The sequence below is a fragment of the Shimia sp. Alg240-R146 genome (assembly GCF_947331465.1).
Lineage (GTDB): Bacteria > Pseudomonadota > Alphaproteobacteria > Rhodobacterales > Rhodobacteraceae > Shimia.
In genome coordinates this window covers 805,839-863,392 of sequence record NZ_CAMZOK010000002.1, presented here as the reverse complement: position 1 = coordinate 863,392, position 57,554 = coordinate 805,839, and the positions used below count along the sequence as shown (strand labels likewise).

At 57.5% G+C, this 57,554-nt stretch carries 53 protein-coding genes and 2 tRNA genes (2 of these 55 cut by a window edge); 29 read left to right on the top strand and 26 right to left on the bottom strand.

Annotated elements, in window-relative coordinates; genetic code table 11:
* Positions 1-140: the start of a peptide chain release factor 1 gene (gene prfA / locus PG871_RS13425; RefSeq protein ID WP_270730086.1), read on the bottom strand. The gene continues 910 nt to the left of window position 1, outside the view; the window shows 140 of its 1,050 coding nt (coding positions 1-140); it begins with the start codon at positions 138-140; its stop codon lies off the left edge, out of view.
* Between the two features lie 61 nt (positions 141-201).
* Between prfA and PG871_RS13420 the strand changes: the two genes are divergently transcribed.
* Complete coding sequence (locus PG871_RS13420) at positions 202-510, top strand: hypothetical protein (protein WP_270730084.1); 309 nt, start codon at positions 202-204, stop codon at positions 508-510.
* Here PG871_RS13420 and PG871_RS13415 read toward each other — a convergent pair.
* Together PG871_RS13415 and PG871_RS13410 are read right to left on the bottom strand one after the other, a co-directional pair.
* Entirely contained in the window at positions 433-837 is a 405-nt protein-coding gene (locus PG871_RS13415; RefSeq protein ID WP_333559675.1) for a DUF1499 domain-containing protein, read from the bottom strand. The two genes, PG871_RS13420 and PG871_RS13415, sit on opposite strands and share 78 nt — an antisense overlap.
* 210 nt (positions 838-1,047) lie before the next feature.
* Positions 1,048-2,211 carry a M20 aminoacylase family protein gene (locus tag PG871_RS13410; RefSeq protein WP_270730082.1) on the bottom strand — a complete coding sequence of 388 codons (1,164 nt, stop codon included), beginning with the start codon at positions 2,209-2,211 and terminating at the stop codon, positions 1,048-1,050.
* Positions 2,212-2,274: 63 nt separating this feature from the next.
* On the opposite strand from PG871_RS13410, the gene mazG reads away from it, so the two are divergent.
* The 7 genes from mazG to PG871_RS13375 all read left to right on the top strand — a co-directional run bounded on the left by mazG (position 2,275) and on the right by PG871_RS13375 (position 8,877).
* The gene (gene mazG / locus PG871_RS13405) at positions 2,275-3,096 is read left to right on the top strand and encodes a nucleoside triphosphate pyrophosphohydrolase (RefSeq protein WP_270730081.1); all 822 of its coding nucleotides are present in this window, start codon (positions 2,275-2,277) and stop codon (positions 3,094-3,096) included.
* 119 nt (positions 3,097-3,215) lie between these two features.
* Positions 3,216-4,229 carry a Fe(3+) ABC transporter substrate-binding protein gene (locus PG871_RS13400; protein WP_270730080.1) on the top strand — a complete coding sequence of 338 codons (1,014 nt, stop codon included), beginning with the start codon at positions 3,216-3,218 and terminating at the stop codon, positions 4,227-4,229.
* Positions 4,230-4,463: 234 nt separating this feature from the next.
* Positions 4,464-5,405 carry a nucleoside hydrolase gene (locus PG871_RS13395; protein ID WP_270730079.1) on the top strand — a complete coding sequence of 314 codons (942 nt, stop codon included), beginning with the start codon at positions 4,464-4,466 and terminating at the stop codon, positions 5,403-5,405.
* Positions 5,402-5,854, top strand: coding sequence for a GNAT family N-acetyltransferase (locus PG871_RS13390; protein WP_270730077.1), 453 nt, complete (start codon positions 5,402-5,404; stop codon positions 5,852-5,854). The genes PG871_RS13395 and PG871_RS13390 overlap by 4 nt, the downstream gene beginning before the upstream one ends.
* A gap of 57 nt (positions 5,855-5,911) precedes the next feature.
* Complete coding sequence (locus PG871_RS13385; protein ID WP_270730076.1) at positions 5,912-7,321, top strand: protein adenylyltransferase SelO; 1,410 nt, start codon at positions 5,912-5,914, stop codon at positions 7,319-7,321.
* A gap of 9 nt (positions 7,322-7,330) precedes the next feature.
* Complete coding sequence (locus tag PG871_RS13380; RefSeq protein ID WP_270730074.1) at positions 7,331-8,038, top strand: endonuclease/exonuclease/phosphatase family protein; 708 nt, start codon at positions 7,331-7,333, stop codon at positions 8,036-8,038.
* A complete protein-coding gene (locus PG871_RS13375; RefSeq protein ID WP_270730072.1) occupies positions 8,035-8,877 on the top strand; it encodes a PhzF family phenazine biosynthesis protein in 843 nt (280 codons plus the stop codon). Before PG871_RS13380 ends, PG871_RS13375 begins: the two co-directional genes overlap by 4 nt.
* Positions 8,878-8,890: 13 nt before the next feature.
* On the opposite strand, the gene PG871_RS13370 is transcribed toward PG871_RS13375, so the two are convergent.
* A complete protein-coding gene (locus PG871_RS13370; RefSeq protein ID WP_270730068.1) occupies positions 8,891-10,282 on the bottom strand; it encodes a DEAD/DEAH box helicase in 1,392 nt (463 codons plus the stop codon).
* A 223-nt stretch (positions 10,283-10,505) separates the two neighbouring features.
* Here PG871_RS13370 and PG871_RS13365 point away from each other — a divergent pair, with 223 nt between their 5' ends.
* Positions 10,506-10,925 (top strand): Fur family transcriptional regulator, encoded by a 420-nt coding sequence (locus PG871_RS13365; protein ID WP_270730066.1) that lies wholly within the window; start codon positions 10,506-10,508, stop codon positions 10,923-10,925.
* 69 nt (positions 10,926-10,994) lie between these two features.
* Here PG871_RS13365 and PG871_RS13360 read toward each other — a convergent pair whose 3' ends face one another.
* Complete coding sequence (locus PG871_RS13360) at positions 10,995-13,415, bottom strand: GcvT family protein (RefSeq protein ID WP_270730064.1); 2,421 nt, start codon at positions 13,413-13,415, stop codon at positions 10,995-10,997.
* A gap of 145 nt (positions 13,416-13,560) precedes the next feature.
* Here PG871_RS13360 and PG871_RS13355 point away from each other — a divergent pair, with 145 nt between their 5' ends.
* The 3 genes from PG871_RS13355 (at position 13,561) to PG871_RS13345 (ending at position 18,297) form a co-directional block, all read left to right on the top strand.
* On the top strand, positions 13,561-15,978 hold the full coding sequence (locus PG871_RS13355; protein ID WP_270730063.1) for a GcvT family protein: 2,418 nt from the start codon (positions 13,561-13,563) through the stop codon (positions 15,976-15,978).
* Between the two features lie 24 nt (positions 15,979-16,002).
* Positions 16,003-16,596 carry a nucleotidyltransferase family protein gene (locus PG871_RS13350; protein WP_270730062.1) on the top strand — a complete coding sequence of 198 codons (594 nt, stop codon included), beginning with the start codon at positions 16,003-16,005 and terminating at the stop codon, positions 16,594-16,596.
* Positions 16,597-16,698: 102 nt separating this feature from the next.
* On the top strand, positions 16,699-18,297 hold the full coding sequence (locus tag PG871_RS13345) for a hypothetical protein (protein WP_270730060.1): 1,599 nt from the start codon (positions 16,699-16,701) through the stop codon (positions 18,295-18,297).
* 165 nt (positions 18,298-18,462) lie between these two features.
* Here PG871_RS13345 and PG871_RS13340 read toward each other — a convergent pair.
* Positions 18,463-18,548: transfer RNA gene (locus PG871_RS13340), tRNA-Leu, on the bottom strand.
* A gap of 165 nt (positions 18,549-18,713) precedes the next feature.
* Between PG871_RS13340 and PG871_RS13335 the strand changes: the two genes are divergently transcribed.
* Entirely contained in the window at positions 18,714-19,292 is a 579-nt protein-coding gene (locus PG871_RS13335; protein WP_270730059.1) for a YqaA family protein, read from the top strand.
* Positions 19,289-19,768: a disulfide bond formation protein B gene (locus tag PG871_RS13330; protein WP_270730057.1), complete on the top strand. Its 480-nt coding sequence runs from the start codon at positions 19,289-19,291 to the stop codon at positions 19,766-19,768. The genes PG871_RS13335 and PG871_RS13330 overlap by 4 nt, the downstream gene beginning before the upstream one ends.
* A 25-nt stretch (positions 19,769-19,793) precedes the next feature.
* Here PG871_RS13330 and PG871_RS13325 read toward each other — a convergent pair whose 3' ends face one another.
* Entirely contained in the window at positions 19,794-20,219 is a 426-nt protein-coding gene (locus PG871_RS13325; RefSeq protein WP_270730056.1) for an Lrp/AsnC family transcriptional regulator, read from the bottom strand.
* Positions 20,220-20,339: 120 nt separating this feature from the next.
* Between PG871_RS13325 and rocF the strand changes: the two genes are divergently transcribed.
* Together rocF and PG871_RS13315 are read left to right on the top strand one after the other, a co-directional pair.
* Positions 20,340-21,263 carry an arginase gene (gene rocF / locus PG871_RS13320; protein ID WP_270730899.1) on the top strand — a complete coding sequence of 308 codons (924 nt, stop codon included), beginning with the start codon at positions 20,340-20,342 and terminating at the stop codon, positions 21,261-21,263.
* 21 nt (positions 21,264-21,284) lie between these two features.
* A complete protein-coding gene (locus tag PG871_RS13315) occupies positions 21,285-22,331 on the top strand; it encodes an ornithine cyclodeaminase (RefSeq protein WP_270730054.1) in 1,047 nt (348 codons plus the stop codon).
* A gap of 32 nt (positions 22,332-22,363) precedes the next feature.
* Here the strand turns inward: PG871_RS13315 and PG871_RS13310 are convergent, their stop codons facing one another.
* From PG871_RS13310 to PG871_RS13295, 4 genes are all read right to left on the bottom strand, one after another.
* Entirely contained in the window at positions 22,364-22,948 is a 585-nt protein-coding gene (locus tag PG871_RS13310; RefSeq protein ID WP_270730052.1) for an HNH endonuclease, read from the bottom strand.
* Positions 22,949-23,191: 243 nt separating this feature from the next.
* Complete coding sequence (locus PG871_RS13305) at positions 23,192-24,817, bottom strand: hypothetical protein (RefSeq protein ID WP_270730051.1); 1,626 nt, start codon at positions 24,815-24,817, stop codon at positions 23,192-23,194.
* 156 nt (positions 24,818-24,973) lie between these two features.
* Complete coding sequence (locus PG871_RS13300) at positions 24,974-25,639, bottom strand: alpha/beta hydrolase (RefSeq protein WP_270730049.1); 666 nt, start codon at positions 25,637-25,639, stop codon at positions 24,974-24,976.
* Positions 25,640-25,766: 127 nt separating this feature from the next.
* Entirely contained in the window at positions 25,767-26,405 is a 639-nt protein-coding gene (locus PG871_RS13295; RefSeq protein WP_270730047.1) for a DNA-3-methyladenine glycosylase family protein, read from the bottom strand.
* A gap of 96 nt (positions 26,406-26,501) precedes the next feature.
* On the opposite strand from PG871_RS13295, the gene PG871_RS13290 reads away from it, so the two are divergent.
* The gene (locus PG871_RS13290; RefSeq protein ID WP_270730043.1) at positions 26,502-27,725 is read left to right on the top strand and encodes an MFS transporter; all 1,224 of its coding nucleotides are present in this window, start codon (positions 26,502-26,504) and stop codon (positions 27,723-27,725) included.
* 14 nt (positions 27,726-27,739) lie between these two features.
* Here the strand turns inward: PG871_RS13290 and PG871_RS13285 are convergent, their stop codons facing one another.
* The 4 genes from PG871_RS13285 to cysS form a co-directional block, all read right to left on the bottom strand.
* Positions 27,740-28,516, bottom strand: coding sequence for a squalene/phytoene synthase family protein (locus PG871_RS13285; protein ID WP_270730041.1), 777 nt, complete (start codon positions 28,514-28,516; stop codon positions 27,740-27,742).
* Complete coding sequence (locus tag PG871_RS13280; RefSeq protein WP_270730038.1) at positions 28,500-29,486, bottom strand: alpha/beta hydrolase; 987 nt, start codon at positions 29,484-29,486, stop codon at positions 28,500-28,502. The genes PG871_RS13285 and PG871_RS13280 overlap by 17 nt, the downstream gene beginning before the upstream one ends.
* A gap of 115 nt (positions 29,487-29,601) precedes the next feature.
* Positions 29,602-31,233: a citramalate synthase gene (gene cimA, locus PG871_RS13275; protein ID WP_270730036.1), complete on the bottom strand. Its 1,632-nt coding sequence runs from the start codon at positions 31,231-31,233 to the stop codon at positions 29,602-29,604.
* Positions 31,230-32,651 carry a cysteine--tRNA ligase gene (gene cysS / locus PG871_RS13270; RefSeq protein ID WP_270730033.1) on the bottom strand — a complete coding sequence of 474 codons (1,422 nt, stop codon included), beginning with the start codon at positions 32,649-32,651 and terminating at the stop codon, positions 31,230-31,232. The genes cimA and cysS overlap by 4 nt, the downstream gene beginning before the upstream one ends.
* Before the next feature lie 237 nt (positions 32,652-32,888).
* On the opposite strand from cysS, the gene PG871_RS13265 reads away from it, so the two are divergent.
* Positions 32,889-33,239 carry an MmcQ/YjbR family DNA-binding protein gene (locus tag PG871_RS13265; protein WP_270730898.1) on the top strand — a complete coding sequence of 117 codons (351 nt, stop codon included), beginning with the start codon at positions 32,889-32,891 and terminating at the stop codon, positions 33,237-33,239.
* Positions 33,240-33,243: 4 nt separating this feature from the next.
* Here PG871_RS13265 and PG871_RS13260 read toward each other — a convergent pair whose 3' ends face one another.
* Entirely contained in the window at positions 33,244-33,522 is a 279-nt protein-coding gene (locus tag PG871_RS13260) for a hypothetical protein (protein ID WP_270730032.1), read from the bottom strand.
* A gap of 192 nt (positions 33,523-33,714) precedes the next feature.
* On the opposite strand from PG871_RS13260, the gene PG871_RS13255 reads away from it, so the two are divergent.
* Positions 33,715-34,062, top strand: coding sequence for an MmcQ/YjbR family DNA-binding protein (locus PG871_RS13255; protein ID WP_270730030.1), 348 nt, complete (start codon positions 33,715-33,717; stop codon positions 34,060-34,062).
* Here PG871_RS13255 and PG871_RS13250 read toward each other — a convergent pair.
* The gene (locus tag PG871_RS13250; protein WP_270730028.1) at positions 34,012-35,028 is read right to left on the bottom strand and encodes a DMT family transporter; all 1,017 of its coding nucleotides are present in this window, start codon (positions 35,026-35,028) and stop codon (positions 34,012-34,014) included. The two genes, PG871_RS13255 and PG871_RS13250, sit on opposite strands and share 51 nt — an antisense overlap.
* Positions 35,021-35,395 (bottom strand): VOC family protein, encoded by a 375-nt coding sequence (locus PG871_RS13245; protein ID WP_270730027.1) that lies wholly within the window; start codon positions 35,393-35,395, stop codon positions 35,021-35,023. Before PG871_RS13245 ends, PG871_RS13250 begins: the two co-directional genes overlap by 8 nt.
* A 95-nt stretch (positions 35,396-35,490) precedes the next feature.
* On the opposite strand from PG871_RS13245, the gene soxR reads away from it, so the two are divergent.
* The 3 genes from soxR to PG871_RS13230 all read left to right on the top strand — a co-directional run bounded on the left by soxR (position 35,491) and on the right by PG871_RS13230 (position 39,124).
* Positions 35,491-35,967, top strand: a complete 477-nt coding sequence (gene soxR, locus PG871_RS13240; RefSeq protein ID WP_270730025.1) for a redox-sensitive transcriptional activator SoxR — start codon at positions 35,491-35,493, stop codon at positions 35,965-35,967.
* Positions 35,968-36,188: 221 nt separating this feature from the next.
* A complete protein-coding gene (locus tag PG871_RS13235; RefSeq protein ID WP_270730022.1) occupies positions 36,189-37,364 on the top strand; it encodes a pyridoxal phosphate-dependent aminotransferase in 1,176 nt (391 codons plus the stop codon).
* A gap of 221 nt (positions 37,365-37,585) precedes the next feature.
* Positions 37,586-39,124: a trimethylamine methyltransferase family protein gene (locus PG871_RS13230; RefSeq protein WP_270730021.1), complete on the top strand. Its 1,539-nt coding sequence runs from the start codon at positions 37,586-37,588 to the stop codon at positions 39,122-39,124.
* A 280-nt stretch (positions 39,125-39,404) separates the two neighbouring features.
* Here PG871_RS13230 and PG871_RS13225 read toward each other — a convergent pair whose 3' ends face one another.
* From PG871_RS13225 to pdxH, 5 genes are all read right to left on the bottom strand, one after another.
* Positions 39,405-43,088, bottom strand: coding sequence for a vitamin B12-dependent ribonucleotide reductase (locus tag PG871_RS13225; protein ID WP_270730896.1), 3,684 nt, complete (start codon positions 43,086-43,088; stop codon positions 39,405-39,407).
* Positions 43,089-43,673: 585 nt separating this feature from the next.
* Positions 43,674-43,750 (bottom strand) — tRNA-Pro (locus tag PG871_RS13220).
* Positions 43,751-43,803: 53 nt separating this feature from the next.
* Complete coding sequence (locus tag PG871_RS13215; protein ID WP_270730020.1) at positions 43,804-44,313, bottom strand: DUF192 domain-containing protein; 510 nt, start codon at positions 44,311-44,313, stop codon at positions 43,804-43,806.
* A complete protein-coding gene (locus tag PG871_RS13210; RefSeq protein ID WP_270730017.1) occupies positions 44,292-44,840 on the bottom strand; it encodes a cold-shock protein in 549 nt (182 codons plus the stop codon). Before PG871_RS13210 ends, PG871_RS13215 begins: the two co-directional genes overlap by 22 nt.
* 95 nt (positions 44,841-44,935) lie before the next feature.
* Positions 44,936-45,541 carry a pyridoxamine 5'-phosphate oxidase gene (pdxH, locus tag PG871_RS13205; protein ID WP_270730013.1) on the bottom strand — a complete coding sequence of 202 codons (606 nt, stop codon included), beginning with the start codon at positions 45,539-45,541 and terminating at the stop codon, positions 44,936-44,938.
* Positions 45,542-45,653: 112 nt separating this feature from the next.
* Between pdxH and fabI the strand changes: the two genes are divergently transcribed.
* A complete protein-coding gene (gene fabI, locus PG871_RS13200) occupies positions 45,654-46,472 on the top strand; it encodes an enoyl-ACP reductase FabI (protein WP_270730011.1) in 819 nt (272 codons plus the stop codon).
* Positions 46,473-46,596: 124 nt separating this feature from the next.
* A complete protein-coding gene (locus PG871_RS13195) occupies positions 46,597-47,244 on the top strand; it encodes a L,D-transpeptidase family protein (RefSeq protein WP_270730009.1) in 648 nt (215 codons plus the stop codon).
* 55 nt (positions 47,245-47,299) lie between these two features.
* Here the strand turns inward: PG871_RS13195 and PG871_RS13190 are convergent, their stop codons facing one another.
* A complete protein-coding gene (locus PG871_RS13190) occupies positions 47,300-48,643 on the bottom strand; it encodes an amino acid permease (RefSeq protein WP_270730006.1) in 1,344 nt (447 codons plus the stop codon).
* Positions 48,644-48,858: 215 nt separating this feature from the next.
* Between PG871_RS13190 and gpt the strand changes: the two genes are divergently transcribed.
* From gpt to trpE, 4 genes are all read left to right on the top strand, one after another.
* Positions 48,859-49,377 (top strand): xanthine phosphoribosyltransferase, encoded by a 519-nt coding sequence (gene gpt / locus PG871_RS13185; protein ID WP_270730005.1) that lies wholly within the window; start codon positions 48,859-48,861, stop codon positions 49,375-49,377.
* A 154-nt stretch (positions 49,378-49,531) separates the two neighbouring features.
* The gene (locus PG871_RS13180; protein WP_270730004.1) at positions 49,532-50,719 is read left to right on the top strand and encodes an aminotransferase; all 1,188 of its coding nucleotides are present in this window, start codon (positions 49,532-49,534) and stop codon (positions 50,717-50,719) included.
* A 106-nt stretch (positions 50,720-50,825) separates the two neighbouring features.
* A complete protein-coding gene (locus tag PG871_RS13175; RefSeq protein WP_270730002.1) occupies positions 50,826-52,682 on the top strand; it encodes a peptidylprolyl isomerase in 1,857 nt (618 codons plus the stop codon).
* A 36-nt stretch (positions 52,683-52,718) separates the two neighbouring features.
* A complete protein-coding gene (gene trpE, locus PG871_RS13170; protein ID WP_270729999.1) occupies positions 52,719-54,230 on the top strand; it encodes an anthranilate synthase component I in 1,512 nt (503 codons plus the stop codon).
* 55 nt (positions 54,231-54,285) lie between these two features.
* On the opposite strand, the gene PG871_RS13165 is transcribed toward trpE, so the two are convergent.
* Together PG871_RS13165 and PG871_RS13160 are read right to left on the bottom strand one after the other, a co-directional pair.
* Positions 54,286-56,172 (bottom strand): acyltransferase family protein, encoded by a 1,887-nt coding sequence (locus tag PG871_RS13165; RefSeq protein WP_270729997.1) that lies wholly within the window; start codon positions 56,170-56,172, stop codon positions 54,286-54,288.
* A 190-nt stretch (positions 56,173-56,362) separates the two neighbouring features.
* A complete protein-coding gene (locus PG871_RS13160; protein WP_270729994.1) occupies positions 56,363-56,557 on the bottom strand; it encodes a hypothetical protein in 195 nt (64 codons plus the stop codon).
* A 203-nt stretch (positions 56,558-56,760) separates the two neighbouring features.
* Between PG871_RS13160 and PG871_RS13155 the strand changes: the two genes are divergently transcribed.
* A protein-coding gene (locus tag PG871_RS13155) for a bifunctional 2',3'-cyclic-nucleotide 2'-phosphodiesterase/3'-nucleotidase (protein WP_270729993.1) crosses the window boundary here: on the top strand, positions 56,761-57,554 show its 5' portion. The gene runs 1,168 nt beyond the window's last position; the window shows 794 of its 1,962 coding nt (coding positions 1-794); the start codon lies at positions 56,761-56,763; its stop codon lies beyond the right edge, outside the window.

The following is a 57,554-nucleotide window of genomic DNA, read 5'->3' as shown; positions in this document are numbered from 1 at the left end:
GCCCGGATTTGCTCCACCACAGGCTTGATGTCGGCATATTCTTTGGCCAACGCCGAAATATCGCCGCTGCCTTCTGCCATCTGCGCTTCAAGAAATTCAAACCGCCGGGTGATCTGTTCAAGTCGTTCTAAAGGAACCATGCCGCTACCTGAGACAATCCGCGGGTTTGGTCAAGCCCGCGCTTTGCTGTAAACTACGACTATGAAACGCTTGGCCCTAATCCTGTGCACCTTTGCCGCCCCCGTCTTTGCCGACGGGTTTATCAACGGCGTCCCTGTTGATTGCTACTGCACCGACAGCAAAGGCCAACGCATCGAGGTTGGCGAAACCATCTGCCTTCAGGTAGATGGCCGCATGTTTATGGCGCAATGTCAGATGTCGCTGAACGTGCCGATGTGGCGCGAAATCTCACCCGGCTGCCTCAGCTCAGGCCTAATCGGCGGTCAAAGCCGCAATCCAATGATCCACACGCGCAGCGTTGACACCGAAATCCTTGCGACCAAATCGTGAGCGTCCAAAAATCGCCAGCTGATCGCCCTGCATCCGAGCCGTTGTGAAATCGGGATAGCCCACCATGCGCGTGCGCGACACAAACGTGATCATGCCCTCGTCAACCGATCCAGCCAGCACCACGGTGCGCGGGTCGCTCAAAGCCACCTTTGCCAGCTTTGCCAACCCATCCGGTCCCGCATCCACCAACCGGCGCGCACTGTTCTGCCCGTCGCTGTTCTTGGTGATATCTTTGGCCGCATGCCAGCGCGCGGTATCGCTTGGCGCCAGCCGTACATAAGCCAATAGGCCAAAGCCCAGCACCAAAACCACAATTATTATAGTCATTCTTTTCATCCCTCATGTGCACCTTACCGCAGTCGCTCTGACAAAGCCTGTCCTTCTTGTCATTACGTCCGTCCGGCGCATCCGCATCAAAAACACTTTCTGTGCACAATGGCGGGCGGCCTAACATTCATAGACCGCCCTGCATAGCGTTTTGTGAACAAGAGATGAAATCGCGGGCGACTGATCCGATATCCGCCCGCAATCAGAACGCTATTTCAGCGGTTGCGCGGTTTCCACCAACCGCGCAAAGAACGACGCGCCGATCGGGGCAACGTCGTCGTTGAAATCAAATGCAGGATTGTGCAACCCGGCACCCTCTCCGGCACCAAGGAACAAATACGACCCCGGCCGCGATTCCAGCATGTAAGAGAAATCCTCGGCCCCCATCTCCATATCCTGTGCGTCGTTCACCGCGCCCTCACCGGCAATGTCGCGCGCTACATCTGCTGCAAATGCCGTCTGCTTTTCGCTGTTTACGGTCGCGGGATAATTCACATCCAGATCAAGCTCTGCCTTCAACCCGTAGGCCGCCGCGGTCCCTGTCACAATCTCGTTCAAACGGCGGTGAATCATCGTCTGCACGTCTTTGTCAAAGGTGCGAATGGTGCCATTGATCATGCCCAAATCGGGAATCACATTGCTCACCGAGCCCGCATGGATTTGCGTCACGGACACCACGGCCTCGTTGCGGGTGTCGTGGTTGCGGCTCACGATTGTCTGGATCGCATTGACCATCGCCACTGCGGCAACCACCGGATCAACGGTATCCTGCGGATAGGCGCCGTGGCCGCCCGTGCCCTGAATGTTGATCGTGAACGTGTCTACCGCCGCCATGATCGGGCCGGGCTTGGTGTGAAATTCGCCAAACGGAATGCCCGGCACATTGTGCAACGCATACACCTCTTTGACGTCAAACTTGTCCATGACGCCTTCCTGAACCATGACTTCGCCACCGCCGCCTTCTTCCTCAGCAGGCTGGAACATCAATGCAACGCGCCCCGAGAATTTGCGCGTCTCCGCCAGATACTTCGCCGCACCCAACAGCATCGTTGTGTGCCCGTCGTGCCCACAGGCATGCATGCGTCCTTCAACTTCGCTGGCGTATTCCACGCCGGACACCTCATCCATCGGCAGCGCATCCATGTCCGCGCGCAATCCAACCGTTGGCCCCTCGCCTTGCCCGTTGATGATTGCCACCACACCAGACGTAGCGATGCCCTCGTGGATCTCGTCCACGCCAAACTCTTTCAGACGTGCCACCACAAAGGCCGCAGTCTCATGGCAGTCAAACTCCAACTCCGGATGCGCATGCAAATGCCGACGCCACCCCTTCATTTCGTCCGCATAATCGGCAATACGGTTAACAACTGGCATGGGTGGACACCTCTCTGAATATTCGTTCACCTCTACCCAAACCAAAAACCGGAGCCCTCTGCAATGGCCGATGACCCCTTAATCCTAAATCCCAACGGTGGAATGCCGCGCCTTTTAGAGATCATGAGGCGCCTGCGCGATCCCGAAACGGGCTGCCCTTGGGACATTGAACAAGATTTCGGCACCATCGCCCCCTACACGATCGAAGAGGCCTACGAGGTCGCCGACGCAATTGAACGCGAAGCATGGGACGAACTCAAAGGCGAGTTGGGTGATCTGCTGTTTCAGTCTGTGTTTCACGCCCAAATGGCATCTGAACGCGGCCTGTTCACCTTCGATCAGGTCGCCGACACAATGTCGGACAAAATGGTCGCCCGTCACCCGCATGTGTTTGGCGATGAGAACCGCGATAAATCAGCCGAGCAACAAACCCGCGACTGGGAAACCGTCAAAGCCGCCGAACGCGCCTCAAAGGCACAATCAGGCACGTTGGATGGCGTAGCCCTTGGCCTGCCAGCCCTGTTGCGTGCCGTGAAACTGCAAAAACGCGCCGCGCGCGTGGGCTTTGACTGGCCCGATATTTCACAAGTGGTCGACAAAATCGTCGAAGAAGCTGGAGAGCTGGCCGAAGCGCGTGAAAAACTCACCCAAACCGAGGTCGAAGAAGAGTTCGGCGATATGCTGTTTGTCATCGCCAATCTCGCGCGGCATCTGAATATCGAACCCGAAGCCGCCTTGCGCGCCACCAATGCAAAGTTCACCCGCCGCTTCGAAGGCGTCGAGGCCAAGCTCGCCGAACGTGGAAAACGGCCCGAAGACAGTGACCTTGCCGAAATGGACGCCCTTTGGGATGAAGTGAAAATTGAAGAAAAGCAAAGGAACTAGGTGCTCCATGAGCAGCATTTTGGTCTTCGAAAATAAACCTGAACAAAATATTCAGGTATTGACCCGATAAAAAAACTCAGATTTAAGGCTGGCATCGAAACATCCACCGCGAGTGTGACATGACCAAAATTCTTTCTACGTCGATCTTTTTTGCCGCCGCAGCCAGCGTTGCCGCGCCCGCCATGGCCGAAGAAGTCAACGTCTATTCCTACCGCCAGCCCGAGCTGATCAAACCGCTGACCGATGCGTTCACAGCCGAAACCGGCATCAAAGTGAACGTCGCCTACCTGCAAAAAGGCATGGTCGAGCGTCTGCAGGCCGAAGGCTCCCGTTCCCCAGCCGACATGATCCTGACCGTTGACATCTCTCGTCTGGCGGCCGTTGTGAACGCGGGTTTGACCCAACCGATGGAAAGCGACACCATCACCGCAAACGTGCCTGCACAGTACCGTGACCCCGACAACCACTGGTTCGGCCTCACCACCCGTGCCCGCATCGTTTACGCCTCCAAAGATCGCGTAGCTGATGGCGAAGTCACCACCTACGAAGATCTGGCAGACCCAAAATGGGCCGGTCGCATCTGCACCCGCTCCGGCACCAACGCCTACAACGTGGCGCTGACCTCCGCCGTGATCGAACACCACGGTGTCGAAGGCGCGAAAACCTGGCTCGAAGGCGTGAAATCCAACCTCGCCCGCAAGCCACAAGGCAACGACCGCGCACAGGTCAAAGCGATCTGGGCCGGCGAATGCGACATCTCGATCGGCAACACCTACTACATGGGCAAAATGCTGTCTGATGACGAACAGAAAGAATGGGCCGACAGCGTGCGCATCGTCTTCCCCGAATTCGAAGGCAAAGGCACGCACGTCAACATCTCTGGCGTTGCTTTGACCAAATCCGCGCCGAACAAGGAAAACGCCGTCAGGATGATGGAATTTCTGACCTCGCCAGCGGCACAGGAAATCTACGCCAAAGCCAACTTCGAATACCCGATCGCACCGGGCACAGAAGCAGACGCTCTGGTCACTGGCTGGGGTGACTTCACCGCAGATGACGTGAACCTGATGACCCTCGCAGGTCACCGCTCCGACGCTCTGAAAATCACCGAAGAAGTTGACTTCGACGGCTAAGCGACCAAACCAACCAATGTAAAAGGCGGCCCAAGCGGGCCGCCTTTTTTTGTGCGCGGTTCAGAAATTCACACCGTCGCGATACCGACGCAAAACCGACGGGATACAGACTTCTCATTTCTGACCGATTGATAAAATAAATTGCGCGAAACCCCGCCTGATGGCTAGACATCACCGCTTGCCCTTGCCACCCTGCGCCGTCACAAACGACCAACAGGCACCAAGGAGAGGCCCATGAGCCCGCGCAAGATCATCATCGACACTGACCCCGGACAAGACGACGCCGTCGCCATCCTGCTTGCGCTCGCCAGCCCCGAAGACATCGATGTCTTGGGTATCACCGCCGTCGCGGGCAATGTTCCGCTGCCTTTGACACAGAAAAATGCGCGCATTGTCTGTGAGTTAGCGGGGAAACCTGAAACAAAGGTCTTTTCAGGCTGCGGCGCACCCTTGACGCGCAAACTGGTCACTGCGGAGCACGTGCACGGCAAAACCGGCCTTGACGGTCCGACGCTGTCTGACCCGACCATGCCACTTCAAGATCAACACGCCGTAGATTTTATCATCGATACCCTGCGTGCCGAAGAGTCAGGGACGGTAACCCTGTGCCCTCTCGGCCCTTTGACCAACCTCGCGACCGCTTTCAACAAGGCGCCAGATATTGTTGAAAAGGTTCAGGAAATAATTCTAATGGGCGGCGCATATTTTGAGGTTGGCAACATCACCCCAGCGGCAGAATTCAACATCTACGTTGATCCCGAAGCCGCCGATGTCGTGTTCAAATCCGGCGTCCCGATTGTGGTCATGCCCCTCGACGTGACCCACAAAGCGCTTGTCACCAAACCACGCAACGACGCCTTCCGTGCCATAGGCACAAACGTTGGTATCGCAGTTGCCGAAATGACTGATTTCTTTGAAAGATTCGACAAGGAGAAGTACGGATCCGCAGGCGCACCTTTGCATGATCCCTGCGTTACGGCCTATCTGATTGCGCCTGACTTGTTCAAAGGACGGCACGTGAACGTGGAAGTGGAAACCCAATCCGACCTGACCCTTGGCATGACCGTCGCCGACTGGTGGGGCGTAACCGACCGTACGCCCAACGCCCTCTTCATTGGTGACTTGGACGCAGATGGATTCTTTTCCCTTTTAACTGAAAGGCTTGCACGCCTATGACAACCGCGCTGCATCTCGCGAACGAAGCCGATTTCGTCAAGCTCGAGCCGCTTGTTGAGGCCTTCCATACCGAGATGCAGATCGCATCGGACACCGACAGCCGCATCGCGGGGCTTCTACCGCTCCTGCATGGCTCGCCCTATGGCGCGGCCTACCTGCTCGGCCCGCGCCGCGCCCCAGTTGGATATATTGTTGTCACTTTTGGGTGGTCCGTGGAATTTGGTGGCATGGATGCCTTCATCGACGAAGTCTACATTCGTCCCACCGTCCGGGGTCGCGGAATGGCGACCGAAGCGTTGATTGGCCTCGCCAAAGCGCTTGAAAATGTTGACGTTTGCGCCCTTCATCTCGAAGTCGATCGGTCCGATGAAAAGGCGCAGAAACTCTATCTGCGCGCAGGGTTCAAGCCGCGTGATCGCTACATGCTGATGACCCGCAAACTGTCCTGACCCCGACGTGATCAAAGCAGCTCTGGCAATTCCCGAATTCGCCCGTATCTTGGGGGAATGAGCCTTTATATACCGTTTCACAACACCTACGCCCGCCTGCCGGAACGCTTTTTTGCACAGCAAGCCCCGACACCTGTTCGCGCGCCCAAGTTACTGGCCTTTAACGCGCCTCTCGCGGCATCTCTGGGCATCACCGGCACGGATGACACCACCCGGCTTGCGCAAGTGTTCTCCGGTTCTGTCGTGCCGGACGGCGCCGAACCTTTGGCGCAACTCTATTCGGGCCATCAGTTCGGAAACTGGAACCCACAGTTGGGTGATGGGCGCGCAGTTCTCTTAGGTGAATCAAACGGTTACGACATACAGCTAAAGGGATCTGGCCCCACGCCTTTTTCACGACGCGGCGATGGCCGAAGCTGGCTTGGACCGGTTTTGCGCGAGTATGTGGTATCGGAAGCAATGCACGCCCTTGGCATTCCCACAACCCGCGCTTTGGCTGCCGTGTCCACAGGCGAGGATGTCTTCCGAGAACGACCCTTGCCGGGCGGCGTTATGACCCGCGTGGCGTCCAGCCACTTACGTGTCGGTACTTTTCAAGCGCTTTACGCTCGAAAAGATGTCGAGGGCCTTGAAACTCTTATGAATTTCGCGATCACCCGCCACTATCCAGACGCGCAAACGCCCACGGAATTCCTCGCGGCCGTCATCGCGGCACAGGCTGAACTGATCGCGCGGTGGATGTCGGTCGGCTTTATCCACGGCGTTATGAACACCGACAATTGTTCCATATCGGGCGAAACCATTGATTATGGCCCTTGCGCGTTCATGGATGGCTACAACCCGATGCAGGTGTTTTCCTCAATTGACAGAAACGGGCGGTATGCCTTTGACAATCAATCGGAAATCATCGTTTGGAATATGGCGCAACTGGCCACAACGCTGGTGCCCTTGATGCCTGACGGAGAGGCCGCCGTAGAGACATTCACCGCCCTTGTGCACGATATGCCAAATCAAATCAGGTCCCACCAAACACGGCTCTTTGCTGCCAAAATTGGCCTAACGGATGCGCGCGAAGGTGATCAGGCACTGATCGACGACCTGCTTGACCTCATGGCCAAAGATAGCGCCGATTTCACCAATACTTTTAGATCTTTGTCCGCTGGATCGGCAAGTGATCAATTGATTGATCGCGAGGCCTTTGGGGCTTGGGAACGGCGTTGGCAGGACCGCTTGCAGTCCGAGCCAAACGATCCACAAACGACAATGCGGGCGGCTAATCCGGCGCTCATCCCGCGCAATCACCGCATCGAAGAAATGATTGCTGCCGCGGTCGAGGGTGACATGGCGCCTTTCGAACGTTTGATGGCAGCCCTCGCCACGCCATTCACCGATCCCGGCGATTTCGCCGATCTGACACGCCCGCCCATGGATACTGAGCGCGTGCACCAAACATTTTGCGGCACCTAAGGGCAGCTCATGCGCGTCGCCAGCTACAATCTGCAAAAATGTGTTGGCGTTGATATGCGGCGCCATCCTGCGCGCTCGATGGTGGTCATTCGCGCCTTGCGTGCAGATGTGGTCGTTTTGCAAGAAGCTGACAAACGCATTCCGCCGCGTCCGGCGGCCTTGCCTTTTGACCTTGTTGAAACCAAAGGGTTTTCCGCGGTCGACTTTGGCCAACCCGCGGGTTCACTGGGCTGGCATGGCAACGCCATGCTGGTAGGCGACCGCATCGACGTGATGGAAACCGACAAGCTCACCCTGCCCGGCCTTGAGCCACGAGGTGCCATCCGTGCGGACCTCATGACCCCTCTTGGCGCCCTGCGTGTGGTCGGCGTTCACCTCGGCCTGATCCGCCGATACCGATTGATGCAACTCAACACAATCGCCCACACGCTCGCCCGATTGCCGGACATGCCCACGATCATCGCCGGCGACTTCAATGAATGGGGTCCCAAACATGCGCTGGACGCCGTAACACCCGCTTTTGATTTTGTGAACACAGGGCACAGTTTCCCGTCACCGCGCCCTATCGCGGCGCTCGACGGTTTTGCCCTAACCACCGATTTGAAAGCCGACAAACATGGCGTGCTCAAACGCATTCCAGCCCCCGTTGCATCGGACCATCTGCCGATCTGGATGGACCTCAGCAGACGCACCCCAACTCCGGAGACCACACAATGACTGCCTATTCTGTCTATGATGTTTTCACAATTAAACCTTTTGGTGGCAATCAGTTAGCTGTCATTCCCGATGCAACTCTTTTGCTTGAAACGGATCTCCAAAGCATCGCGCGCGAGTTCAACTTTTCCGAGACGACGTTTGTCTACCCGCCCAACGATGCCTCAAACACCGCGCGCGTCCGGATTTTCACGCCGACGATGGAGGTTCCTTTCGCAGGACATCCCGTGATTGGAACGGCGGTCGCGCTTGAAAATGCCGGCCATGGTCCAGACATGACGTTTGAACTCGGCGTTGGCCCACTCAGCGTCCATGCCGCCAACGGCGCCGCGTCTTTCACCACGTCCGCCTCGTTACAAATCCTCGCCAAGCCTGATCCGGCTCTTGTTGCCAAAGCGCTGGGTATCGCGCCCACGCATATCCGAACGGCCAACCATCCCCCGATCATGGCCTCGCTCGGGCTTGCCTTTACCGTGACGGAAATCGACAGCCGTGAAACACTTGCGGCACTTGAAACCGACATCGCTGCCTTTCGCCAAGGCAACGCCGCCTACCCGTCTGGTCTGGATTTCGCTCAGTTCGCCTATGTACGACAAGGAAACCACATCGACGCGCGCATGTTTGCGCCGCTCGACAACATCCCAGAAGATCCCGCTACCGGCAGCGCCTGCGCGACACTGGCAGCACTCCTTGCCCAGATTGAGGGCGCAGACCTAACCCTCGACATCCTGCAAGGCGAAGACATGGGGCGGCCTAGCCACATAAAGGCCACGACCAACGGACCGGCAGTGACCATCTCAGGTCACGCCGTCTGCACGATGCAAGGAACTTTGGTCTACTGACGTGACTTAGGTGCTATTTTGCAGGGCCGCGACGACCGCCGCGACGATTTCCGCCAGGTTTTCCGCCGCCGGAATTGCCGCCACCAGGACGACCACCACCAGGCTTACCACCCGGACGTCCGCCCGGTTTGCCACCTGGCTTTCCACCGCCACGATGTCCACCGCCGGAATTGTTGCCACCGGCACCGCCACCAGAACCACCGCCGCCTTTGCCACGAGGGGGACCGCGACGCCGACCGCCAGAAGGCTTCACGCCGGGTTTGGCTTCGACACCTTCCCAAGGCCGACCAGAGGCCACGGGAATGTCGATCTTCATCACCTTCTGGATGGCCTTCAATTCGTCCACTTCATCGGGTGAGCAAAACGCAATCGCTGCCCCGTCCATACCGGCACGCGCAGTGCGGCCGATCCGGTGCACATAGTTTTCCGGCACATTGGGAAGGTCGAAGTTATAGACGTGACGCACTTGCGGAATATCCAAACCACGTGCAGCCACATCTGTGGCCACCAGTACTTTGATCTCACCGCTTCGGAAGGCTTTAATGGCGCGTTCACGCTGTCCTTGGCTCTTGTTGCCATGCACGCTGGTGGCCTCAAATCCGGCCCGCACAAGCGCTTTCATCAACCGCTCGGAACCGTGTTTGGTGCGTCCGAATACAATCGCGGCCTCGTCGCGGTGTTTGCCCAACAATTCGATCAACAACGCGGTCTTCTCGGACTTGGCGATAAAGTGGATCGACTGCTCAATCTTGTCGGCGGCCTTGCCCGGTGGATTGACCTGTACTTTGATCGGATCGTCCAAATAGGTGTTGGCAATCTCGGACATCTGTTTTGGCATGGTCGCGGAAAACAGCATGGTCTGGCGTTTTTCCGGCAACCACTGCGCGATCTTGCGCAGCGCATGGATAAAGCCCAGATCCAGCATTTGGTCAGCTTCATCAAGCACAAGGAAGTCTGTGCTGCCCAGATCCATGGCCTTGCGTTCCATCAGATCGATCAAACGACCCGGTGTTGCCACCAAAATATCCGTGCCTTTGTCCAGCCGTGCGATCTGGGGGTTGATGCCAACACCACCGACCACAAGACCAACCTTGAACTGCGTCCCCTCGACCTGCGCGCGCAAGCTGGCAGCGATTTGACCGGCAAGTTCACGGGTCGGCGCCAGAACCAGACCGCGCACAGTGCGGCGTGCGGGGCGTTCGTCATAGCTGAGCATCTGCGCAATCAGCGGCAGACCAAAAGCGAGCGTTTTGCCGGTGCCGGTCTGTGCCAGCCCCATCACATCACGGCCTTCCAGCGCTACGGGAATGGCGCCTTCCTGAATAGGTGTCGGTGTGGTCAGGTCCATCTTTTCCAGACGCGTAACCACTTGCTTGGGCAGGCCAAGCGATTTGAAATCAGCCAAGGGTATCTCCGGCGTATTGGTGGCACTTGTAACTTTGGCGCCTCTTGCGTCAATCGCGTCACCAATGCCTGTTGAGGCCGCATGTGGCGACCTGATCGCGCCGCAATGAGCGCTTTGACAGCGGCTGTCAAGTGACCTATCGCCTGCGCCTTACGTCAAAACCGGTGGAATCGCGCACCGGCATTGGCTACACACGAAGAAACATCAAAGACCGGACCGTTCCATGCGCGCCAACACCGACACCATAATTTCACGTTGCGAAGCCAAGGGCCTGCGCATGACAGAACAGCGCCGCACAATTGCGGCAGTGCTTCAGGAAAGCAAGGATCACCCCGATGTCGAGGAGCTTTATGCCCGCGCCTCGGCACGCGACAGCGGCATTTCGCTGGCCACGGTCTATCGCACGGTGAAGCTATTTGAAGAGGCCGGCATCCTAGACAAGTTGGAATTTGGCGATGGCCGCGCACGCTACGAGGATGCGGAGCGCGAACATCACGATCACCTGATCGACATCAATTCCGGTCAGGTCATTGAATTTGTCGACCCCGACATCGAAGCGCTTCAGGAAAAAATTGCGGCCAAACTCGGCTATGCGCTCAAAGGCCACAAACTTGAGCTTTATGGCGTGCCGTTGAAAAAGTGAGGGGCGTTGCCCCTGCGACAGCAAGCTGTCACCACCCCAGGATACTTCAGGCAAGAGGAAGCCGTGGTGTCAGGCCCGCAGGCGGTCTCCTTTGGGATCAAACGGTGGCGCGTGGAGAATAGTGGCTTTGTGAGGCTTGCCGAGCACCATGACCTCAACCTGATCGCCAGCACCTGCGCCTTTGACATAGCCAAGCGCCAGCGACATCCCGACCGAGTAGCCATAGGCGCCCGAGGTCACGCGTCCGATTCCTTTGCCGTCTTTGAAGATCGGCTCACCACCGGTGGCGTCAGCATTTGATGCGCTCACGTCACCTTCCTCCAGATGCAGGAGCACGAGCTCTTCACGAGGCGCATTTTGCAGCACAGACGCCACAGCGGATTTGTTGAGGAAATCTTTTTGCATCTTGCAAAGCCGGTCCAGACCGACCTCTTGTGGCCAGTATTCCGGACTGTATTCGCGGCTCCAGCTGCCGTAACCTTTTTCCACCCGCAGGCTCATCAATGCTCGGCTGCCAACCGGACCTGCTCCGATTGCCTTACCTGCCTCTAGCAAGGCGGCATAAAGCGCGGCTTGATCGGCCTCGGCACAGTGCAATTCCCACCCGAGATCACCGGTAAATGACACTCGCAGTGCAAGCACATTGATGCCGGCGAGGTCGATGCGTTTTGAACGCATAAACGGGAAGTCCTTGGTTTCAAGCGACGTGTTGGTCAAACGCTGCAACAACGCGCGCGACTCTGGTCCTGCCACATTGAACCCGCAAACTGCTTCGGTCAGGCTTTCAAACGCCGTGCCGGCTGGCAAAGGCACCTGCTTGAAGAAACGCTTGTGATAGCGCTCTGCCATCCCAGATCCAATGATCCAGAATGAGTCGTCACCTGTGCGCGTCACAGTAAAATCGCCCGCGATCCCACCGCGTTTGCCGATCAATGGCGTCAGGCAGGACCGGCCTACTTCTCGCGGCATGACATTGGCAAAAATCGCATTTAGCCAGTCCTCTGCGCCGGCGCCTTTGCATTCGTATTTGGCAAAGTTGGAGATGTCGATGATGCCAGCCCGATCGCGCAGCATCCTGCATTCTTCGCCCACTGGCCCCCACCAGTTCTGCCGCGTGAATCCGTTTGTGTCCTGCGCATTCGGTGCATCCGCAAACCAAAGAGGATGCTCCCAGCCCGCGTTCAGGCCAAACACCGCCCCCAAATCCCGTTGCGTATCATATGCGGGACGTTTGCGCGCAGGCCGTCCCGCGGCGCGCTCTTCATTTGGAAAATGGATCGCGAAACGGTGCGCATACTGATCCTGCACCCGCGCCTTGGTGAACGCCTTGTCCGCCCAACTGTCAAACCGCGCCACATCCCAGCCAAACAGATCGTATTCAGTTTCGCCTTCGATCATCCATTGCGCTGCCGCCAGCCCCATGCCGCCGGATTGCGAAAAGCCCGGAATGATGCCGTTACAGCAGAAATAACCATCCAATTCCGGCACAGGCCCAAACAAAACGTTGCTGTCAGGTGACCAGATCATTGGCCCGTTGATCACACGCTTGATTCCTGCCTCACCCACGACAGGCACACGGTCGATCGCGCGCATCATATTGTCTTCGATACGCTCCAGATCGTCGGCAAACAGTTCATGTCCAAAATCCAGCGGCGTGCCTTCTTCGGCCCAAAACCGCATGTCGCGCTCATATGCGCCCACCAACAGGCCTTGCCCCTCTTGGCGCAGATAGTATTCGCCATCCCGGTCCGCCACCGACGGCAGTCGCCGTTCCATCGCATCGATTTCGGTGATGGTTTCGGTCACAAAATACTGGTGTTCTGTAGGTTGCAGGGGCAGGTTCAACCCCGCCATCGCCGCCACTTCGCGCCCCCACAAACCGGCCGCGTTGACCACCCAATTGGTGTGAATGTCGCCCTTGGGCGTGCGCACAATCCATGTGCCGTCGTCTTGTGCCTCGGTCGCCGTTACAGGCGTAAAGCGGTGAATTTCTGCACCCCTTTGCCGCGCGCCCACCGCATAGGCATTTGTCACACCGGATGGATCGACGTTGCCGCCATCGGGTTCATACATCACACACCGCACGCCCTCAAAATCCACCAGTGGATGCAGCTCCTGCGCCTCTTCGATGCTGATCTCATAAAAATTCATGCCGTAAAGCTTGGCCTTCGCCTCTTGCAGCCGCAGCTGATGTTCACGCTCCTCGGTCTGCGCCAGATACAATGAGCCCGGCTGAAACACCCCGCAGCTTTGGCCGGTTTCCGCCTCCAATTCATTGTAGAGGGTCATCGTATAGTGCTGAATGCGGCTAATATTGGTGCTGTCATGCAAGCCGTGAATATTCGCCGCAGCGTGCCACGTGGAGCCCGACGTCAACTCATCCCGCTCCAGCAAAACGACGTCTGACCATCCCAGCTTGGTCAAGTGATACAGGATCGAACAGCCGATCACGCCCCCGCCAATCACCACTGCCTGCGCTCTGTCCCGCATTTTGCTCTCCCTGACATCTGCTCCCCAAGCCTGACGCGCCCCGCGACCGCTCAATTGCCCCTTTGCGACGCATCCTGTCGTATTTTCACTTGCCCCAAAATCCACCCGCCCGTTTCATAGATTTAACAAACCTCGGAGGCTCCATATGAAAACCACCACCCGTGTTGTCGTGATCGGAGGCGGCGTCGTCGGCTGCTCCGTGCTTTATCACCTCACCAAACTCGGCTGGTCTGACGTGATGCTGCTGGAGCGCTCCGAGCTGACCTCAGGCTCCACATGGCACGCCGCAGGTGGCTTTCACACGCTGAACGGCGACACCAATATGGCCGCGCTGCAGGGCTACACCATCAGGCTTTATAAAGAGCTGGAAGAGATCACCGGCATGTCGTGCGGCCTGCATCACGTCGGTGGCGTGACGCTCGCGGACAATCAAGACCGCTTCGACATGCTTGTCGCAGAACGCGCCAAGCACCGTTTCATGGGACTTGAGACCGAAATCGTAACCCCCGAAGACATCAAGAAAATCGCACCGGTGACCAACACTGACGGCATTCTTGGCGCGCTTTACGATCCGCTTGATGGTCACCTTGATCCGTCGGGCACGACCCACGCCTATGCCAAGGCCGCGCGCATGGGCGGCGCCACGATTGAGACCCACACCAAGGTCATCGAAACCAACCAGCGCGCCGATGGCACTTGGGACGTCGTGACGGACAAAGGCACCATCCACACTGAACACGTCGTCAACGCGGGCGGCCTTTGGGCCCGAGAGGTCGGCGCGATGGCCGGTGTTTATTTCCCGCTGCACCCGATGGAACACCAATATCTGGTGACCGAAGACGTACCGCTGATTGTCGATATGATGAAAGACGGCATCGAGCATCCGCACGTCATGGATCCGGCTGGCGAAAGCTATCTGCGCCAAGAGGGCAAAGGCCTCTGCATCGGCTTTTATGAACAACCCTGCCGCCCGTGGGCTGTCGACGGAACCCTTTGGGATTTCGGCCATGAGTTGCTGCCGGATGACTTTGACAAGATCGAAGACAGCATTGATTTTGCTTACAAACGGTTCCCTGATCTGGAAACCGCAGGCATCAAATCCGTGATCCACGGCCCGTTCACTTTTGCGCCGGATGGCAACCCGCTCGTTGGCCCAGTGCCCGGCATGCGCAACTATTGGTCCGCTTGCGCCGTGATGGCCGGCTTCTCGCAAGGTGGCGGCGTTGGCCTGATGTTGGCGCAATGGATGATCGAGGGCGAATGTGAACGTGACACCTTCGCCATGGATTGCGCCCGCTTTGGTGACTGGATCACACCCGGCTACACTCGCCCGAAAGTCATTGAAAACTATCAGAAACGCTTCTCTGTATCCTATCCAAACGAGGAACTGCCCGCCGCACGGCCTTTCCGCCAGACTCCGATGTATGACACTTTCGACAAGATGGGCGCTGTCTGGGGACAGCAGTTTGGATTGGAAGTCGCCAACTACTTTGCCCAAAGTGATGAGCCGCGCTTTGAAACACCGTCCTTCCGCCGTTCCAACGCCTTTGACGCCACCGCGCGCGAGGTCAAAGTCGTCCGCGAGGCCGTCGGCATCAACGAAACCCATAACTTCGGCAAATATATCGTCACTGGTCCCAACGCCCGTGACTGGCTCGACCTCATCATGGCCGGTCGCATTCCAAAACAGGGCCGCCTAAGCCTCACCCCTATGCTGTCACCCAAAGGCCGACTAATCGGGGATTTCACCGTGTCCTGCCTGTCAGATCATGCTTTCCAATTGACCGCCTCCTACGGCTCGCAAGCCTACCACATGCGTTGGTTTGAACAGAACGAGGCCGAAGGCGTCAAAGTCGCAAATGTCTCTGACCGCCTAACAGGTTTCCAGATCGCCGGCCCCAAAGCGCGCGACGTGCTTACCGCTTGCACCCGCGACGACGTGTCCGAGATGAAATTCATGGATGTGCGCCAACTGACCATCGGTCTCGTCGACTGCCTGGTGCAACGCGTCAGCTATACTGGCGATTTAGGGTTTGAGATCTACTGCGATCCCATGGCGCAACGTGCCCTTTGGGACACGCTCTGGACCGCGGGTGAGCCGCACGGCATGCGCCCCTTCGGAATGCGCGCGATGATGAGCCTGCGGCTCGACAAGTTTTTCGGAAGTTGGTTGTCAGAGTTTTCACCCGACTACACGGCTGCGGAAACCGGCATGGACCGCTTTATCTCCTTTAAAAAGAACACCGATTTTATTGGCCGTGCCGCCGCCGAAGCGGAGCGTGACACCGGCCCAACCCGCCGCCTTTGCGCGTTTGAGGTCGAAGCTGAAGATGCCGACGTAAATGCCTATGAACCGATCTGGCTTGATGGTTCGGTGGTCGGATTTTGCACGTCGGGCGGCTATTCCCATCACGCTCAGAAATCCATTGCACAGGGGTTTCTGCCGTCGGATCGCGTCGCGGATGGACTTGAGGTCGAGATCGAAATTCTCGGTAAACTGCGCAAAGCCCGTGTGCTGACAACACCTCTGTTTGACGCCGACGGCGCAAGAATGCGAGGGTGAGCGCAACACTCTCAGGGACGCAAAATGCTCGCCATCCTCCTTCTTGCCGCAGGCCGATCCGCGCGTATGAATACGCGAGACAAATTGCTGGAACCAGTTGATAACGCGCCGCTTTTGAAGACGCTGACCAATCGAGCGGCCACAACAGGCGCACCGGTTTTTGTGGTGCTGCCTCCCGATCGGCCCAAGCGCAACACCGCCATTTCCGGCACCGTCGCACAGATCGTCACCGCCGACGACGCTCACCTCGGCATGGCGCATTCGCTGCGCGCTGGTATCGCCGCCCTGCCCGCCGACATCACCGCCGCCATGGTCCTGCCCGCCGACATGCCCGAAATCACCGCCAAGGACTTTGCGGAAATGCACGCGGCTCGCGCCGCCTCGCCAGCCGATGCCATCCTGCGCGCCACATCCGCCGATGGCACGCCGGGCCATCCGGTGATATTTCCACGCGCCCTTTTTCCCGACCTTTTGACCCTAACTGGTGACCAAGGCGCCCGCGCGATTCTAACGAAACACACCGCAAGACTCCGGCCCGTGCCATTGCCCGACCGCCACGCTGTGACCGATCTGGACACGCCGGATGACTGGGACAACTGGCGCAAATCGCGCATGTAGTTCCTCATGGCCTCGAAAGAGACGTGAAACGGTCGTGAAACCGCTTTCCGCCCCACAAGCCCTGTGGCATGTTGGCAGAAAGAGCAGAAAACGAACCGGATTATGCACGCATCACAGCCAACATTGCTGGGACATAAGTACTGCACCGCGCTTGATCTCGGGGTCTCGCTGACGTTTCGATTTCAATTTGTTCTATGCAAAACACCGCGTGACCTGCCTGGATTTCTAACCCGACCGTTTGCCGACCGCATTCTGCACCATCATGAGGCCTTGCCGGTCTGCGAATTGCTCGACCGAGAAGGTACGTCCTTGGGTGTGTTGCTTGGTTACGGCATGGATCAAGATGGCACGCGCCTTGCGGACAGTCATGACCTTAACATTTCCATCCAAGATGCTGACTTCGAAGAGAAATTGGAAGATTGGATTACTTGGCTGGCTGGCCGATTTCTGGTCCTGACCGACGTGCCCTGCGCCGACGGCGACCAAGGCCGTTCCCGCCGGATTTACCCTGATCCCGCCGGGTCTCTTGGCGCGGTCTATGATCCCCAGACCGGCATTGTCGCCTCCACACCGCTCCTGTGTCTGGAGCGTGATATCGACCCGGATCGCGGCTGCCGTCCGCCGGACGAGCTATTGTCCAACAAGGGGCTCAGGGCGCTCTTGCCGGAGTTTGACCCCAAAATACCGGTCGGAGGTTATGGGTTTGGCTCCACGATTGACCGACACCTGCGTCGCGTGATGGCCAACCGCTCAGTCGACCTTGATACATTTGTCGAACGCCGGTTTTGGGCGCCGGATCCCGAGATGCCTGACCTCACTCCGGCTGAGGCCGCCGATCAGATCGTGACTGTGATGCAATCCATGATGCAGGCGTTCTGCACCATCGGTCCGGGATATTTTGCAATCTCAGGCGGGCATGACAGCCGCATGTTGCTGGCCTGCGCCCCAGATCTTTCGACCACCGAAATGGAGCTTTATTGCTACGCCACAAATTGGATTGGCACGCTGGATGTGCGCGTATCAGAAGCGTTGGCGGAGACCTTAGGTCAGCCCATGCTTGGTCAAATTGCGGACGCCGGCCCCAAGGGCTCCTTCATCACCAACCGCAACACCGCAATGCGCACCCGGCAGCGATTTGCGCTTGGGTCAGGCCTTTCACATTTGGGGGATCAATGGTGGCAGCGGGGATACGCGCGCCAGCTGCGACAAGGCGAAATTTGGTTGCGCGGCAACTTTCTGGAAATCATCACCGCCCGGGTTTGGCCGCGCCACGCCCTAACGCCGCAAGATGAGCTGATGCACGCACTATCAAACACCCGCGTCGCGCTGGGTGACGAGGCCGACGTTGCGCGAAAGCTCGGCCGTTTTGACGACTGGCGCCAGAGTTTTCCGATGGATGAGGCCCGACACCTGCACGACCTGACCTATCTGGATCTCACCCTCGCCCCTGCCCAAGGTGCATTTTACGGCTTCTCCAGCCACACATATATTGCGCCGGGCAACAATCGCCGAATTTTTCAGCTCGCTATGCAGGTGCCGTGGATCGCCCGCAAACGCGGTGAGCTCTATGACGCAATCATGACCCGCGCCAATCCCGCCCTTCACCGCGTGCCCATGGTCGGCATGGCCACGTACCGGGCCCGCAAACTTGGCGTGCCCGCGCGGGAATATCTGGAACAAAAGATAGCGGCACTTACCTGAGCATCGAGTCGCAAGAAAAACCGAAAAATTCGGCTGCAAGAAGACGCCAGACCCGAGTCTCACCTCACCAACACAGGTCCGACCTGAACGATACCCCATACCGATTTAGACAAAGAACACACGATCTAAATGGATCATGAACTTCTCATAAAGGTCTGGAATTGTTGGTGCCTCTCCCCGGACTCGAACCGGGACGCCCTTGCGAGCAAGAGATTTTGAATCTCTCGTGTCTACCATTCCACCAGAGAGGCCGTCTCGGTGATGTACCCAACCTTTGTGGCGACGTCCAGCCCAAAACAGCCACTTTTCTACGACCTTTCGCCGGCCGGCCAAGCCCCGCACATCACATATTATTTGCTTGCACTTGGCGGCATATCCCCTAGGCACGTTTTAGGGACGACCAAAGGACTTACTTGATGCTGCGCGGCCTTTACGACTGGACAATGCGCCTTGCCGATCACCCACGCGCGCTGTGGGCGCTGGCGATTGTCAGCTTTGTTGAAAGCTCCTTCTTTCCAATTCCCCCCGACGTCCTGATGATCCCGATGATTCTCGCCGCCCCGCGCAAGGCGTGGTTGATTGCCGGTGTTGCCCTGGTGTCCTCGGTGCTTGGCGGCATGCTGGGCTACGCCATCGGCGCTTTTGCCTACGATCAGATCGGCCAACCGATTTTGGCCGCTCTCGGCAAGGGCGACGCCGCCGCAGCCTTTAGCACAAAGTTCAACGACTTCGGGTTCTGGGCTGTATTGGGCGCTGGCGTGACGCCGTTCCCCTACAAGGTCATTACCATTATGTCCGGCTGGACCGGCATGCCAATCGCCACGTTCATGGCCACATCCATACTGGCGCGTGGCTTGCGCTTTTTCGTGGTGGCAGCGCTGCTGTATCACTTTGGCGAACCGGTACGCGCTTTCATCGAAAAACGCTTCGGCCTTGTCGCCACCCTTTTTGTTGTGCTGCTGTTTGGCGGCTTTCTGCTTGTGAGTGCCCTATGAGACTTCTTGATATCCTGACTAAAAAACAATGGGTTGCCCTGCTGACTGCCTTCTCAGTCTTTATGGTGTTGGGCGCTTGGGGGTTTGAATTCATTGGCAACATGGCGCCTTGCAAACTCTGCTACTACCAACGCTATCCGCATTGGGTAGCCGGCGGCGCAGGCATGATCGCCCTCCTTATCGGCGGGCAAATCTGGCTCTACATCGGCGCATTGGGCGCGGCCACATCCGGCCTCGTCGCCGCCTACCACACGGGTGTTGAACGCAGCTGGTGGGAAGGCCCGACAAGCTGTACCGGAGGACAAGCACTTGATGGCTCAACCGAAGATCTGTTCAACCAGATCATGACCGCGCCAATGGTTCGCTGCGATGAGATTCCGTGGGAACTGTTCGGGCTCTCCATGGCCAATTACAATATGTTTATGTCACTGGCCGCCGGCGCTCTCTGGGTCATCGTGGCCCGTCGTTTCACATAAATATCAACGAGTTATATCTGGGTTCTTACCCGGATTTCTTGGTCGACAGCAGCAGGTTTGTCTCACTTGTTGACACCCCATCCAATCGGCGGATGAGGCCCAACACCTCATCGAGGTCGTCCAATGTGTCTGTGCCCAACTCAAGGATCAAATCCCAGCGCCCATTGGTGGAATGAATGGCCCGAACCGCCTTGATCCCGTTCAATTGCCGCACGATCCGTTCCGTGCCACGCCCTTCAATTCCCAGCAACATCAGGCCACGCACCGGATCGGTTTTGGTTTCTTCCTGCAGGACCACCGTAAATCCGACAATATCGCCGCGCTGACGCAGCCGTTCAATCCGTCCCCGCACCGTAGTGCGCGACACTCCAAGCTCCAGCGCCAGATCGGAAAGCGACGCGCGCGCATCATGGCGCAAAGCAGATATCAGCTTGCGATCAAAATCATCCATATCGGCACATTCTACATCCGTTTTGCCTAAGACCTTATCGTTTTGAGCAAATTGAGGGGTAAAAATCAACCCAATTTGAGCACATTTTTGCTTAAGAAGAAGAAACCACAGGAAATCGATATGACCGACCGCAGCTGCCTTTTGGTTGGCGCGCCAGTCGACAGCGGCAAACAACGTCGCGGTTGTCTGATGGGGCCTGACGCCTACCGCACCGCCGGCCTGAGCGAAAGCCTTGCCGATCTGGGATATGACGTCCGCGATTTGGGCAATGTAGCCCCGACAACGCACGCAGCTGATCCCGCTGGCACAATGCCTCACAAGCTCAACGAAACCATCGCTTGGACCGAATCTCTTACCAAGGCCGCCGAGGATGCGATGTCCGAAGGTCTGCCGATCTTTTTGGGCGGCGACCATAGCCTCGCAGCCGGTACCGTCAGCGGTGTAGCCAACTACGCTGCGCGCCAAAACCGACCGCTGTTTGTGCTCTGGCTGGACGCGCACACCGATTTTCACACGCCCCAGACCACCGACTCCGGCAACCTGCACGGCACGCCGGTGGCCTATTTCTCTGGCCTTGAAGGCTTTGACGGCTTCCCGCCCGTTCAAAACCCCGTGCCACAAGAAAACATCTGCATGATTGGCCTGCGCTCGGTGGACGCCGCCGAACGGCGCGCCATTCAGGCCACCGACATTCGCACCCACGACATGCGCGACATAGACGAAAACGGCATTGCCCGACCTCTCGCGGCCTTCCTCAAGGACGTTGCCGCACAAAACGGCCTCCTGCATGTCTCCCTTGATGTCGACTTCCTTGACCCGTCGGTCGCCCCTGCCGTTGGTACCACCGTCCCCGGCGGCGCCACGGTGCGCGAGGCGCATCTGGTGATGGAAATGCTACACGACAGCGGTCTTTTGTCTTCGATGGACCTCGTAGAACTTAACCCCTTTCTGGATGAACGTGGACGCACCGCCAACTTGATGGTGGATCTCGCCGCCTCAGCCCTCGGTCGCCGTGTATTTGACCGCCCAACCCGCAGTTTTTGATTAAAGTAGAGGAGCCACCCAATGACCCAACCTTCCCACAAAGCCCTCGTGCCCTTTGTATCCGTCGACAACATGATGCGCTTGGTGCACCACATTGGCGTCGAACAGGTTCTCACCGACCTTGCCGCCTACGTCGAAGAAGATTTCCTTCGTTGGGAGCTGTTTGACAAAACCCCGCGGGTCGCCAGCCACTCTGACGTAGGGGTCATCGAACTGATGCCCACATCTGATGGTGAGGCCTATGGCTTCAAATACGTCAACGGCCATCCAAAAAATACCTCTGAGGGTCTGCAAACCGTCACCGCCTTTGGCTTGCTTGCGGATGTTTACACCGGCTATCCCGTGCTGCTGACCGAGATGACCATGCTCACCGCCCTGCGCACAGCCGCAACATCGGCAATGGTGGCAAAACACCTCGCCCCCAAAGGCGCCGACACCATGGCGATGATCGGCAACGGCGCACAGTCGGAATTTCAGACAATGGCCATGAAGGCCATCGTTGGCCTCAAGACAGTCCGTCTTTACGACGTCGATCCCGCAGCCACCCGCAAATGCGCGCAAAACCTTGCGAACAGCGGTCTGAACGTCGTGGTCTGCGGCTCTCCCGAAGAAGCCATCCAAGGCGCGCAGATCCTGACCACCTGCACCGCCGACAAACAATGTGCCACGATCCTGAGCGACAACATGGTTGGCGCGGGCGTGCACATCAACGCCATCGGCGGTGACTGCCCGGGTAAAACCGAACTTGCCAAAGGTATTCTGGAACGCTCCACCGTCTTTGTAGAGTTCCCGCCCCAGACCCGGATCGAAGGCGAAATTCAACAAATGGATCCGGACTTTGCTGTCACCGAGATGTGGGAAGTCCTGTCCGGCACCGCCCAAGGCCGTACCGATGCGCGCCAGATTACCTTGTTTGACAGCGTTGGCTTTGCAATCGAGGATTTTTCGGCCCTGCGCTACATCCGCGACAAGGTCGCCGACACCGCATTCAGCGAAGACCTCGACATGCTGGCCGACCCTGACGATCCCCGCGATCTCTTCGGCATGCTTCAGCGCGCCAAAGCCTAATTGGCGCGCCCGTCAGGGGCGCTCCGCATGTGTCACGCCTGCAATTCAGCGTCCCAATAAAGAAAATCCATCCAGCTTTCGTGCAGAAAGTTGGGCGGAAACCGCCTCCCCATATTGCGCAACTCTTCCGCGCAAGGTTGCCTTGGCGGTTTGCGCAACGACATGCCGATCTGGCGCAGGCTCTTGCTGCCTTTGCGCAAATTGCACGGGCTGCACGCCGCCACCACATTCTGCCAGCTGGTCACACCACCCGCCGCGCGTGGCACCACATGATCAAACGTCAAATCCCCGCGGCTGCCACAATACTGACAACAGAATTCATCCCTCAGAAATAAATTAAAGCGCGTGAAGGCCACGCGCTTTTGAGGTTTTACATAGTCTTTCAGAACGACAACCGACGGTATCCGTATCACCGTCGACGGGCTTCTCACCACTTGGTCATATTCCGAAACGATATCAACGCGGTCCATATACGCCGCCTTTATCGCATCCTGCCAGGGCCACAGCGACAACGGATAATATGACAACGGCCTGTAATCCGCATTCAGAACCAACGCGGGGTGTTGCTTCAACCCAGTCGGCTGCCGTGTGAACTCCGTCCTGAAATCGCCATCCATCGGTAACGTCTCCTGCCCCGGTTAGCATCTGGAATGACCAGAATGCCCAGCTTGTCGGCTTCCAAGGCGGGCGCACCGCCCCGGCTCTCTTCCACTATATATCGTGGCAGCTATCTGACAAGCCTCACAATCTATGCGGATATGCCATTCGAGTAGAGGTTTTTCGTAACATCCCTGTGACGCCAAAAAAACAGGCTGTGAAACTTATCCACAGCCTGCATTCCGATCTTTTTGCGGATCACATCAGTAGAATTTCAGCCCGCGCAAATCAAACGCTTTGGACAGGGTCAAAGAATAGCGCACGTCGTCCTGCGCCACCATTGTGCCCACTCCGTACTGTCCGATCGCATTTGTTGCCCGCGCATCCAGGGAAAAGCCGCTGTTGGCAAAGTTGTAGCGCAGCCCCGCGGCCCAGGTGGCCGTATTGCCGTCCAGCGCAACCGGTGTGACTTCCCCGATCAATTCCAGCGCGTCGCTTGCCCTGAAATTCACGCCAAGGCCAAGCCCGCCAATTTCGGTGTTGCCAAAGGCTGCGACCTTTGGATTGGCAGTCAGCACAAACCGCCCGCCCGGCGTTTTATAACTCGCCATTGCCTCGGCGAAAAACACGCCCAGCTTCTGCGCGTTGCTTTCGATCTGACGCCCGTAAAGCACCCGTGCCGCCAGAGAAAAGGCGTTGCCGTTGTTCTGATCCATAAACCGGAGCTTCGGGCCAATCATGTACCGCACCTTCGTTGTCGGCACCAGATTGGCCGGCGCCGTCGGGTTGTCGGAATACTGCTCAAAAATCACCTGAATTTCACCGTCGCGATCCGGGCTAAATCCGATCAGGCCACCAGCATTGTTGTCGCTGCCATACCAGCCGCTGACCCGCATGTGACCCGGATCAAGCACATCCGCCGATCCAAGTGTCAAACCGTCCTGTTGTAGCTGCGCCTGTCTGACCGTTGCCGGGGCCGCCGAGGCGCGATAGGTCACCGGGCGCTTGGCGCCGGGTGTATAGATCAGGCGCATACCGGCCAAAACCTCGTCCCCTTCCGGCCAGAACGTCAGAATGCTGGTTGCCGGCGTCATACCGAAACCATTCGTAATATAGCCCTCCAGCGCCGCTTTGGGCGTCACGTTATAGCGGGCGCCTACCGTCCAAACCGGCTCCTTCGTGTAATTGCCAGCTGAATCGATGGTGTTGCTGCCACTCACGGGCACATTGATGCTGCCAAACAGGCCCAAACGTTCACTTGGCTTATAGCTTGCGCCGGCGCCAATGCTCGCCACGGTGCCGTAAAAATTGGTGCCCCCTACCGAGCTCGGAAACACCGAAACCGCGGGGGTCACATGAAGCTGAAGCCCCTGCCCGACGTTGAACGACAAAGGCGCTTTGATCGACCCGATCACCACATTGCTGTTGTTACCGCCAAACAGCGGAGAGTTCAGTTTGAGAAAACTCTCGACCGAGGCTTGCGCGGCAAAAGACACCCTTTCGTTGTTGAAAAACTGGTACTTGCCGGAAAAGGCCAGAATAGACGTGTCAATTAACGGCGTGCTGCCGCCAATAGGACCGGCCACTGGATCGTTGAAGTTCTGAAAATCCACACCAAAGCTCAAGCGGTCACTGACCGAATAGCTGCCGCTGCCATAATAGGTCTGCAGCCCCGTTCCCGGACCGCTTCCCGCTTGATGGGTGCCGATGGTCAGCTCCATCGATCCCGCATGATAGACATTTGCAGTCTCAAAGGCACGCAAGCGCACCGGTTGATCCTCCAGAACCGAAGGCGCCTCCTGCGCGGCGGCGCCGCCAGCAACCAACATGAGGCCAGCGACAACGCGCGCAATGGCCGTGCCATTAACATCTACGGCTTTCAAAATCATTTTGTCGTCCAATGCAAATCTATGTCTCCGGACCTGTCTAACCCGCAAACCCGCCGTGCCAAAGGAAATTAACAAAACACCCCCGCCTTTAGGGCGAGGGTGACCAATCAAACACGCAGGGCGGCAAATCCCGCCCATAAATCCGTCAAACCGCGATCACAGTCCCAGCTTGTCGCGCATGAATGCCAAAGCCACCGACAGCCCATCGGGTGCGATCCCATGCGCGGTGCCTTTCATGATGTGTGCATAAACGTCCTGAAATCCGGCTTTCTGCAAAGCTTCCGCGGCTTCCGGCAAGGATTGCGGCGGTACAACGTCGTCCTGATCGCCATGCACCAACAACACCGACGGGCGCGACACAACCTCGTCCTCCAGCAGTTCCGGCTGCAACAACCGGCCGGAAAACGCGACGATTCCGGCAATCTCGTCCTCACGGCGCGGCGCAACATGCAGGCTCATCATCGTGCCTTGGCTAAAGCCAAACAACACCACTTGTTCCGGCAGCAAATCTTCGTCCACCATCACCGCATCCAAAAACGCGTTCAGATCATCCACCGCCGCCATCATGCCGCGCGCGGATTCCTCTTCGCTTGATCCGTCAATCCACGGGATCGGAAACCACTGCCGTCCCATCGGCATGCCCGGAATTTCCTCAGGCGCATCGGGGGCCAAAAAAAGCGTGTCCGGCAAATGTTCCGCCAGCGGGTCCGCCAGCCCCATCAAATCTGCGCCATTGGCGCCGTACCCATGCAGGAAAATTACGGCTGAGCGGGTCTCTCCCGACTGTGGTTCCTTACGGCTTGTCTGCAAAACACGGGTCATCTGCGCACTCTCCTAATCTCAGTTGCCCCTGTCTGTCACGCCCCGCGCGCCATCGCAAGAACGCCGCGACGGCGCGACACGTCTTGTACTTCTTTCTGGCCAAAATACCCAATGCGCCTCGGGGTGTTCAGGCAATGCCTTCGCGGTTTTTCTCCACGTGGTAGTAAGCCCATAAAATCCGCGCCGCCACCGACCGCCACGGAGACCACGCCTCCGCCATCTGCCGCAGCGCTTTTTCCTTAGGGCGCTCCGGCAACTCAAACAGAATGCGTGCACCTTCCTGAAGCGCCAGATCCCCCGGCGCAAACACATCAGCCCGTCCAAGCGAAAACATCGCATAGATCTCTGCAGTCCAGATCCCGATCCCGGTGACAGCCGTCAAGGCCTTCACCACCTCATCCGTTGGCGTTTGCCGCAATACCTCAAAGTCGATGTCTGCCGCCGCCAAAGCCTGCGCATATTTGATCTTCTGCCGCGACAGCCCGCCTGCCCGCAGCCCCTCATCGCCTGCCGCCATCACCGCCTCAGGCGTCACCAACCCCAGATCTTCCAGCCGCGCCCAAATCGCGCGCGCCGAGGCCACGCTGACCTGCTGGCTGACAATCGCGCTCAACAATTGCGCAAACCCGTCTGGGCGCAATCGCAACGGCAAATCTCCCGTCTCTTGCAAGGCCGCGCCAAATCGAGGATCCGCCGCCGCCAGCCATGCCGCGCCTTCGCTGACGCAGGCGTCGCTCATGATGATCCGTTCCACACCGTCCGACATGACTTCCCTCGTGTTTCCTGTCGCTGGACATTAGCCACCGAATTAGCCCGCGCCAAGCTCTGGACGTCTCTTGGTGAACAAGCTAACGATTTGCCCATGACCCAAACCATCGCCCCCCAACCCGCCGACGATTCCCGCGCCAAGCGCAATGTCGTCATCCTTGTGCTTGCCCAAGCGTTTCTTGGCGCACAAATGCCTCTGATCTTCACGATTGGTGGCCTTGCGGGGCAATCTCTGGCATCAAACATCTGTTTTGCCACGCTGCCGATCTCGCTGATCGTTTTGGGCTCGATGCTGTCCGCCACGCCGCTGTCGGCAATCATGCAACGCTATGGGCGCCGCGCCGGCTTCCTTGTGGGCACCACCGGCGGCGCACTTGGCGCGGCGATTGGTGCCTATGGTCTCTATCTGAACAGCTTTGGGGTGTTTCTCTTCGGCTCACTTCTCACCGGCGTGTATATGTCGGCGCAGGGGTTCTACCGCTTTGCCGCCTCAGACACGGCCTCTGACGACTTCCGCCCCAAAGCAATTTCGTATGTCATGGCCGGCGGTCTGCTCTCGGCCATCATTGGCCCGCAACTGGTCAAAGTCACCTCGGATTCGATGGTTGTTCCGTTTCTCGGCGCCTACCTCACGGTCATCGCGATCAACGTGATTGGGTCCGCGCTGTTCTTCTTCATCGACATTCCCAAACCCGAAGCCCCGGCCGAGGACGCCCCAAAGGGCCGCACCCGCTGGGAACTGATCACCACACCGCGCATCGCGGTGGCGGTGATCTGCGCCATGGTCGCCTATGCTTTGATGAATCTTGTGATGACCTCGACACCGCTCGCCGTGGTTGGCTGCGGATTTGAACAGAATGACGCCGCCAATGTCGTAACCGCCCATGTGTTGGCCATGTTTGCGCCCTCGTTTTTCACCGGCCACCTGATCGCACGGTTTGGTGTGGAAAGGATCGTCGGCGCAGGCATTCTGATCCTTGGTGCCGCAGGTGTTGTGGCGCTTCAGGGCGTCGAACTTGAGAACTTCTTTGTCGCGCTGATCCTGCTGGGTCTGGGCTGGAACTTTGGTTTCATCGGCGCCACCACCATGCTGGCTGGTGCTCACAGCGTCGAAGAGCGTGGCCGCATGCAGGGTATGAACGACCTGATTGTCTTTGGCGGGGTCACTGTCGCCTCACTGGCCTCGGGCGGTCTTATGAATTGTTCGGGCGGCAACGCGGTGACCGGATGGACGTCGGTGAACATCGCTATGGCGCCCTTCCTGATGCTGGCAGGTGGAGCGTTGATCTGGCTGGTCATGCGCCCCAAAGACGCCTGAGAAAACCGGACGTCCTAGTAAGCCTTACCGACCCTGCGCATAATCAGGCTGGCCCGCTTGGCAAACTCGCTTTGCCCAAGTGTGCCGTCCTTGACGCGCTCTGGCATTCGCACCGCCTGACGCAAAATCGCGCTGGCCTGCCAAGCTGCCAACAACGCCTGCGCAGCGGGCTTTGACACCTCGCCCCGTCGGGCCTGCGCACGATTCAAACGCGCCAGGCCAGCCTCGGCCAAGGCCGCAACCGCCTCGGGCCGTCCATCCAACAGCGGCACCCGTTTGGCCTTTTCCAATGCGGGAATAGCCCGCAGCCAATTGGCCAAGCCCAAAGCGTACCCGACATCCTGCGCCACCTCGACAGGACACGCGCCCAATGCCTGAGCCGCGACTTGCATCAAGCCGCCAGCGGTGTCTTGCAGATAGCTTTCAAAATGCGCCGCATCTTCAAACGGATCGCGATAGATGTCCCAGCGACGCGCCACCACAAGTCGGTCCAAAACCTCAGCCGCCTCGCCGTCAATCGCCAGCGCCAATGACGTCACCACATCGTGGCGACGCACGAAACCGCCGACGCGGATTTCCTCCAATGCATCGCGCCACCATTGCAGGCGCATCTCTGCAATCATGCTTTCTTGTGTCACCCATGGCGCGCGCGCGACCTCGACATTGAACGCATAGATCGGCAACAGTACATCCCGCGCCGCAGGTTTAGCGGCCAAAACGGCGGCAAACCGGTCAGGATCGCCCTTTTGAACGATCTCGGCGCAGGCCATCAGGTCATCTGAACTGCTCAAGAAAAGCCCCCATCACTGCCGCCGTTTGTGGCGCATCCACAATATCAAGATGCCCAACGCCTTCCACCACATGATAGTGGCCCTTACCGGTCACGCCTGACATCAACGGCTCGTACCCTTCGGCCACAAAACTCTCGTCTTTGGATCCGGCAATCAACACAAACTCCGGCAAAGCGGCCACATCCTCCAGATAGGCCGCACGCGGCGCGAAAGATTGGTTCAACCGCCAGCTATACGCCAGCGTCGCCTGATGTCCGGTTGGCCCGTCAACCACGTCTTTGGGCATGGAGAATTCGATCATCACCAGATGATCCAACGCCCGAATACCCACCATATTGAGCATACTCAGCCCGACAATGCGCCGCGTCATAGGCCGCGCCCACCCGCCGGAATTTGGCCGCGTAACCGGCGCGTCATGCTTTAGGAACGGCGCCATCAACACAGCGCCATCAATCAAGTCGCGATGATCCCCTCCGGCAAATCGCACAACTAGTCCGCCACCGGAACTGTGCCCGCCAAGCACAACCGCCTGCCCGTCTTTGCTATGCGCCGCAATCAGGTCCGCCAGATCATCTTCCATCTGCCCGACATAGCCGACATCGCCGCGCGGCGCAGGCCCGTTAAAATGGCCTCTCAGGTTCACAGTCAGAACATCGGCCTTGGCTGCCAAGGTCCGCGCCAGACCGTCAAACTGCCCGCCATGCCAGCCCGACCCGTGCACCATCACCAAAAGCGGCGCACCCTCCGGTCCGGCGACAAATCCGGACGTCAGCGTGGCTTTGTCCCGCGCACTGGTCTGCACCATGTCCAAAGGCGCCACCGCAGCACGCGCCAAAGTGCCCGAAAAATCCAGTCCTGCGCCAGTTTCGGCGCCGAGATCACCCAACGGACGCTGCGATGCGATCAATCCGATCGCAATGCACAAGAAAATCACCGGCGTTACAACAACGCCCCACAGTAAATGTCTCATCTAAATCTCAAATCCTCAAACAGGTCGGACAACACACAGCAAATATCCGGTTTTACCCTGCTAAGCACACCAGGTTTCGGCGTGCGCCGCATCCCGTGCAATGCGGCCCAATCCATCAGACCACAAGTCCCGCGCCCTCTTGCGCCAACTTCCAGTTCAACGCGTCCAACAGAGCCTCAAAACTTGCGTCCACTATGTTGGCCGACACGCCCACGCTGGCCCACCGCCGTCCCGCGTCATCCTCAAAGTCTATAATCACGCGGGTCACTGCCTCGGTGCCGCCGTTGGTTATGCGCACCTTGAAATCCACCAGCCGCACATCGCTGACGATACCCTGATACGGCCCAAGATCCGCCTTAAGCGCCTGCCAAAGCGCGTTGACCGGCCCTTCGTCGGACATGTCCTCGGCGTGGTCGTTCTTGAAGAAACTCGTGGTCTTGGCACCGTTGGGCAACTGCACCGTCACCACCGCTTCGCTCTCCACCACGGTCGCGCCACGCGCATTTCGCCGCCGCTCGGAGATCACCCGATATCGCTCGACATCAAAAAACCGCTGCCCCAAGCCAAGCGCGTCCCGCGCCAAAAGCTCAAAGCTCGCCTGCGCCGTGTCGTAACTATAGCCTGCCGCTTCGCGCTCTTTAATGCGGTTCAGGATCTCACCAAGCGCCGCGTCGCCTTTTTCGACCGCCAACCCCGCATCCGCCAGCCGCTTGCGCAGGTTGGACTGACCGGCCTGATTGGACATTGGAATAATGCGCTCATTGCCAACAACGGACGGCTCAACATGCTCATAGGTGGTCGGGTTTTTCAGGATCGCGCTGGCATGCAGTCCGGCTTTGTGCGCGAACGCACTCGCCCCGACATAAGCCGCCTGCCGCATTGGCACGCGGTTGAGTATATCATCCAACATCCGGCTCGCCCGCGTCAAACCCGCCAACGCCTCACGGCTCACGCCAATCTCGAACTGGCTGGCATAAGGCTCCTTGAGCAACAACGTCGGCACCAAAGTTGTCAGATTGGCGTTGCCACAGCGCTCGCCGAGGCCGTTCAACGTGCCTTGGATCTGCCGCGCACCCGCATCCACGGCCGCCAGCGAATTGGCCACAGCGTGCTCGGTGTCATTATGGGTGTGAATGCCCAGATGATCACCGGGAATACCGGCTGCAATCACGGCTTTTGTGATCTCATACACCTCACGCGGCAAAGCCCCGCCATTGGTGTCACACAACACAACCCACCGCGCACCAGCCGCATAAGCCGCGGTCACAGCCTCCAGCGCATAAGCCGGGTTGGCTTTGTAGCCGTCAAAGAAATGCTCCGCGTCAAACAACGCCTCTCGGCCTTGCGCCACCAGATAGGCCACGGATTTCGTGATGTTTTCAACGTTCTCCGGCAAGCTGATGCCAAGCGCCGTGGTGACGTGGAAATCGTGGGTTTTGCCGACCAGACAGACCGCTGGCGTCTGCGCGTTGATCACCGCCGCCAACACATCATCGTTTTCCGCAGACATGCCCGCGCGCTTGGTCATGCCAAAGGCTGTAAATGTGGCCCCGAGCTTGGGCTTGATCTCAAAGAATTCGCTGTCCGTTGGGTTCGCGCCCGGCCAGCCGCCTTCGATGTAATCCACACCCATTTCATCCAAAACAGCTGCGATTTGCGCCTTTTCGGATGTGGCAAATTGCACGCCCTGTGTCTGCTGTCCGTCCCGCAATGTGGTGTCGTAGAGGTACAGCCGTTCCTTACTCACAACAGCCCCTCCAGCTTGCTCGCATCAAAGCCCGCCGCCGGCAGCAATTCGACACCCGCCTTGCTCATACGCACCTCAACACCCGCCGCCACCAACGCACCTTTGATGCGGTCCACCTCAGAGAAGTTCTTGCTTTCCATTGCTTTAACGCGAGTTACTTCTAGTTTTTTTCCGATTTCTGACAAAAGCTTTGAATGCTGAAAGTTACTAGAAACTCCAAACACCTTCGGGGTTTCGTCCACTATATTGAACTGAACACGGCACTCGTCGGACATAAAACCAAGTAGTCGAGCATTGTCTAAAAGTGCCTGAGGATTGGCTGTCATTTTTCGAAGCTTCGACAACGCAAGATGCGTGTTCAAATCGTTAGACAGCGCGTCCAATATATCCTTGTCCGCAACAAATTCGGCCTCGTTCGTAGGCTCTAAATCAACTGTTAATTCGTACCATCTGCGCAATGTAGCTTCCGCGTTCCTTGCCTTCTCAACCGTCCAATCCATCGGTTTACGATAATGCGTGCTCAGAAACACAAACCGCACCACCTCACCCGGAATGCCTTCATCCAGCAAATCCCGCACGGTAAAGAAATTGCCCAAAGACTTGGACATCTTCTTGCCTTCCACCTGCAGCATTTCGTTGTGCAGCCAATAATTCGCCATGCTCTGCCCGCCATTGGCACAGCAGCTTTGCGCGATCTCGTTCTCATGGTGCGGGAACATCAAATCATTGCCGCCGCCGTGAATATCAAACGACGCGCCCAGCAATTCATAACTCATGGCCGAGCATTCAATATGCCACCCGGGACGTCCGCGTCCCCAAGGACTATCCCACCCCGGCGTCGCGTCATCAGACGGCTTCCACAAAACAAAATCCATCGGATCTTCTTTGTAGGACGCCACCTCAACTCGTGCGCCTGCGATCATATCATCCACAGACCGGCCCGACAGCTTGCCATAATCGGCGTATTTGCGCACCCGAAACAAAACGTGGCCCTCATGCGCATAGGCAAACCCGTCCGCGATCAGCTTTTCGATCATCGTCACCATCTGCGCGATATACTGGGTTGCGCGCGGCATATGATCGGGCTCCATCGCCCCAAGCGCGCCCATGTCGTCCAGATACCACTGCGTTGTCTCAGACGTGATCTCGCCAATGCTACGCCCGCTTTCGGCGGCCCGCGCGTTGATCTTGTCATCCACATCGGTGAAGTTGCGCACATAGGTCACATGATCAGCGCCATAGACCTCGCGCAACAGCCGATAAAGCACGTCAAACACCACCACAGGCCGCGCATTGCCAATATGGGCGCGGTCATAAACCGTCGGCCCACAGACATACATCCGCACATTTTCCGGATCGATGGGCGCAAAGATTTCCTTCTTGCGGCTCAGCGAGTTGTGCAGCTTGATCTCGGTCATAAGTGGCTCCTCAGCACACAGGGTTGGCACGCGCGGTTTATCCGTGGCGGGCTTAGCAACTCTGAGACTTTATTGGAATAGAGGAACGGCCCGCCTGACGATGTCAGCAGGTAATGCAGCAGATAATAATGGTGCGTGCTTTGTTCATGATGGCGACCGTAGGCCGCGCATAGGTTCAGGTCAAGCATGTCCATTTTGGGCGTTGACGCACATGACGCTCTGACCCATCCTCGCAGCATGAGCCGCGACCTCGTAAACACCATCTGCGCCACGTTTCCAGGCGCTGACCTCTCCGATCCTTGGGGCGGAGGTCATGATGCGTGGAAAGTCGGTGGTAAAATGTTCGCCAGCATGGGATCAGCCACGCCCGGCGTCTCCGTGAAGACAGACAGTATCGAGACCGCGCAAATGCTGATTGATGCCGGCGTCGGCTCAAAAGCGAAATACTTCCACCGCAGCTGGATCAACATACCACAGGACGGTGACGAAGAAGAACTCCGCCACCGCCTTACGGTCTCCTATGACATTGTGCGTTCAGGACTGACCAAGAAACTTCAGAATAGCCTGCCGCCGCGCGAAACAACCTGACATCTTAGCGGTTGCGCGCCTCGATCTCCTCAAGACACCCTTCACAGATAGCCATGATTCTTGCGTGGCCCTCAGAAACATCATTCCACGCGCCTTGCTCTTCGAAGACGTCATTGCAGCTCCGGCACCACGCGCTACGAAACGGCCATTCTGGATCGTCGCCGTCGCCCTCAAAGAAGCCGATACCGCGCCCGTGCTGCAAATGACTGCAAATAAAGGCAGGCCTACGCAAACCGTGGCGACTACATTCCATTTTACTGTCTTTTGTCAGCGGTTTCCCCACGACTGCCTCCTCAGTTTGCCTTCCTAAAGCCTAGTTTTGCATCACAAAGTTGTGCTGGCAAGCACGCCCCCTCCCCAAGACATTAAAGTCCTGCCGCACTCCCGTCTTTGCCTTGCCAACCGTGCAAATTCGAAGATCAAGCATGTCCATTTGGGCGTTGACGCACATGACGCTCTGACCCATCCTCACAGCATGAGCCGAGACCTCGTCAACACCATCTGCGCCACATTTCCAGGCGCTGACCTCTCCGATCCTTGGGGCGGAGGTCATGATGCGTGGAAAGTCGGTGGCAAAATGTTCGCCAGCATGGGATCAGCCACGCCCGGCGTCTCCGTGAAGACAGACAGCATCGAGACCGCGCAAATGCTGATTGATGCCGGCGTCGGCTCAAAAGCGAAATACTTCCACCGCAGCTGGATCAACATCCCGCTAGACGGTGACGAAGAAGAACTCCGCCACCGCCTTACGGTCTCCTATGACATTGTGCGCTCAGGACTGACTAAGAAACTTCAGAACAGCCTGCCGCCGCGCAGCCAATAACGTTGCCTGCTGCGGCACCCGTGTGATCTGTCGCCTGCTCCACAACCGTGCGCGCGTACGTCGCCCCAATGGCAAGCGCAGCTTTGCTCCGGTTTGCGCAAGTATCGTCAGCGCGATGCCCACCGCCGTCACGCCGGCCCCAACCCAGCTGAGCGGTCCATAGTGTTCCCCCAAAAACACCACAGCGCTCAGCAGCCCGATCGCTGCCGCGACATAGCCGATCTGGCTCAGCAACACAGGCCCCCCAATCTTTTGCAGCTTGAAATAGGCAGGAAAGGTCAGCGCCGCCGCCGCCAGTTGCACCATTGCGGCCCCCGGCACCTTCTGGATTTCCTCCAGTGGCAGGCCCTCACCGCGCACAACTTGCACGCCGATCAACGCCAACACCGCCACGAGATGCGCCCAGAAAGCCAGCGCCATCGGATGCGCCCCTGCAGGCCAATCCAGCGTGCGATAGACATTGCCCACCGCCAGAACCAACGGAATGGACAGTGCCAGAAGCGACCAGACCAACGTCCCGTCCACGCCGCCACGGCCAAAAGCCACCATGAGGGCCCCTACAAGACCAACGCAGATCCCTGCAATCCCAAGGCCGTTTGGGGCTTTCATGCCAAACATCAAAGACACAGCAAGTGTTGCCACGGGCGACAACGCAAACATCATGCCCACCTGCCCCGCGCCCACCTTGGGCACCAGCCCAAAGATCATCAGGTTGATCCCGGCAAAGCTGATCAGGCCGGAAATCACCACATAGCGCAGCATTTTGCCGCGTGGCAGCCGCAACAAGCCTCTCGCGGCGAGAAACGGCATCAACGACAGGCTCGCCCCCACCGACACCAGCAACGCCCACATCACCGGCGGCACACCGGCGCCCGCTGCTACCTTGCCCAGTGGAAATGACACGCCCAACAACGTGCCACACCACAAGAGCAGCCCCACAGGGCCCACACTCCTCGCCTCAGTCATAGCTCACGACCTCATATTCGATGCCTTCTGGCCCGTCGAAATAGAACCGCAAGCCCGGTTCGTAATCGCCATGGCTGTGTGGTTGGTATCCGGCTGCTTTGACACGCGCTTCTACCGCTGCCAAGTCATCGACAACCACGCCGATGTGGTTCAACCCGGCCACATGCCGATAACGCTCGGCCTCGGGTTTCAACGCCACCGCAGGCGCATAGACCGCCAAATAGCTTTCGTCATCGCCGACGTGCACAGTGTACCCGTTGTCCTTGGCCTCACCTTCCCAACGCACGTGCCATCCAAACAGTTCACACAGAATTGCCGCCGTCGCTTTTGGATCGCGTACACACAAGTTCACATGTTCAAGTCTCATTGCTCTTGTCCTTTAAGAAATATTCGATGGACACAGCCTAATTCCTCAAGTTAACTTTAGCTCAACAACTTTTTATTTAACAAAAACAGTATCTCATGAAAAAACATCTTCGCCTGCGCCCCACCGGCCTCACCATCGGATCAATTGCCGACCGCACAGGGCTCGCTGTTTCGGCTATCCGATACTACGAAGACCAAGGGCTGGTTTTCCCCGACCGAACAGACACCGGTCAACGCCGTTACGCCCGCAGCGACATTCGCCGCCTCAGCTTCGTGATGATCACTCAGGGTATGGGGTTCTCCATCGCCGAAATTCGCGCCGCCCTTCAGCGTCTGCCGGAAAACCGCACCCCCAACAAAGCGGACTGGGAAAACCTCTCAAACCTCTTCCGCACGGAACTCGACGCCCGCATCGCGCAGATGCAAGCGCTGCGCGACAAACTCGACGGCTGCATCGGTTGCGGCTGCCTGAGCCTGACCAACTGCAAACTTTACAACAAAGACGACCGTATGCAGCGCCGCGGCCAAGGGCCTCGGTTTCTGCTTGGCGACTCGCCAGACAGCCTCACCTGAAATTCTTTTTGGTCTACAAAACCTTTAAGCGAACTCGCGCCCGTCAACGGGCCAAGTCCCCTCAAACGGCACCGTCGCGTTGCCTCCGCGTTGCCGACGCAATACCGACACTTCAAACGACATCCACGCCTCGAATATGACCACCATCACAGAATTGCATTTGACGCACCCCTTCTTTGGGTGTCACCACTCCGGCAAACAGGACTTCAGGGGGCCAAAAAATGCAGCTTTCTCAACGTATCACTCACATCACCGGCGGCGGCTCTGACGGCTGGGACGTCTTTTACAAGGCGCGCCGTATGATAGCCGACGGCGAGCCAGTAATCGAACTCACCATTGGCGAGCATGACATCGGCACGGATGCAGTCATTCTCGGTGCCATGGACCGGTCCGCACGCGGCGGCCACACCGGCTATGCTATGGTGCCAGGCACGCAAGACTTACGGGAATCCGTTGCAGCACGCATTCAGGAAAGAACTGGTGTTCCAACAACTTACGAGAACATCCTGATCACACCCGGAGGTCAGGCTGGCTTGTTCGCCGCCCACGTCGCAACCTGCAACAGCGGCGATCGCGCGCTCTATATCGACCCGTATTATGCCACCTATCCCGGTACCATCCGCGGCGTCGGTGCGGAGCCTGTTGTGGTGCGCACCCGAGCCGAAGACGCCTTTCAGCCGCGTGCGGAAGACATTCAGGTCGAGGCAGCAAAAGGCGCGGCGTCGCTCTTGATCAACACGCCCAACAACCCGACGGGGATCGTCTACAGTTCTGAAACCCTTGAAGGAATCGCGGGCGTTTGCCGCGACAACAACATCTGGCTGATCTCGGACGAGGTTTACGACACTCAAGTTTGGGATGGCGAACACATCAGCCCGCGCAGCCTGCCCGATATGGCAGAGCGCACTTTGGTTGTGGGCTCGATGTCCAAGTCACACGCCATGACCGGCAGCCGTGTCGGCTGGGTCTGCGGCCCCAAGGACGCCATTGAGCACCTGATCAATCTGGCCACTCACACCACGTACGGTGTGGCCGGGTTCATTCAGGACGCAGCCGCCTTTGCGCTTGAGCAAGGCCCTGATCTTGAAGAAGAAATCGCCGCACCCTTCCGCCGTCGCCGCCAGATTGCGCGCGACATATTGGCGGATCAGAACACTGTTGGACTGATCCCTGCGCAAGGCGCGATGTACCTGATGCTCGATGTGCGCGCCACGGGCCTTAGCGGCGAAGACTTCGCCAACAGCTTGCTCGACACCCACAGAATCGCGACCATGCCGGGCGAAAGCTTTGGCACCGCCGCCCATGGCCACGTACGGGTTGCCATGACAGTGGATGACGACACGTTTGCCAAGGCGCTGAAAACATTGGTAGATCACGCGAAATCTCTGTCATCTTAACGCATGAAAGGCCCGTTTGCGACATATGTCGCAAATGGGTTGGACAGCTCTCCAAGTGACTCGCACACTGAGGCAACACGGAGAGAAGCCATGCAAGGCGTTCGTTGCAAAATCAAATTGGTGATCCTCACCATCGGCGCCGACCGGGGCCGTGCAGCGCGTGGACGACCGTAAACCTGTTCAAATCTCGTTTTTGAACACTTTTACAGGACCTTAAGTACATGAATGCACCCGTTTCCCGCCGTTCCGGCGGCCGCGCCGCGCGTCGCGCCTCCCGCGCAGCACCGCTCTCGCAAGACATCCGCCCAGTCCGCGCGGGTCTTGAAGGCGGCCGTTATAAGCCCCTCACCGATCGTGATATGCAGCGCATACACGAAACCGCGCTGGATGCTATGGAACAAATCGGCTTCGCCGACGCACCCCAATCCGGCATCGACTATTTGACCGCTGCTGGGGCCGAGTTGGGCGATGATGGCCGCATTCGAATTCCCCGAGCACTGGTTGAGGATTCCCTCGCAAAAGCTTGTAAAGACATCACTTTGCCGGGTCGAGATCCGCAATTTGATCTGCATCTCAACGGCCACCGTGTCCATTATGGCACCGCCGGCGCCGCGGTGCATATGGTGGACGTCGACGGAAAACACTACCGCGACTCCACCCTGCAAGACTTGCATGATGCGGCCCGCATCACCAACGCGCTCGACAATATCCACTTCCTGCAACGTCCCATGGTGGCGCGCGACGTTCTCGACAACAGAGAAATGGACCTGAACACCATTTACGCCTGCACATCCGGCACCACCAAACACATCGGCACGTCATTCACCGACCCCAGCTTTGTGCCTGACGCGCTTGAGATGTTGCACATGATCGCAGGCGGTGAAGACAAATGGCGCGAGCGGCCTTTTCTCAGCAATTCCAATTGCTTCGTCGTCCCTCCGATGAAGTTCGCCACCGAATCCTGCGAAGTTATGGAGGCCTGCATTCGTGGCGGCATGCCCGTTTTGCTGCTCTCTGCCGGCATGGCTGGCGCAACTGCCCCCTCCACGATCGCCGGCGCCATCGTTCAGGCAGTTGCGGAATGCCTCGCGGGCATCGTCTATGTGAACGCCATCAAGCCCGGCCACCCCGCAATTTTCGGCACATGGCCGTTTGGCTTGGATTTGCGCACCGGCGCCATGACTGGAGGCTCTGGAGAACAAGCGCTGCTGTCCGCAGGTTGCGCTCAGATGCACAAGTTTTATGGCATTCCCGGCGGCGCGGCAGCAGGTATCGCTGACAGCAAACTGCCGGATATGCAGGCCGGTTGGGAACAGATGTGCTCCAATGTGATGGCCGGTCTGTCCGGTCTCAACATGGTGTATGAAGCCGCTGGAATGCACGCCTCTCTGCTTGGCTTTTGTCACGAATCCCTGATCCTCGGGGATGACATTATCGGCCAAGCGTTGCGCTGTGTGCGCGGGATCGAAGTTGACGACGAAACCTTGGCACTCGAGCAAATCAAAGAAGTTTGCCTTGGCGGAACCGGCCACTATCTCGGCACAGACGCCACCCTAAGCCGCATGCAAAAAGATCATGTATATCCGACATTTGGCGACCGAACCTCACCCAAAGAATGGGTGGAACGCGACAAACCGGATCTGATTGCCAAAGCCGTCAAACGCAAAGAAGACATCCTCGCGGAACCTTCCGCTGCCCGTTTTGACCCAATCCTCGATCAACGATTGCGCGCCCGATTCAACATCTATCTGCCGGCCTGAGCTTTCCTCTTGCCGCAAATATTCTGGGGGAGTCGTCGCCTGCTACGACGGGGGGAAAACCCCCTAAACCTCCAAGCAGACAAAAAAATTGGGGGGCGATTGCCCCCCAGTTTCGCCATTCAGGCTCACTCTTGATACCGCTCGATGTTTTTTGCCTGCGGCCTGAATGTCGTCGGAGCAAGCGCACTCGCTCCGTGTCCCGCCAAGGCTTCGCAAAGCCTCGGCAAATTTCTATCTCGTCGGGGGCACGAAGGCCCCCTACCCAAGGTCCCCCCCGGGATCAGCTACAGCCGCTTGTGCCGCCGCATGTGTTGCACTTCATGCAGGTGCCGTTTCGCACCAGCGTGTAATTGCCGCAATCGCCACAAGGATCGCCTTCGTAGCCCTGCATCTTGGCTTTGGCACGGGCGTCCATACCACCACTTGTGACTGTTCCGCTTGATACCGCCGTGGTTGCGGCTGCCGCAACCGTTGCCGTTGCGGCAACTGCAGCCATGCCCGCAGTTTCAGGTACCAAAGTGTTCAGCGTCGCCACCGGATCGCTCGAATTTTGAGCGCCACCGTTCAAAACAACCAATTCTTGCGGCAAACGTTTGCGTAGATACCCGGTCGACGAGATCTGTTTAAGCACTTCCAACGACCTCGTTGCCGCGCTTTCGCTCAGCTCGGAAACATTGGACACTCCCTCTTCCTCGCCGCGGCCAATGTCGTCAAAGGTTGTACCTTCCGGCTTGATATGCGCCAGATCGGTGCGGTCCAGATAGCTCACCGCCAGCTCGCGGAAGATGTAATCCAGGATCGATGTTGCATTTTTGATGCTGTCGTTGCCCTGCACCATGCCGGCGGGTTCGAACTTGGTGAATGTGAACGCATCGACAAACTCTTCCAGCGGCACGCCATATTGCAGGCCCACCGAAACAGCGATGGCAAAGTTGTTCATCATCGCCCGGAAACCGGCGCCTTCTTTGTGCATATCGATGAAGATTTCACCAAGGTTGCCATCAGAATATTCACCTGTCCGCAGATAGACTTTGTGCCCACCAACAACCGCTTTCTGAGTGTAACCTTTGCGACGCTCAGGCATTTTTTCACGCCCGCGCGCCACTTCCTTGACCACGATCTTCTCGATGATTTTCTCGGCCAGAACCTGCGCCTTTTCGTGGTTTGACCCACTCTCAAGCACTTCTGCCGCATCATCATCATCTTCAACAAGCGCTGCTGCCAATGGCTGGCTCAACTTGGACCCGTCCCGATACAACGCGTTGGCTTTGATACCCAAAGACCAGCTCAGCTCATAAGCTTTCTGACAGTCCTCGATAGTGGCGTCGTTTGGCATGTTGATGGTTTTGGAAATCGCACCCGAGATAAACGACTGTGCAGCCGCCATCATTGTGATGTGGCTGTCCACATGCAGGAAGCGTTTTCCCTTTTTGCCACAAGGGTTTGCACAGTCAAAGATGTGGTAGTGCTCTTCCTTGAGGAACGGCGCGCCTTCCAGGGTCATTGTGCCGCAAACATGGTCGTTTGCCGCTTCGATATCCGCTTTGGAATACCCAAGCGAAGCCAACAGATCAAAGCTCGGATCGTTGAGCTTGTCTGTCGGAATACCCAAAACGTTGGTGCAGAACTCTTCGCCCAGCGTCCACTGGTTGAATACGAACCGGATGTCAAAAGCCGACCCAAGCGCTGCCTCAACCTTGTCGATTTCGTTCTGACCGAAGCCATGACCAATCAAAGACGTGTGGTTGATGCCCGGCGCGTTGCCGATGCTTCCGTGGCCTACGGCATAGCCGACGATTTCTTCGATCTGAGCCGAAGAATAGCCCAGACCTTCCAGCGCCGAAGGCACCGAGCGGTTGATGATCTTGAAATAACCGCCACCGGCAAGCTTCTTGAACTTCACCAAGGCAAAGTCAGGCTCGATACCGGTTGTGTCGCAATCCATCACCAGACCAATTGTGCCGGTCGGCGCAATCACAGACGTCTGAGCGTTGCGATAGCCGTGCTTTTCGCCAAGCGCCAGCGCTTCGTCCCAGCTTGTCTGCGCCAGTACCACCAGCTTTTGGTCAGGACAGTTTTCCATGTCCAAAGCCACAGGCTTGATCGCCAAGCCTTCATAACCGTCAGTCTCGCCATATGACGCGCGACGGTGGTTACGGATCACCCGCAGCATGTGCTCGCTGTTGCGCGCATAACCGCTAAAGGCCCCCAACTCGCCCGCCATCTCGGCCGACGTTGCATAAGACACGCCGGTCATGATCGCTGTCAGCGAACCGGCCAGTGCACGACCTTCGTCGCTGTCATAACCAAAGCCCATATTCATCAGCAGGCCACCGATGTTGGCATAGCCCAGACCCAAGGTGCGGAAGTCATAAGACAGCTGCGCGATCTCTTTGGACGGGAACTGCGCCATAGTGACTGAGATTTCCAGCGTCACAGTCCACAGACGTGTGGCGTGCATGTAATCTTCGGCTTGGAACTCGCCATCCTTCAGGAAGGTCAGCAGGTTCATCGACGCCAGGTTACAAGCCGTATCATCAAGGAACATATATTCCGAACACGGGTTGGACCCTCGGATTTCACCGTCTTCTGGGCATGTGTGCCACGCATTAACCGTGTCGTGGTACTGGATGCCGGGATCGGCACAGGCCCAAGCGGCGTGGCCAACGTCTTCCCACAGCTTGCGGGCCTTGATGGTCTTGGCGACCGTTCCGTCTGTGCGGCGGATCAGCTCCCAGTCGGCGTCATTTTCCACAGCCTTCAAGAAGGCGTCGGTCACGCGGATCGAGTTGTTGGAGTTTTGACCCGAGACAGATGCATAGGCTTCGCTGTCCCAATCAGTGTCATATGTCGGGAACTCGATGCTGGCATAGCCCTGCTTGGCATAATCCAACACGCGTTTGACATAAGTCTCTGGTATCGCGACCTTTTTGGCCTCACGAACCGCGGCCTTCAGTGCGTCGTTGGCTTTGGGGTCAAAGGCATCTTCCGCTTTGCCGTCCCACGCTTTGATCGCCGCAAAAATGCCGTTCAGCTTTTGCTCGTGCATCTTGGAGCCAGCCACGATCGACGCGACCTTCTGCTCTTCTTTGACTTTCCAATTAATGTACTCTTCGACATCAGGGTGGTCCGCATCCACGATCACCATCTTGGCCGCGCGGCGTGTGGTGCCACCCGATTTGATCGCACCGGCTGCGCGGTCGCCAATCTTCAAAAAGCCCATCAGGCCCGACGATTTACCGCCGCCCGACAGCGATTCCCCATCCGCCCGCAAGCTCGAGAAGTTCGTGCCTGTGCCAGAGCCGTATTTGAACAAGCGCGCTTCACGCACCCACAGGTCCATGATGCCACCATCACCCACCAGATCATCGCTGACCGACTGAATGAAACAGGCGTGCGGCTGGGGGTGTTCATAGCTGGATTTGGATTTGGTCAGCTTGCCCGACTTATAGTCCACATAATAGTGCCCCTGCGCCGGACCATCGATGCCATATGCCCAGTGCAAACCGGTGTTGAACCACTGCGGGCTGTTTGGCGCCGCGCGTTGTGTCGCCAGCATAAAGCGCATTTCGTCGAAATAAGCCTGCGCGTCTTCTTCTGTGGAGAAGTAGCCGCCCTTCCAACCCCAATAGGTCCAAGCCCCTGCCAGCCGGTCAAATACCTGCTTCGCGCTGGTTTCTCCGCCGATCTCAACGTCGTCATTCGCGGGCACGGACCGCCACAGGAATTCCGGCACACCTTTTTCTTTTACTTTGCGCATTTTCGACGGCACGCCCGCCTTACGGAAGTATTTCTGCGCGATCACGTCACTGGCGACCTGGCTCCAGCTGCTGGGAACTTCAACTTCATCAAGACGGAAAACGATCGACCCGTCCGGGTTGCGAATTTCCGACTCGGTTTTTACAAAATCCAGCGCTGCGTAAGCGTCTTGTCCTGCCTTGGTGAATTTTCTTTCGATTTTCATCGCTGCCTCGTGTTTCCGCTCAACTTGTCCCATTGCGGCCCATCAACGCTCCAAAGCGTGAACGGCGAAACCGACAAACAGACAAAGAAATAGCGCCGCCAACCGCCACATAGGCCGCTGGTGTGTGGTGCCGGACTTCGCCGACTTGCATTTTGAATTCAGTCCCTGTTCGGCAACTGCGCCACTATATGTGGTGGCGCTTCGCAACCGCTCACACAAACTGGCGTATTCACCCCTAAATCGTCAACGCCTAAATTTTGGAGAAACTCGGATTTCTGGTCTTGACCGAAGGCCTCGATTTAGCGTCCGGCGGGGTTTGCGCGATTCCCTGCCCAATGCGCCGCATCGCAGCAATTGGGCTCACACATTATCTATCGAAGCAAAGGAATTGAAAACATGCGTTTTTCCGGTATTCCCTTATCAAATGCTCAAAAAACACCAGATATAGTCGCGATGAAAAATTTAGCACAACATATACCAATTTTTCGCATTTTTGACACATTCAAGTGCGCAAAAACACGAATCAGCAGTCCGCCGCTTGCCTATTGGCGAGCGGTGGACTGCTGATTGCTATTCAGAAGAAAATGGTCGGGACGGCAAGATTCGAACTTGCGACCCCCTGTACCCAAAACAGGTGCGCTACCAGACTGCGCTACGCCCCGGACCGTGGAGCACCGTTTAGCCTGCACTTTCAGGAATGAAAACCCCAAAGAAGTCATTCACAGCGCCAAGATGCATTTTCTTGTGCAATATCTGCGTGGCGCAGCTCGGTACCGGCATCAATTCCCATCGCGCGGGCCAATCCACCGTTGATTTCGAGCACATATCGCACGGCATTGCCCCCAGGAATCGGCGACTCGTCCAGCGGCACGGCCTCGTGATGCACATGGCGCACCACGCCCGCATTGTCGGCAAATATCAGATCGAGGGGAATCAGCGTGTTGCGCATCCAAAAGGAGGCCGGCTGCGCGTATTCATAGACAAAGAGCATACCCGCGCTCATCGGCATGCTCTCGCGATGCATCAATCCCTGCGCCCGTTCCGCATCTGTGTCCGCCACTTCGACCGTAAACCGGGCCTGTCCCCAGTCCCCTCGTAACTCAAGCGAGCCTGCCGTGCAGCCCGCCCAAACTGACGAAGCCGCGCCCAAGGACGCGGCCACACAGCCTGTAAACAGAACTCGATTGGCAATCTTGCCAAAGTTTATGAAAGCGCGTTTTCCCATGCCTGAACCTCGGTCGCCATTCGGCCGCGCTTTCCGTCGATCACCCGCAACGCGAGCGCTTCACCCGGTTGCAGATCCGCAAGACCGGACCGGCGCAGCACTTCGATATGCAAAAAGATATCCTCAGGTTGACCGAAAATATTGGCAAAGCCAAACCCTTTGCCTTTGTCGAACCATTTTACCCGCGCGGGCTCCAACGGCGCAGAGCGAATCTCATCAAGATCCAACCCTTCGAAATCCGACAATGGCACCGCCATATCGGTATCAGGCGGCTCAATCTGGAACACTTCCACGGCCTGAGCGCCTCGGTCGGTCACTTGCACCGACACCTCTATGCGTGACGAATCCGCCACCGAACTCTGTCCAAAATTGCGAAGCACATTTGCGTGCAACAAAATGTCAGACCCCCCCTGGTCTGACACGATGAATCCGAATCCCTTTACAGGATCGAACCACTTCACCTCGCCCGTTATGCGCGAGATGTCATTCTCTACAGTCGTCAAAGCATTTACCTTAGTCTTTATCATCCCCATGATGATTTAAGAGTGAGGCATTCGTTCAAAATCGGCAAGCGCAAAAATGGTATGTTTTTCACCCGCTTGCAATTTTGAAATATTGTTCCTCAGGGGTTGAGGCGCACAATTCCCCAAGCATTATCAGTGTCTTCACGAGTCCACCGAAACCGGTCGTGCAGACGAAACGCACCATCCGCCCAAAACTCGATTTCGCTAGGTGTGACCCGATAGCCACCCCAAAATGGTGGGCGCTTCGGCATTGGGCCATGCGCGGCTGTAATTTTTGCCACTTTCGCCATCAACTCTGTGCGCGCGCCCAAAGGCTGCGACTGCCGGGAGGCCCAGGCCCCAAGGCGGCTCTTGAGCGAGCGGGACTCATAATAGGCGTCGGCCTGAGGTCCCTCTTCTCTGGTGACCACCCCCCTCACCCGAATTTGACGGCGCAAAGATTTCCAGTGAATCACAAAGGCGGCTTTGCCCGAACTGTCGATTTCCTGCGCTTTGGCGCTGCCATAGTTGGTGTAAAACACAAAGGCATCGTCCTCGATGTCCTTCAAAAGCACCATGCGCGCATTGGGCAGGCCGTCGCTGTCCACAGTGGATAGGGCAATCGCGTTGGGGTCGTTGGGCTCGCTCTTTTCCGCCTCTGCCAACCAACTGCGGGCAATCGCAAAGGGGTCATCGCCTTCGAAAATTCCGGTTCTATCGCTCATTTTGACCTCCATTCAGGCAAATCAGTGGCTTTTGATCATACGCGCCGCACTTGATGCATGTGAATCAATCGCCTAAAGGACTTCAATACCGAATTCGGACTAGGAGCAACCGATGTCTAATCAATTGATGGCGGGCAAGCGTGGCCTGATCATGGGCCTCGCCAATGACAAGTCTATCGCCTGGGGCATCGCCAAGGCCTGCGCCGACGCCGGTGCCGAGCTGGCCTTCTCTTATATGGGCGACGCATTCAAGAAACGCGTGGTCCCTCTGGCGGAGCAGTTGGGTGTGGAAACACTGATTGATTGCGACGTGTCCGACCCCGCATCGCTTGACGCGGCCTTTGATGAAATCGAAGCCAAATGGGGCAAGATTGACTTCATCGTGCACGCCATCGGGTTCTCCGACAAAAACGAACTGCGTGGCCGTTACGTCGATACATCCAAAGACAACTTCCTGATGACGATGGACATCTCTGTGTATTCCTTCACCGCTGTGATGCAACGCGCCGAGAAACTGATGGGCGAAGGCGGTTCTGCTTTGACCCTGACCTACTATGGCGCCGAACAGGTTATGCCCCACTACAATGTCATGGGCATCGCCAAAGCCGCGCTTGAGGCCTCTGTGAAATATCTCGCCGAAGATCTCGGCCGCGACGGCATCCGCGTGAACGCCATCTCCGCTGGTCCGATTAAGACGTTGGCCGCCTCCGGCATTGGCGACTTCCGCTACATCCTGAAATGGAACGAGCTGAACTCCCCGCTGCGTCGCAACGTGACCATCGACGATGTCGGCAACTCGGCACTTTATCTGCTGTCCGATCTCGGCTCCGGCGTCACCGGCGAGAACCTGCACGTCGATGCAGGTTATCACGTCGTCGGCATGAAAGCGGTCGATAGCCCCGACATCGACGCAGTGACAGGTCGGAAGTGAGACCAAACTGATGCCAAAGGTTTCAAAGGGCGGTCTCCTGATCGTCCTTTTCCTTATTGTGGGGACATCACTGGCTGGGCTGTATTTTGGGCGTCACCACCTGCCGCCGCGCCTTGCGGAGGTCTTGGGCCTGCGCGCCGACATATCCGAAATCCGTGCGACACAGGAAGCTCGCCTTACGGATGCACTGCGGGCGTCAGGATTGAAATTTGGCGCGCCGGTGTATCTCCGCGTTTTCAAGGAAACAAATGAACTGGAACTCTGGGTCGAATCCGCAAGCGGAGACTTTTCTCTCTTTAGAAGTTACGAAATTTGCAATTATTCGGGCGCGTTGGGGCCAAAACTAAAAGAGGGAGACAGGCAATCCCCGGAAGGATTTTACCGGGTCGACAAACGCGCCCTAAACCCCAACAGCGCTTTTCATCTTTCGTTCAACCTCGGCTTTCCAAATGCCTTTGATCGGGCCAATGACCGCACCGGTAGCTATCTGATGGTTCATGGAAACTGCGTGTCCGTCGGCTGCTATGCCATGACCGACGCCTCCATCGAAGAAATCTATGTGATGGTTGAGGCTGCCTTGAACAAAGGTCAGCCATTTGTTCCCGTTCACGCGTTCCCGTTCCGCCCAACCGAAGACCGCATGATCGCCGCGCAGTCTTCACTTTGGTTCGACTTCTGGCAACAACTGTCGCCGGCCTACAAGATTTTTGAAGACACAGGGCGCCCCCCTGCTATCTCGCTGGCTCAACGGCGTTATGTTGTGTCGCACTAAAAAAGGGCGCGTCCCACAGGCCGCGCCTTCTTCTTTTGCGACATCGCTGTGACTATCAGCCCACTTCCGCTTCCCGCGCCTGCTTCCAACGCACCCAGACGTGCAGCGGGATGCCAGCCAGCACAAGCACGATGCCCACTGTCACAGCTTGAGCGCCCGCGCCGACCAGAGCCCACATCGAATAGACAAATCCCAACAAGCCGAGGATCGTGGCCTTGGCCAACTCTCCGCCACGCATCACGTGGCCACCACGCAGACGGATCATCACTTCGGCCACCGCACAGAACGCATACGGCAAAAGGCTCGCAGTTACCGCCAGCAGCACGATAAAGTTGAACGCCGCCACCAGACCTTGCGAGAAATTCAGCACGATCAGCAACGACGCCAGAATGTTGGAAAAAACGATGGCATTGGCCGGCGTGCCATAGCGCGACACCTTCCCCATAGATTGCGGGAACACATTGTCCAAAGCCGCCCCATAAGGCACCTGCCCTGTCAGCAGCGTAAAGCCGTTGAGCGTGCCGAAGGTCGAGATCACCGCGCCCACGGCGACGATCAGCCCGCCCACTGTGCCAAACATCACCTTGGCCACATCCGCCACCGGCGCGGCGGACGCGCCAAGCTGATCCGGAGGCAGAACGCCCATGCAAACAAAGGTCACGAGGATATAGACACAAGCCGCAATCATCACGCCCAGAATGGTGGCACGCGGAATGGTTTTTTCCGGATCTTGCACATCACCTGACGGAACCGTCGCCGATTCCAGCCCCAGATAGGCCCACAACGTCAGCGCCCCAGCCGCAGAAACTGCCGTAAAGGCCGGCATGCCCGAGGGGTTCATCGGCCCCATATTGTCCATCTGAACCCAGAAGAGCCCCAGTACTCCGACCATCAGCAATGGCACCAGTTTCAGAACTGTTGTCACGATCTGAACAAACCCGGCTTCGGCCACGCCGCGAATGTTGACCGCCGTCAGGGTCCAGATCGCTATCAGCGCCGCCCCGACACTGTAGACATCAGACTCGCCGATGGCTGGCACAAGGAACCCAAGATAGCCCACCAAAGCAACAGCCACGCCCGCGTTGCCCGTCCACAGCGCGATCCAATAGCCCCACGCAATCAGGAAACCGGCAAAATCCCCAAAGGCTTCTTGCGAATAGGCATAAGGTCCACCCGGCTTGGTCACGACCTTGGACAAACGCCCGAAAATCATCGCCAGCACCAATGCCCCCATCGACGTCACAATCCAGCCGACCATCGCCAAAGGCCCAAATGGCGCAAGAGATGCTGGTAAAAGAAAGACGCCCGATCCGATCATATTGCCGACGACCAAGGCCGTACAGGCAACCAAACCTAATGCGGGCGCAGCAGATTTGCTTGCGAGATCACTGTTTGACATGAAATGTCCTTATGCATTCGTCGAAGAATTGATTTCGGCCACTATGCCCAGTTTTTAGCATCATTGCCAAAGCGTTAATGTGAAACCGGCGGAAAAACTCCGCCTCGGAGGCAATTTTTCCGTATCATTGAGCCTTAGACGGCGGCCGCAAACAGTTTGCGCCCAAATCGGCTTCTGCTAAGACAAAACAAACTGGTATTAAAGGATGACACACAATGAGCGAACGTCTGCCGCACGAAAAAGGCTTCCACATAAGCTGGGACCAGATCCATCGCGACAGCCGCGCGCTTGCTTGGCGTTTGGACGGCAAAGGCCCTGACGATGGCGCTTGGAAAGCTGTTGTGGCCATCACCCGTGGGGGCATGGCGCCCGCGATGATCGTCAGCCGCGAACTCGACATCCGCACCGTGGACACTATCAGCGTCAAATCCTACTACTCTGGCGGCGGCAAACAGGACAGCCAGCGCGAAGCGCAGGTCCTCAAAAGCCCCGACAAAACCCTGATGGGCGACGGGGAAGGCATCCTGATCGTGGACGATCTCGTGGACTCGGGCAAAACCCTTGAGTTGGTGCGCGAATTGTATCCCAAGGCGCATTTCGCCACAGTCTATGCCAAACCCGCAGGCGAGCCGATGGTGGATACATTCATCACCGGTGTCAGCCAGGACACGTGGATCTTCTTCCCGTGGGACATGGCGCTGCAATACGTTGAACCCTATCGCGGCACCGACTGAGGTATTGCCTAGCTGAACAGACCGGACGCTCTGCGGAAAGTTCTTGGGGAACAAAAGCCAGGGATTGCGCAAAAATTCGCAGCCCTTTGTTTCCCAAGGCACATCACCACCCAAGATCGGTTGTTTTCTCTCTCTTTCAACAGGACACTGACCTATGACCCTGTCGCGCACCCAAGCCACCTTTGCCCCGCCTGTCATGGAGGCCCGTCGCTGGCTGGAAGGCGTCGCCTTCACCGACGCAAAACCGCTGATCAACGTCAGTCAGGCGGCGCCGGTTGATCCGCCCCCCACTCCGTTGCGCAGCGAAATCGCCCGCGTGGCGCAAGATGTTCCCGAGGCGCACCTCTATGGTCCTGTGCTTGGCCTGCCAGAATTGCGGGCCGAAGTCGCAAGCCAATGGAGCACGGCTTATGGCGGCTCCATTGCGGCTGATCAGGTCGCCATCACGTCCGGCTGCAACCAGGCTTTCTGCGCCACCATCAGTGCAATCGCTGGCGAAGGAGATGAACTTCTCCTGCCAACCCCATGGTATTTCAACCATAAAATGTGGCTGGATATGCAGGGCATCACCACGGTCCCGCTGACGACGGGTGACAGTTTGCTGCCCGATCCCGAGATGGCTGCGGCTTTGATCACCGAACGCACCCGTGCGATTGTGTTGGTCACTCCCAACAACCCCGGCGGTGTCGAATACCCCGCCGATCTTGTGCAGGCCTTATTTGATCTGGCGCGGGCGCGCGGCATCAAGCTTATTGTGGACGAGACCTACCGCGATTTCGATATCCGGACTGAGCCACCGCACACCCTGTTTTCCGACCCGAGTTGGAGCGACACATTGGTGCAGCTCTATTCCTTTTCCAAAGCCTACCGCCTGACCGGCCATCGCGTCGGCGCCATGGTGGCGCATGTGGATTTTCTTGCAGAGGCCGAAAAATTTCTCGACACAGTTACCATTTGCCCCAACCAACTTGGCCAACACGCAGCGCTGTGGGGTATGCGGAACTTAAGCCAGTGGTTGTCCGGCGAGCGCGCTGAAATCCTCGATCGCCGCGCCGCGATTTCCGACAACATGCCAACGCTCACCTCTCGCGGCTGGAAACTGCTCGGCGCAGGCGCTTATTTTGCCTATGTCGAACACCCGTTCTCCATGCGCTCTGATGATCTTGCACGGGCTTTGGTGCGCGATCACCACGTGTTGTGCCTGCCCGGCACCATGTTCATGCCCGAGGAAGACCCCGCTGGCGCGCGCCAACTGCGCATTGCCTTTGCCAATGTGAACCGCGCTGAAATTGCCGTGCTGTTTGACCGGCTGGCACGGGCAGACTACGCAAAACGCGACTGAAACACGGCTCTAGGTGGCAAAACCAAGAAGCACCGCTTGCCCCCTTTTCCTCAACCGCGTAGACATCCGCGCAGACAAACCAAAGACCAAGACGTAAGGAACTGACATGGCCACGGAAAAACCAAAGGGCAAAACGTCCAAAACACTGGTGTGGATCCTGATGGCGATGCTCATTCTGGGTCTTGGCGGGTTTGGCGTCACAAACCTCTCCGGCACCATCCGCTCGGTGGGCACTGTGGGTGGCAAAGACATCTCAGTGGATGATTATGCCCGTGGCCTGCAAGAAGAAATGAACGCTTATCAGGCCCAGATTGGTCAGTCTTTGACCTTTTCCCAAGCGCAAATGTTTGGTGTTGACCGCAACGTGCTTGCACGGCTTGTGACCACGCGGTCCCTGGACGCTGAGACCACCCGTATGGGGCTGTCGATTGGCGATGAAAACCTGCGCCGTGAATTGCTGGCCATTCCGGCGTTTCAGGGTTTGGACGGCGAGTTTGACCGCGACGCCTATGCGTTTGCCATTGAACAGGCTGGTATGAACGAATCCGCGTTTGAAGACAGCGTGCGCGAGGAAACCGCCCGTTCGCTGCTGCAGGGCGCGGTTGTGTCCGGTGTCAGCATTCCCGACAGCTACGCCGCGACCGTGATCGACTTTGTTGCCGAAGACCGTGATTTCACGTGGACCAAATTGACCGGCGACAACCTCACGACCGCCGTAGAGGATCCGTCAGAAGCCGACGCGCAGGCCTATTATGACGCCAACATCGACAACTACATGTTGCCCGCAACCCGTCAGATCACATTTGCCTGGGTCACACCAACCATGCTTCTGGATACGGTTGAGGTGGACGAAGACGCGCTTAAAGCGCTGTACGCAGAGCGTGACGCAGACTTCAATCAACCCGAACGCCGTCTGGTAGAGCGTCTCGCGTTTGCCGACGCGGCAGCAGCTGAAACCGCGCTTGGCAAGCTACGCACCGGCGAAACGTCGTTTGAAGCGCTGGTCGAAAGCCGTGGTCTGGCGCTCTCGGACGTGGATCTCGGGGACGTCTCCAAATCCGACCTCAGCACCGCAGGCGAAGCTGTGTTCCTCACACCCGTTGGCGGTATCGCCGGTCCTGTGACAACTGACCTTGGTCCGGCCCTGTTTCGTGTAAACGGCATCCTGCCAGCACGGTTCACCAGCTTTGAAGACGCGGTCAGCGAGCTGCGCAAAGACCTCGCCATCGACCGCGCCCGCCGCGTGATCGACCTGCAAATCGGCTCCGCAGACGATTTGCTCGCCGGTGGCGCCACGCTCGAAGAGTTAGCAGATGAGACCGACATGGTGTTGGGCAGCATCGACTGGCACGCCAACACCTCCGACGACATCGCAGGTTACGAAGGCTTCCGCACGGCAGCAGCAGCCGTTGCCGAAGGCGATTTTCCGGAGATCGTAACGCTGGAAGACGGCGGTATGTTTGCCTTGCGCCTTGAAGGTGAAACCGAAAGCACCCCTGCCCCGTTTGCCGATGTGAAAGACGATGTGAACGCCGCTCTCAAAGCGGATCGCACCGCCGAAGCGCTCGCCACTCTGGTAAGCACGCTTGAGCCGCAGCTCAAATCCGGCACACACTTCACCTCGTTTGGCTTCAACGCCAACGAAGAAATCAATATGGACCGGTCCGATTATGTCGCTGGCACCCCTGCAGATTTCATGTCGCAGGTGTTTGAAATGACCGTCGGCGAGTTGCGTCAGATCCCGGCCGGCGATGGCGGTCTGCTGTTGGTGCGTCTGGATGCCATCGCTGCGCCTGATTACTCCAATCCGGAAATCTCTGGCCTGGTCAACCTGATCAATCAGCAACTCAGCGGCGGCATTTCTCAAGACCTGTTCCAAGTTTACGCCGAAGCCTTGCAGGTGGCCTATCCGGCAGAAATCAATACACAGGCCATCAACGCCGTGCACGCGCAGATGCAGTGATGCAGCGCCGCGTGACAGACAGAAAGGCTTGATCCCATGGATCTCGTCCCCTCCTTTGACGACTTCGCCCGCGCCTATGAAGCTGGCGAAAATCAGGTGGTCTATGCCCGCCTTGCAGCGGATCTCGACACACCCGTCTCCCTGATGCTCAAGCTCACTGGCGCCCACAAAGACGCCTTTATGCTTGAATCGGTGACAGGTGGCGAGGTGCGCGGTCGCTACTCGATCATTGGCATGAAGCCCGATCTGATCTGGCAATGTCACGACGGCACCAGCCGCCTGAACCGCACCGCGCGCTTTGATGGTGACGCCTTTGTGGATCAAGACGGCAACCCGCTGGACAACCTGCGTGATCTGATCGCCGAAAGCCGCATTGATCTGCCAGATGATCTGCCACAGGCTTCTGCTGGCCTGTTTGGCTACCTTGGCTATGACATGATCCGCTTGGTGGAACATCTGCCAAACGTGAACCCGGACCCGCTTGGTCTGCCAGATGCCTGCATGATGCGTCCCTCTGTTGTGGCCGTGCTTGACGGGGTCAAAGGCGAAGTCACCGTAGTTTCGCCTGCATGGGTTAGCGAAGGTCAATCCGCAAAGGCCGCCTATGCACAGGCCGCTGAACGGGTGATGGACGCTGTGCGCGACCTTGAACGCGCGATGCCACAAGCCGCCCGCGATTTGGGCGATGCACACGAAGTATCCCCGCCGGTGTCCAATTTCACCAAAGAGGGCTATATGGCCGCGGTAGAAAAGGCCAAAGACTACATCCGGGCGGGCGATATTTTCCAAGTTGTGCCTGCCCAACGCTGGACGCAGGATTTCCCGCAGCCGCCCTTCGCGCTCTATCGCTCTTTGCGACGCACCAACCCCTCTCCATTTATGTTCTATTTCAACTTCGGCGGTTATCAGGTTGTCGGCGCCAGCCCGGAAATTCTGGTGCGCGTTTTTGGCGACGAGGTCACAATCCGCCCGATCGCAGGCACCCGTCCGCGCGGCGCAACACCCGAAGAAGACAACGCACTCGAAGCGGATCTGCTGGCCGACAAGAAAGAACTGGCCGAGCATCTGATGTTGCTGGATCTGGGCCGCAACGACACCGGTCGCGTTTCTAAAATCGGCACTGTGCGCCCGACAGAAAAATTCATCATCGAACGCTACAGCCACGTGATGCACATCGTGTCCAATGTGGTGGGCGAGTTGTCTGACGACAAAGACGCGCTTGATGCCTTCTTTGCCGGCATGCCCGCAGGCACCGTGTCTGGCGCACCCAAAGTGCGCGCGATGGAAATCATCGACGAATTGGAGCCTGAAAAACGAGGCATCTATGGAGGTGGCGTCGGCTATTTCAGCTCGGGCGGCGACATGGACATCTGCATCGCGCTGCGCACCGCGATTGTGAAAGACCAAAAGCTTTATATCCAAGCCGGTGGCGGCGTTGTGTACGACAGCGACCCAGAGGCCGAGTACATGGAAACCGTGCACAAATCCAACGCCATTCGACGGGCGGCGGCGGATGCTGCCCGCTTCACCGGCACCGGAAACAGCTGATCAAGTATCAAGAGGCATCCGGTCCGGCTGAAACCCAGCCGTTCCGGCCGTTTTTTTAGGGACGACTGACACCCAATATCTCAACGATTTCGCTGTTGTCCCACAATCTTTCCCCAACAAGGCGCGCAGCAGCAGGCGTTAGGTGGCCACCGTCCAAGGAAATTGCCCGCCCATCGGGCGTAGTCGCTGGACAGGAACTTGTCGCGGGACACACGCTTAATTGAATGTCGAAATAAGCGTCCGCTTTGAGCGCATGCATCTTGGAATTCGTAGCCACCACTTCATCTGACACGTCCAATTCGACCGATGGCCGCAGGTCTTCTTCGATAGCCCACACCTCACGTAAACCACTGAAACCAAATTGTTTTGGTCCAACCAATATGACTTTGGCGTCTGAGTGTTCAGTAAGGTTTTCAAGTGTTTTCTCGACAAAGGGAACCTGCCACTCAGACCATTTGTGAGAAACAATAATCACATCCGCCTGCGCCAAACTCCGCAACATAGCCTCGCTTTGATAGCGGTCCCACTCAGCGTCACAAGCTTCAATATCGACGTGCTCGGATAGACCGGTCTCGTCTTTGAGGAAAAACGGCGCACAGGTATGCCCGATGGTCCAAAGCGCGAAATCCAACTGTGCCATCATGCCATTTTCTTGGAGCGCGTTCATAACATCACGGCCAAAGCTGTCCCCGACCATCGCCACTTTGGTGGCATCACCTGAGCCGTCAAAGGCCTGACGCTGAAAACCCTTCCGAATTCCCCGATTGTAAGAGCTCGCTTCAACACGTGTAGTCTCAAACAGGTTTTGATCAGCCGCGCTGTGGCGCTTCAAAGGCGCATCACTGACATACCCCACAAGCGAAATCGCAATCAAGGCAATCGCCATGACCGTTAGAATCATACCGCGGAATTTGCGCAACATTGGCCGACCTTCCGCGGGGCTGCGGAAGGGTTGCTCAATCAAACGCCATGATCCGTAAGACAATCCAAGCACCAAGGCGATCAACACACATGCGGTTACCAACTGGTCCGGTGCAATGCCGTGAATTCTGGAGAACGCAAAAACCGGCTGGTGCCAAAGATAAGCCGAAAAGCTAATCCCGCCGATCCACCGCATTGCCGCCCCGCTCAGCACCGCGGAAACGCCTCCCTGAACAGGAGCAAACACCAATATCAGTACAGTACCCAGCGTCGGCAACAGCGCATAGACCGATGGAAATGGCACCAGATCGTCGTAGAGCACAAATGTTGCCACCAACATCGCAAGGCCAAAGGTTGCAAGCGCTCCATTCTCGGGCCGCTTGCGCCCTGCCAACGCCAAAGCCGCCACCGACCCGAGCAAAATCTCCCAGAATCTTGATGGTGAGAAAAAGTAGTTGGCCCTTGGTTCGTTACGCCAGCCCCACTCCGCCAGAAGGAGAGACGCGATCCCAAGACATACCACGCCCCAAAGCAAACCTCGCTTGCCACCAAGTTTCCAACTGGCCCATGCCAGCAAAGGAAACAGAATGTAAAACTGCTCTTCAACCGCAAGGCTCCATGTATGAAGCAGCGGGATCACCGAGGCGCTTGGACCAAAGTAGTCGACGAAATTGATGAAATAGCCATTGGACAGAAACAGGACGCTGAAAAATACGCTGGCAGAAAAATCCTGCAACTCAGAGGGCGTCAGAAATATCCAGGAGAAAAGCGTCATGATGGCCAGCACAAAAAACAGCGCAGGAAAGATCCTGAATGCTCTGCGCTTGTAGAAGTCGCGGAAGGTGAAACTGCCGTCGGCCAAACCTTTGTTGACGATGCCGGTGATTAAATAACCTGAAATGACAAAGAAAACGTCAACCCCAGCATATCCCCCGGGCAACCAGCCTAGCCCCGTATGGTCGACGATGACCGCCAGCACAGCGATGGCCCGCAAGCCGTCAATCTCTTTACGATAGTCCAATTAAACCCTCGCCACGTCAAAGGAGCGTGCGCAAACCCAGTAGGGACATATGCCAAATGCCCGCAATAAGTTCCAACGCCACGCTTCTATAGGTGGCCCAAACAAGCCAAACAACTCATCTTTTTAGACACTCCGAACGACATGCGCGCGCCTAGCCCCACAAAAAGCACCTGCCACGACTGATAGAAGATCACCCCTTAGGTTCTTCGAACTTCTCGTCACGCGCGGCCTTTTCTTCTTTGGTCAGCTTATTGCCCCAAACACCTTTGCTGATGCCAAGATCATGCGGCATCGGCTTGGTTTTGCCTTTGCTGATCTTTCCACCCTTGTCCAAGAATTGCTGGATCAGATCTTCGTCTGTGGTTTCTTTTGGAACGTGTTTCATGACTCGGTGCCCCCTTGCGTCCGTCGTCCAATCACTTACGGCCCAACGTGACAGACGCGTAAAGTTTTGCAAGCCATCAACCACGCGTCACTTCGTCATCAAAATTTTTCCGAGCGGTCAAATATGTGTTACAGTTCCCGGACTATTCCAAAGTCTGCGCGCCAAAACTGGCGTACCAATAAACTCAACAAATCGAGGGTTCCATGTCCCAATTCACCTTGTCCCGCCGCCACTTCCTTGGCGCGTCTGCCGGCTTCATCGCCCTGCACCCATTCTCGGCCAATGCGGCCACCAATCAGGCTCACCTGCGGATCATGGAAACCACCGATTTGCACGTACATGTCTTTCCGTATGACTATTATGCGGACAAACCGCGTGACACCGTGGGCCTTGCCCGCACAGCCTCTCTGATCAAAGGCATCCGGGATGAGGCCACCAACTCGATGCTGATCGACAACGGTGACTTTTTGCAAGGCAACCCAATGGGCGACTACATCGCCTACGAGCGCGGCATGAAAGACGGCGACATGCACCCCGTCATCGCTGCGATGAATGCTGTGGGCTATGACGCGGCCACCGTCGGCAACCACGAATTCAACTACGGCTTGGATTTTCTGATGAAATCCATGGCTGGTGCGGATTTCGAAACCGTCCTGTCCAACGTGTCCCTGTCCCAAGGCGCCACCCCGCGCGAAGACAAAACGTTGTTTAAGCCCTACTCGATCCTGACCCGCGAAGTCACCGACGGTGCGGGCGAAAAGCACATGATCAAAATCGGCGTCATCGGTTTCACACCGCCCCAGATCATGAACTGGGACCGCCGCCATCTTGAAGGCAACGTTCAGGTGCGCGACATCGTCGACACCGCCCGCGCCTACGTGCCTCAGATGAAGGAAGAAGGCGCTGACCTGATCATCGCGTTGTCGCACTCGGGCATTGGCGAAGCTGACCACTCCGACGGCATGGAAAACGCCTCGGTGCCATTGGCCGCCGTGGA

What these genes read in the sequence shown, in the direction of transcription:
- PG871_RS13420 (WP_270730084.1), top strand. Translation starts at nt 202, where the DNA reads ATGAAACGCTTGGCCCTAATCCTGTGCACCTTTGCCGCCCCCGTCTTT.
- PG871_RS13415 (WP_333559675.1), bottom strand. Translation starts at nt 837, where the DNA reads ATGACTATAATAATTGTGGTTTTGGTGCTGGGCTTTGGCCTATTGGCT.
- PG871_RS13410 (WP_270730082.1), bottom strand. Translation starts at nt 2,211, where the DNA reads ATGCCAGTTGTTAACCGTATTGCCGATTATGCGGACGAAATGAAGGGG.
- mazG (WP_270730081.1), top strand. Translation starts at nt 2,275, where the DNA reads ATGGCCGATGACCCCTTAATCCTAAATCCCAACGGTGGAATGCCGCGC.
- PG871_RS13400 (WP_270730080.1), top strand. Translation starts at nt 3,216, where the DNA reads ATGACCAAAATTCTTTCTACGTCGATCTTTTTTGCCGCCGCAGCCAGC.
- PG871_RS13395 (WP_270730079.1), top strand. Translation starts at nt 4,464, where the DNA reads ATGAGCCCGCGCAAGATCATCATCGACACTGACCCCGGACAAGACGAC.
- PG871_RS13390 (WP_270730077.1), top strand. Translation starts at nt 5,402, where the DNA reads ATGACAACCGCGCTGCATCTCGCGAACGAAGCCGATTTCGTCAAGCTC.
- PG871_RS13385 (WP_270730076.1), top strand. Translation starts at nt 5,912, where the DNA reads ATGAGCCTTTATATACCGTTTCACAACACCTACGCCCGCCTGCCGGAA.
- PG871_RS13380 (WP_270730074.1), top strand. Translation starts at nt 7,331, where the DNA reads ATGCGCGTCGCCAGCTACAATCTGCAAAAATGTGTTGGCGTTGATATG.
- PG871_RS13375 (WP_270730072.1), top strand. Translation starts at nt 8,035, where the DNA reads ATGACTGCCTATTCTGTCTATGATGTTTTCACAATTAAACCTTTTGGT.
- PG871_RS13365 (WP_270730066.1), top strand. Translation starts at nt 10,506, where the DNA reads ATGCGCGCCAACACCGACACCATAATTTCACGTTGCGAAGCCAAGGGC.
- PG871_RS13360 (WP_270730064.1), bottom strand. Translation starts at nt 13,415, where the DNA reads ATGCGGGACAGAGCGCAGGCAGTGGTGATTGGCGGGGGCGTGATCGGC.
- PG871_RS13355 (WP_270730063.1), top strand. Translation starts at nt 13,561, where the DNA reads ATGAAAACCACCACCCGTGTTGTCGTGATCGGAGGCGGCGTCGTCGGC.
- PG871_RS13350 (WP_270730062.1), top strand. Translation starts at nt 16,003, where the DNA reads ATGCTCGCCATCCTCCTTCTTGCCGCAGGCCGATCCGCGCGTATGAAT.
- PG871_RS13345 (WP_270730060.1), top strand. Translation starts at nt 16,699, where the DNA reads ATGCACGCATCACAGCCAACATTGCTGGGACATAAGTACTGCACCGCG.
- PG871_RS13335 (WP_270730059.1), top strand. Translation starts at nt 18,714, where the DNA reads ATGCTGCGCGGCCTTTACGACTGGACAATGCGCCTTGCCGATCACCCA.
- PG871_RS13330 (WP_270730057.1), top strand. Translation starts at nt 19,289, where the DNA reads ATGAGACTTCTTGATATCCTGACTAAAAAACAATGGGTTGCCCTGCTG.
- PG871_RS13325 (WP_270730056.1), bottom strand. Translation starts at nt 20,219, where the DNA reads ATGGATGATTTTGATCGCAAGCTGATATCTGCTTTGCGCCATGATGCG.
- rocF (WP_270730899.1), top strand. Translation starts at nt 20,340, where the DNA reads ATGACCGACCGCAGCTGCCTTTTGGTTGGCGCGCCAGTCGACAGCGGC.
- PG871_RS13315 (WP_270730054.1), top strand. Translation starts at nt 21,285, where the DNA reads ATGACCCAACCTTCCCACAAAGCCCTCGTGCCCTTTGTATCCGTCGAC.
- PG871_RS13310 (WP_270730052.1), bottom strand. Translation starts at nt 22,948, where the DNA reads ATGGATGGCGATTTCAGGACGGAGTTCACACGGCAGCCGACTGGGTTG.
- PG871_RS13305 (WP_270730051.1), bottom strand. Translation starts at nt 24,817, where the DNA reads ATGATTTTGAAAGCCGTAGATGTTAATGGCACGGCCATTGCGCGCGTT.
- PG871_RS13300 (WP_270730049.1), bottom strand. Translation starts at nt 25,639, where the DNA reads ATGACCCGTGTTTTGCAGACAAGCCGTAAGGAACCACAGTCGGGAGAG.
- PG871_RS13295 (WP_270730047.1), bottom strand. Translation starts at nt 26,405, where the DNA reads ATGTCGGACGGTGTGGAACGGATCATCATGAGCGACGCCTGCGTCAGC.
- PG871_RS13290 (WP_270730043.1), top strand. Translation starts at nt 26,502, where the DNA reads ATGACCCAAACCATCGCCCCCCAACCCGCCGACGATTCCCGCGCCAAG.
- PG871_RS13280 (WP_270730038.1), bottom strand. Translation starts at nt 29,486, where the DNA reads ATGAGACATTTACTGTGGGGCGTTGTTGTAACGCCGGTGATTTTCTTG.
- cysS (WP_270730033.1), bottom strand. Translation starts at nt 32,651, where the DNA reads ATGACCGAGATCAAGCTGCACAACTCGCTGAGCCGCAAGAAGGAAATC.
- PG871_RS13265 (WP_270730898.1), top strand. Translation starts at nt 32,889, where the DNA reads ATGAGCCGCGACCTCGTAAACACCATCTGCGCCACGTTTCCAGGCGCT.
- PG871_RS13255 (WP_270730030.1), top strand. Translation starts at nt 33,715, where the DNA reads ATGAGCCGAGACCTCGTCAACACCATCTGCGCCACATTTCCAGGCGCT.
- PG871_RS13250 (WP_270730028.1), bottom strand. Translation starts at nt 35,028, where the DNA reads ATGACTGAGGCGAGGAGTGTGGGCCCTGTGGGGCTGCTCTTGTGGTGT.
- PG871_RS13245 (WP_270730027.1), bottom strand. Translation starts at nt 35,395, where the DNA reads ATGAGACTTGAACATGTGAACTTGTGTGTACGCGATCCAAAAGCGACG.
- soxR (WP_270730025.1), top strand. Translation starts at nt 35,491, where the DNA reads ATGAAAAAACATCTTCGCCTGCGCCCCACCGGCCTCACCATCGGATCA.
- PG871_RS13235 (WP_270730022.1), top strand. Translation starts at nt 36,189, where the DNA reads ATGCAGCTTTCTCAACGTATCACTCACATCACCGGCGGCGGCTCTGAC.
- PG871_RS13230 (WP_270730021.1), top strand. Translation starts at nt 37,586, where the DNA reads ATGAATGCACCCGTTTCCCGCCGTTCCGGCGGCCGCGCCGCGCGTCGC.
- PG871_RS13225 (WP_270730896.1), bottom strand. Translation starts at nt 43,088, where the DNA reads ATGAAAATCGAAAGAAAATTCACCAAGGCAGGACAAGACGCTTACGCA.
- PG871_RS13215 (WP_270730020.1), bottom strand. Translation starts at nt 44,313, where the DNA reads ATGGGAAAACGCGCTTTCATAAACTTTGGCAAGATTGCCAATCGAGTT.
- PG871_RS13210 (WP_270730017.1), bottom strand. Translation starts at nt 44,840, where the DNA reads ATGATAAAGACTAAGGTAAATGCTTTGACGACTGTAGAGAATGACATC.
- pdxH (WP_270730013.1), bottom strand. Translation starts at nt 45,541, where the DNA reads ATGAGCGATAGAACCGGAATTTTCGAAGGCGATGACCCCTTTGCGATT.
- fabI (WP_270730011.1), top strand. Translation starts at nt 45,654, where the DNA reads ATGTCTAATCAATTGATGGCGGGCAAGCGTGGCCTGATCATGGGCCTC.
- PG871_RS13190 (WP_270730006.1), bottom strand. Translation starts at nt 48,643, where the DNA reads ATGTCAAACAGTGATCTCGCAAGCAAATCTGCTGCGCCCGCATTAGGT.
- gpt (WP_270730005.1), top strand. Translation starts at nt 48,859, where the DNA reads ATGAGCGAACGTCTGCCGCACGAAAAAGGCTTCCACATAAGCTGGGAC.
- PG871_RS13180 (WP_270730004.1), top strand. Translation starts at nt 49,532, where the DNA reads ATGACCCTGTCGCGCACCCAAGCCACCTTTGCCCCGCCTGTCATGGAG.
- PG871_RS13175 (WP_270730002.1), top strand. Translation starts at nt 50,826, where the DNA reads ATGGCCACGGAAAAACCAAAGGGCAAAACGTCCAAAACACTGGTGTGG.
- trpE (WP_270729999.1), top strand. Translation starts at nt 52,719, where the DNA reads ATGGATCTCGTCCCCTCCTTTGACGACTTCGCCCGCGCCTATGAAGCT.
- PG871_RS13160 (WP_270729994.1), bottom strand. Translation starts at nt 56,557, where the DNA reads ATGAAACACGTTCCAAAAGAAACCACAGACGAAGATCTGATCCAGCAA.